The organism is Microvirga lupini, assembly GCF_014191055.1.
Lineage (GTDB): Bacteria > Pseudomonadota > Alphaproteobacteria > Rhizobiales > Beijerinckiaceae > Microvirga > Microvirga lupini_A.
The window spans coordinates 787,532-845,202 of record NZ_JACHWB010000002.1 but is presented as its reverse complement, the minus strand read 5'-3'; the positions used below and the strand labels follow the sequence as shown (position 1 = coordinate 845,202).

Annotated in this window: 48 protein-coding genes, 2 pseudogenes and 1 riboswitch (2 of these 51 running past the window's edge); of the genes and pseudogenes, 36 read left to right on the top strand and 14 right to left on the bottom strand. The window is 61.8% G+C overall.

What is annotated here, in order from left to right; genetic code table 11:
- Positions 1-2,574, bottom strand: partial view of an aconitate hydratase AcnA gene (acnA, locus tag FHR70_RS11090; RefSeq protein ID WP_183449989.1) — the 5' portion only. The gene continues 111 nt to the left of window position 1, outside the view; only the first 2,574 of its 2,685 coding nucleotides appear in the window; the start codon lies at positions 2,572-2,574; the stop codon falls past the left edge of the window.
- A 625-nt stretch (positions 2,575-3,199) separates the two neighbouring features.
- Between acnA and FHR70_RS11085 the strand changes: the two genes are divergently transcribed.
- The 3 genes from FHR70_RS11085 to FHR70_RS11075 all read left to right on the top strand — a co-directional run bounded on the left by FHR70_RS11085 (position 3,200) and on the right by FHR70_RS11075 (position 7,813).
- Positions 3,200-4,024, top strand: a complete 825-nt coding sequence (locus tag FHR70_RS11085; protein ID WP_183449987.1) for an alpha/beta fold hydrolase — start codon at positions 3,200-3,202, stop codon at positions 4,022-4,024.
- A 443-nt stretch (positions 4,025-4,467) separates the two neighbouring features.
- The gene (locus FHR70_RS11080) at positions 4,468-5,739 is read left to right on the top strand and encodes an adenylate/guanylate cyclase domain-containing protein (RefSeq protein WP_183449985.1); all 1,272 of its coding nucleotides are present in this window, start codon (positions 4,468-4,470) and stop codon (positions 5,737-5,739) included.
- 970 nt (positions 5,740-6,709) lie between these two features.
- A complete protein-coding gene (locus tag FHR70_RS11075; protein ID WP_246408014.1) occupies positions 6,710-7,813 on the top strand; it encodes an alpha/beta fold hydrolase in 1,104 nt (367 codons plus the stop codon).
- Positions 7,814-7,889: 76 nt separating this feature from the next.
- Here the strand turns inward: FHR70_RS11075 and FHR70_RS11070 are convergent, their stop codons facing one another.
- A complete protein-coding gene (locus tag FHR70_RS11070; RefSeq protein ID WP_183449983.1) occupies positions 7,890-8,840 on the bottom strand; it encodes a zinc-dependent alcohol dehydrogenase family protein in 951 nt (316 codons plus the stop codon).
- A gap of 311 nt (positions 8,841-9,151) precedes the next feature.
- On the opposite strand from FHR70_RS11070, the gene FHR70_RS11065 reads away from it, so the two are divergent.
- The 18 genes and pseudogenes from FHR70_RS11065 to FHR70_RS23980 all read left to right on the top strand — a co-directional run.
- Positions 9,152-10,126 (top strand): ABC transporter substrate-binding protein, encoded by a 975-nt coding sequence (locus FHR70_RS11065; RefSeq protein WP_183449981.1) that lies wholly within the window; start codon positions 9,152-9,154, stop codon positions 10,124-10,126.
- Positions 10,127-10,134: 8 nt separating this feature from the next.
- Positions 10,135-10,896, top strand: coding sequence for an ABC transporter permease (locus FHR70_RS11060; protein WP_183449979.1), 762 nt, complete (start codon positions 10,135-10,137; stop codon positions 10,894-10,896).
- On the top strand, positions 10,893-11,540 hold the full coding sequence (locus FHR70_RS11055) for an ABC transporter ATP-binding protein (protein WP_183449977.1): 648 nt from the start codon (positions 10,893-10,895) through the stop codon (positions 11,538-11,540). Before FHR70_RS11060 ends, FHR70_RS11055 begins: the two co-directional genes overlap by 4 nt.
- Positions 11,537-12,709: an ABC transporter substrate-binding protein gene (locus tag FHR70_RS11050; protein WP_183449975.1), complete on the top strand. Its 1,173-nt coding sequence runs from the start codon at positions 11,537-11,539 to the stop codon at positions 12,707-12,709. Before FHR70_RS11055 ends, FHR70_RS11050 begins: the two co-directional genes overlap by 4 nt.
- Complete coding sequence (locus FHR70_RS11045) at positions 12,697-13,656, top strand: PQQ-dependent catabolism-associated beta-propeller protein (protein ID WP_183449973.1); 960 nt, start codon at positions 12,697-12,699, stop codon at positions 13,654-13,656. Before FHR70_RS11050 ends, FHR70_RS11045 begins: the two co-directional genes overlap by 13 nt.
- The gene (locus FHR70_RS11040; RefSeq protein ID WP_183449971.1) at positions 13,653-14,369 is read left to right on the top strand and encodes an ABC transporter ATP-binding protein; all 717 of its coding nucleotides are present in this window, start codon (positions 13,653-13,655) and stop codon (positions 14,367-14,369) included. Before FHR70_RS11045 ends, FHR70_RS11040 begins: the two co-directional genes overlap by 4 nt.
- Positions 14,366-15,178, top strand: a complete 813-nt coding sequence (locus FHR70_RS11035) for an ABC transporter permease (RefSeq protein ID WP_183449969.1) — start codon at positions 14,366-14,368, stop codon at positions 15,176-15,178. Before FHR70_RS11040 ends, FHR70_RS11035 begins: the two co-directional genes overlap by 4 nt.
- Positions 15,179-15,243: 65 nt before the next feature.
- A complete protein-coding gene (locus FHR70_RS11030; protein WP_183449967.1) occupies positions 15,244-15,411 on the top strand; it encodes a hypothetical protein in 168 nt (55 codons plus the stop codon).
- A 108-nt stretch (positions 15,412-15,519) separates the two neighbouring features.
- Positions 15,520-17,328 carry a methanol/ethanol family PQQ-dependent dehydrogenase gene (locus tag FHR70_RS11025; RefSeq protein ID WP_183449965.1) on the top strand — a complete coding sequence of 603 codons (1,809 nt, stop codon included), beginning with the start codon at positions 15,520-15,522 and terminating at the stop codon, positions 17,326-17,328.
- Positions 17,309-18,133, top strand: coding sequence for a substrate-binding domain-containing protein (locus FHR70_RS11020; RefSeq protein WP_183449963.1), 825 nt, complete (start codon positions 17,309-17,311; stop codon positions 18,131-18,133). The genes FHR70_RS11025 and FHR70_RS11020 overlap by 20 nt, the downstream gene beginning before the upstream one ends.
- Positions 18,130-18,690, top strand: a complete 561-nt coding sequence (locus FHR70_RS11015) for a c-type cytochrome (protein ID WP_183449961.1) — start codon at positions 18,130-18,132, stop codon at positions 18,688-18,690. The genes FHR70_RS11020 and FHR70_RS11015 overlap by 4 nt, the downstream gene beginning before the upstream one ends.
- Before the next feature lie 7 nt (positions 18,691-18,697).
- On the top strand, positions 18,698-19,702 hold the full coding sequence (coxB, locus tag FHR70_RS11010; RefSeq protein WP_183449959.1) for a cytochrome c oxidase subunit II: 1,005 nt from the start codon (positions 18,698-18,700) through the stop codon (positions 19,700-19,702).
- 83 nt (positions 19,703-19,785) lie between these two features.
- Positions 19,786-21,711, top strand: a complete 1,926-nt coding sequence (gene ctaD / locus FHR70_RS11005; protein ID WP_425487862.1) for a cytochrome c oxidase subunit I — start codon at positions 19,786-19,788, stop codon at positions 21,709-21,711.
- A complete protein-coding gene (locus FHR70_RS11000; protein ID WP_425487856.1) occupies positions 21,708-22,352 on the top strand; it encodes a cytochrome c oxidase subunit 3 in 645 nt (214 codons plus the stop codon). The genes ctaD and FHR70_RS11000 overlap by 4 nt, the downstream gene beginning before the upstream one ends.
- A 4-nt stretch (positions 22,353-22,356) precedes the next feature.
- Positions 22,357-22,707 carry a hypothetical protein gene (locus FHR70_RS10995; RefSeq protein WP_183449957.1) on the top strand — a complete coding sequence of 117 codons (351 nt, stop codon included), beginning with the start codon at positions 22,357-22,359 and terminating at the stop codon, positions 22,705-22,707.
- Positions 22,704-23,615: a cytochrome c oxidase assembly protein gene (locus FHR70_RS10990; RefSeq protein WP_183449956.1), complete on the top strand. Its 912-nt coding sequence runs from the start codon at positions 22,704-22,706 to the stop codon at positions 23,613-23,615. Before FHR70_RS10995 ends, FHR70_RS10990 begins: the two co-directional genes overlap by 4 nt.
- A 139-nt stretch (positions 23,616-23,754) precedes the next feature.
- Positions 23,755-24,174, top strand: coding sequence for a c-type cytochrome (locus FHR70_RS10985; RefSeq protein WP_246408012.1), 420 nt, complete (start codon positions 23,755-23,757; stop codon positions 24,172-24,174).
- Between the two features lie 966 nt (positions 24,175-25,140).
- A pseudogene (locus FHR70_RS23980) lies at positions 25,141-25,275 on the top strand (metallophosphoesterase); the annotation flags it as partial.
- Positions 25,276-25,737: 462 nt separating this feature from the next.
- On the opposite strand, the gene FHR70_RS10980 reads toward FHR70_RS23980, so the two are convergent.
- Positions 25,738-26,460 (bottom strand): L,D-transpeptidase, encoded by a 723-nt coding sequence (locus FHR70_RS10980; protein ID WP_183449952.1) that lies wholly within the window; start codon positions 26,458-26,460, stop codon positions 25,738-25,740.
- A 389-nt stretch (positions 26,461-26,849) separates the two neighbouring features.
- Positions 26,850-26,938, bottom strand: a riboswitch (glycine riboswitch).
- Positions 26,939-27,648: 710 nt separating this feature from the next.
- Here FHR70_RS10980 and rnk (FHR70_RS10975) point away from each other — a divergent pair.
- Positions 27,649-28,021: pseudogene (gene rnk, locus FHR70_RS10975) on the top strand (nucleoside diphosphate kinase regulator).
- 283 nt (positions 28,022-28,304) lie between these two features.
- Here rnk (FHR70_RS10975) and rnk (FHR70_RS10970) read toward each other — a convergent pair.
- Positions 28,305-28,754, bottom strand: a complete 450-nt coding sequence (rnk, locus tag FHR70_RS10970) for a nucleoside diphosphate kinase regulator (protein WP_246408010.1) — start codon at positions 28,752-28,754, stop codon at positions 28,305-28,307.
- Between the two features lie 4 nt (positions 28,755-28,758).
- Positions 28,759-29,208, bottom strand: a complete 450-nt coding sequence (locus tag FHR70_RS10965; RefSeq protein WP_183449950.1) for a GreA/GreB family elongation factor — start codon at positions 29,206-29,208, stop codon at positions 28,759-28,761.
- A gap of 434 nt (positions 29,209-29,642) precedes the next feature.
- Here FHR70_RS10965 and FHR70_RS10960 point away from each other — a divergent pair, with 434 nt between their 5' ends.
- The 6 genes from FHR70_RS10960 (at position 29,643) to FHR70_RS10935 (ending at position 34,555) form a co-directional block, all read left to right on the top strand.
- Positions 29,643-30,890 (top strand): Glu/Leu/Phe/Val family dehydrogenase, encoded by a 1,248-nt coding sequence (locus FHR70_RS10960; protein WP_183450250.1) that lies wholly within the window; start codon positions 29,643-29,645, stop codon positions 30,888-30,890.
- Between the two features lie 19 nt (positions 30,891-30,909).
- On the top strand, positions 30,910-31,722 hold the full coding sequence (locus FHR70_RS10955; protein WP_183449948.1) for a pseudouridine synthase: 813 nt from the start codon (positions 30,910-30,912) through the stop codon (positions 31,720-31,722).
- Between the two features lie 244 nt (positions 31,723-31,966).
- On the top strand, positions 31,967-32,524 hold the full coding sequence (locus FHR70_RS10950) for a GreA/GreB family elongation factor (RefSeq protein ID WP_183449946.1): 558 nt from the start codon (positions 31,967-31,969) through the stop codon (positions 32,522-32,524).
- Positions 32,525-32,589: 65 nt separating this feature from the next.
- Positions 32,590-33,012 carry a nucleoside diphosphate kinase regulator gene (rnk, locus tag FHR70_RS10945; protein WP_183449944.1) on the top strand — a complete coding sequence of 141 codons (423 nt, stop codon included), beginning with the start codon at positions 32,590-32,592 and terminating at the stop codon, positions 33,010-33,012.
- Positions 33,013-33,291: 279 nt separating this feature from the next.
- Positions 33,292-34,149, top strand: coding sequence for a universal stress protein (locus FHR70_RS10940; protein WP_183449942.1), 858 nt, complete (start codon positions 33,292-33,294; stop codon positions 34,147-34,149).
- A 163-nt stretch (positions 34,150-34,312) separates the two neighbouring features.
- Entirely contained in the window at positions 34,313-34,555 is a 243-nt protein-coding gene (locus FHR70_RS10935) for a helix-turn-helix transcriptional regulator (RefSeq protein ID WP_183449940.1), read from the top strand.
- 25 nt (positions 34,556-34,580) lie between these two features.
- Here FHR70_RS10935 and mnhG read toward each other — a convergent pair whose 3' ends face one another.
- From mnhG to FHR70_RS10895, 8 genes are all read right to left on the bottom strand, one after another.
- Entirely contained in the window at positions 34,581-34,952 is a 372-nt protein-coding gene (mnhG, locus tag FHR70_RS10930) for a monovalent cation/H(+) antiporter subunit G (protein ID WP_183449939.1), read from the bottom strand.
- A complete protein-coding gene (locus FHR70_RS10925; protein ID WP_246408089.1) occupies positions 34,949-35,185 on the bottom strand; it encodes a K+/H+ antiporter subunit F in 237 nt (78 codons plus the stop codon). The genes mnhG and FHR70_RS10925 overlap by 4 nt, the downstream gene beginning before the upstream one ends.
- A 44-nt stretch (positions 35,186-35,229) precedes the next feature.
- Positions 35,230-35,718: a Na+/H+ antiporter subunit E gene (locus FHR70_RS10920; RefSeq protein WP_183449937.1), complete on the bottom strand. Its 489-nt coding sequence runs from the start codon at positions 35,716-35,718 to the stop codon at positions 35,230-35,232.
- On the bottom strand, positions 35,715-37,337 hold the full coding sequence (locus FHR70_RS10915; protein WP_183449936.1) for a monovalent cation/H+ antiporter subunit D: 1,623 nt from the start codon (positions 37,335-37,337) through the stop codon (positions 35,715-35,717). The genes FHR70_RS10920 and FHR70_RS10915 overlap by 4 nt, the downstream gene beginning before the upstream one ends.
- Entirely contained in the window at positions 37,334-37,681 is a 348-nt protein-coding gene (locus FHR70_RS10910) for a Na+/H+ antiporter subunit C (RefSeq protein ID WP_183449935.1), read from the bottom strand. Before FHR70_RS10910 ends, FHR70_RS10915 begins: the two co-directional genes overlap by 4 nt.
- Entirely contained in the window at positions 37,678-40,614 is a 2,937-nt protein-coding gene (locus FHR70_RS10905; protein ID WP_183449934.1) for a monovalent cation/H+ antiporter subunit A, read from the bottom strand. The genes FHR70_RS10910 and FHR70_RS10905 overlap by 4 nt, the downstream gene beginning before the upstream one ends.
- Positions 40,615-41,874: 1,260 nt before the next feature.
- On the bottom strand, positions 41,875-44,406 hold the full coding sequence (locus FHR70_RS10900; RefSeq protein ID WP_183449931.1) for an ATP-binding protein: 2,532 nt from the start codon (positions 44,404-44,406) through the stop codon (positions 41,875-41,877).
- Positions 44,403-46,574, bottom strand: coding sequence for a GGDEF/EAL domain-containing response regulator (locus FHR70_RS10895; protein WP_183449929.1), 2,172 nt, complete (start codon positions 46,572-46,574; stop codon positions 44,403-44,405). The genes FHR70_RS10900 and FHR70_RS10895 overlap by 4 nt, the downstream gene beginning before the upstream one ends.
- A 510-nt stretch (positions 46,575-47,084) precedes the next feature.
- On the opposite strand from FHR70_RS10895, the gene FHR70_RS10890 reads away from it, so the two are divergent.
- Positions 47,085-48,056: a crotonase/enoyl-CoA hydratase family protein gene (locus FHR70_RS10890; RefSeq protein WP_183449927.1), complete on the top strand. Its 972-nt coding sequence runs from the start codon at positions 47,085-47,087 to the stop codon at positions 48,054-48,056.
- 111 nt (positions 48,057-48,167) lie between these two features.
- Here the strand turns inward: FHR70_RS10890 and FHR70_RS10885 are convergent, their stop codons facing one another.
- Complete coding sequence (locus FHR70_RS10885; protein WP_343058784.1) at positions 48,168-48,503, bottom strand: ATP-binding cassette domain-containing protein; 336 nt, start codon at positions 48,501-48,503, stop codon at positions 48,168-48,170.
- A gap of 556 nt (positions 48,504-49,059) precedes the next feature.
- Here FHR70_RS10885 and FHR70_RS10880 point away from each other — a divergent pair.
- The 7 genes from FHR70_RS10880 to FHR70_RS10850 form a co-directional block, all read left to right on the top strand.
- Positions 49,060-50,190, top strand: coding sequence for a sugar ABC transporter substrate-binding protein (locus FHR70_RS10880; RefSeq protein ID WP_183449925.1), 1,131 nt, complete (start codon positions 49,060-49,062; stop codon positions 50,188-50,190).
- A gap of 81 nt (positions 50,191-50,271) precedes the next feature.
- Complete coding sequence (locus tag FHR70_RS10875; protein WP_183449923.1) at positions 50,272-51,801, top strand: sugar ABC transporter ATP-binding protein; 1,530 nt, start codon at positions 50,272-50,274, stop codon at positions 51,799-51,801.
- Positions 51,794-52,894 (top strand): ABC transporter permease, encoded by a 1,101-nt coding sequence (locus FHR70_RS10870; RefSeq protein WP_183449921.1) that lies wholly within the window; start codon positions 51,794-51,796, stop codon positions 52,892-52,894. Before FHR70_RS10875 ends, FHR70_RS10870 begins: the two co-directional genes overlap by 8 nt.
- Positions 52,895-52,908: 14 nt before the next feature.
- On the top strand, positions 52,909-53,877 hold the full coding sequence (locus FHR70_RS10865) for an ABC transporter permease (protein WP_183450248.1): 969 nt from the start codon (positions 52,909-52,911) through the stop codon (positions 53,875-53,877).
- Between the two features lie 431 nt (positions 53,878-54,308).
- The gene (locus FHR70_RS10860; RefSeq protein WP_183449919.1) at positions 54,309-55,643 is read left to right on the top strand and encodes an ABC transporter substrate-binding protein; all 1,335 of its coding nucleotides are present in this window, start codon (positions 54,309-54,311) and stop codon (positions 55,641-55,643) included.
- 210 nt (positions 55,644-55,853) lie between these two features.
- Entirely contained in the window at positions 55,854-57,080 is a 1,227-nt protein-coding gene (locus FHR70_RS10855) for a mandelate racemase/muconate lactonizing enzyme family protein (RefSeq protein WP_183449917.1), read from the top strand.
- 29 nt (positions 57,081-57,109) lie between these two features.
- Positions 57,110-57,671, top strand: the beginning of a protein-coding gene (locus FHR70_RS10850; RefSeq protein WP_183449914.1) for a GMC family oxidoreductase. It continues 1,052 nt past the right edge of the window; only the first 562 of its 1,614 coding nucleotides appear in the window; its start codon is at positions 57,110-57,112; the stop codon falls past the right edge of the window.

The window sequence follows — 57,671 nt, the reverse complement described above, 5'->3', positions numbered from 1 at the left end:
GATGAGGGGAATGATGCCGCCGGCGCGCAGGATCTGGACCTCAAGGCCGGTCTCGATGGCAGCACTGGCTGTGAAGGTTTCGCTCTCGCCCGATGCGCGGCGGATCGTGACGGGCACGGCGCAGCGCGGGCTGATCTTTGCCGGATCGGCATCGATCAGGATCTGGTCTCCGGAGCGCAGTTGGAGGCTGTGCGGATGCCGCTCTGCCGGGAGGCGCAGGGGCAGAATGCCCATACCGATCAGGTTCGAGCGATGGATGCGCTCGAAGCTCGAGGCCAGCACGGCGCGTGCACCCAGCAGGGCCACACCTTTCGCGGCCCAATCCCGGGAAGATCCCATGCCATAGCGCTCGCCTGCTACCACGACCACGGATGCACCGTCGCGTGCGTAGCGGTCTGCGGCCTGGAACAGGGGCAGGTGCTCGCCGGAGCCGACATGGATCGTGAAGCCCGGCGCGATCTGCGGATCGAGCAGGTTGCGTACGGACTTGTTGGTGAACAGGCCGCGAGCCATCGCCTCCCAGTTGCCGCGCCGGGACGCGAAGACGTTCAGGTCGCGGCGATTCTCGCCGCGCTCAACCAGGTACTCCGCAGCCTCGCCCTTCTGCGGGATCTGCCCGGCTGGCGAAATATGGTCGGTGGTGATGTCGTCGCCGAGCACGAGCAGGGGATGGGCTGCATAGGAGCCCAGCAGCGTGCCCTCTCCGAAGCCTGCGAAGGGCGGACGACGGATGTAGGTCGAGCTCTCGTTCCACGGGAAGAGGGGCGTGGCCGGAGCAGCGAGCACCCGCCAGGTCTCGCTGGCCTCGGCCTCACCGTACGAGGTGTCGTAGTCAGCCGCATTGATGGCCATGGCAAGGGCAGCATCAATCTCGTCCCCCGTGGGCCAGAGATCGGTAAGCCGAATGTCTTCGCCTGACGGGGAGCGGCCAATCGGATCGGTGAGGATGTCGCGGTTGACATCGCCTGCCAATGCGAAAGCGACAACGAGCGGCGGTGAAGCCAGGAAGCCCGCCTCGAGCTGCGGATGGACGCGGCCCGGGAAGTTGCGGTTGCCGGACAGAACCGCCACGGGGAGAATGCCGCGATCGGTCATGGCCTGTTCGATGATGGCGGGGAGGGGACCCGAGTTGCCGATGCAGGTCGTGCAGCCATAGCCGACGATTCCGAAGCCGACGGCTTCCAGATCCTCGAGCAGTCCGGCACGACGGAGATAGCGCTCGGCTGTTGGCGATCCGGGGGCGAGTGAAGTCTTTACCCATGCAGGCGGCGTGAGGCCGAAGTGGCGCGCTCTGCGGGCCACAAGGCCCGCGGCGACCAGCAGTCTCGGATCGGAGGTGTTGGTGCAGCTCGTGATTGCCGCGATGGCAACGGAGCCGTGGCCAGGTTGTTCGTCCGAGACTGGGCGATCGACGAGCAAGGGCGCGAGGGCTTCGACCGTGGCCCCGGCTGCGATGCGATCCTGCGGCCGGCGCGGACCAGCAAGACTGACCTCGACCTCGTCGAGATTGATCTCAACAATGTCCGTGAAGCGCGGAGCGGCCTTCGGATCGAACCAGAGCCCCTGCCGCTTGGCATATTCCTCCACGAGACGAACCTGATCAGCGCTGCGGCCGGTTTCGCGCAAGTAGCGCAGGGTCTGGCCGTCGATGGGGAAGAAGCCGGAATTGGCACCGAATTCCGGGGTCATGTTGGCGATAACAGAGCGGTCGCCTGCGGAGAGCGTCGGGACACCCGGCCCAAAAAACTCGACGAAGCGATCCGCAAGATCGATCCGCCGAAGCCGTTCGGTGACCGTGAGCGCAAGGTCGGTGGCGAGCACGCCCTGCCGCAATCGTCCGATCAGCCGCACCCCGACAATGTCCGGCACGCGGATCATCACGGGCATGCCGAAGAAGACACTCTCTGCTTCGAGCCCGCCTACGCCCCAGCCGAGCACTCCGACGCCGTTGATCATGGGCGTATGGCTGTCGGTGCCGATCAGCGTATCGGGCATGGCCCAAGACACGCTGTCCCGCTCAGCCGTGGTGACGACGGTTGCCAGGCGCTCAAGGTTGAGCGTATGCATGATGCCGGTGCCGGGCGGATGGACGCGAAATCCTGTGAGGGCACGCGTGGCCCATTTCATGAAGCGGTAGCGCTCGGCGTTGCGCCCATACTCCCGCTCCATATTCCGCCGCAGGGCATCGGGTACACCGAACACGTCAACGCCGAGGGAATGGTCGGTGGAGACATCGACGGGCAGGACGGGATTGAGCAGCCTCGGATCGTAGCCGGCCTCTGCCAAGGAGGCGCGCATGCCGGCGATGTCCACGAGGGCAGGACCGCAGGTGGTGTCGTGCATCAGCACCCGACCCGGCAGAAACGGGATCTCCTCCTCGCTCTGCCCCTTATCAAGCCAGCCAATGATTGCGGCCTTCGCCTGCGGGGCACCATCCCCTGCCGTGCGCAGGACGTTCTCCAACATGATCCGCAGGATGTACGGCAGGCGTTCGAGGTCGCCGCCGACAGCCGCAGGAAGATCGATCATGCGGTAGAGCCGTCCGTTGATCGTGATGTCGGCGGTTGTCGGCATCTGACTTCCTACGTTCCCTCGGGAAATGGCGGTACGGCAGGCGTTCCTAGCGCGGACCCTCGCATGAGCTGCTACCAATTAATTGCATAACGAGCTATATAAATGCAACTAAAATTGCATTTATAATTACTGATATGATATTTATTGGCATCGGAGGCTGCTGCTGACGTAGGATGGTGCTACACCCGCGGGCCTCTGGTGATGACGCTTGTCAGTGTCCGGGTTCGATTTGGGCAACACGGTCGCGATCTCCACGCTTTCCGACGTCAGATGCTGGATCGCCCTCGGAGGCTCGCGCTACGCTCCAGCCGCACCTGTCGCTTCAGCACGCAGCAGAGCACTGAAGGATGCGGGAGCTCCTCCTCGATGAGGCCTCGGAGGCGACACTTCCCATGGGCTAAGTCGCTCTTTTGTCATCTTCTCCTGAGACATCTTGTCAGGCATAGTTTCCCGCCTGCCCACGAGGCCTGAGCCAGATGAAGAATGCTGATGTCAGATTCGGCCTGTTCACGCTCACTCTCTTTGAGCGCCTCCTCTGTCTCCACCCGTCTCACCAGGAGACTCTGCTCTAGGGGACACAATCCCTCCCAACCCGCCGATGCAACTCACCGAAGGAGCGAGAACAATGGCGACGATCACGACGACCGACGGTACGGAGATTTTTTATAAGGACTGGGGCAGCGGACAGCCTATCGTCTTCCATCACGGCTGGCCCCTCAGCGCAGACGACTGGGACAGTCAGATGATGTTCTTCCTTCATCAGGGCTATCGCGTCATCGCCCATGATCGCCGGGGCCACGGTCGCTCGACCCAGACCGCGCATGGCAACGAGATGGACACTTATGCCGACGACCTTGTTCAACTCGCGAGGGCACTTGATCTCAAGGACGCGATCCATATCGGCCACTCCACCGGCGGTGGCGAAGTGGCTCGTTATGTTGCCCGCGCCGAGCCGGAACGTGTGGCCAAAGCGGTCCTGATCGGCGCGGTGCCGCCTATCATGGTCAGGTCGGACAAGAACCCTGGCGGGTTGCCGCTCGAAGTGTTCGACAGCTTCCGTGCCGCCGTCGCAGCAAACCGGGCGCAGTTCTACGTGGATGTGCCGACAGGTCCCTTCTACGGCTTCAACCGTCCCGGTGCGAAGATCTCACAGGGTGTGATCGACAACTGGTGGCGACAAGGCATGATGGGGGGCATCAAGCCGCAATACGACTGCATCAAGGCCTTCTCGGAAACCGACTTCACGGAGGATCTCAAGAGGATCGAGGTTCCCACGCTGGTAATGCATGGCGACGACGATCAGATCGTGCCCTTCGCGGACTCAGCGCCGCTATCCGTCAAACTCCTGAAGCATGGGACTCTCAAGGTCTACGAGGGGCTGCCGCACGGGCTCTGCACGACTCATCCTGACGTCGTGAACGCCGACCTCCTGGCCTTCATCAAAGGCTGATCGACACGACCGGGCGGGTGCAATAACCATGCAAGCGAGCGAGGAATTCCTGGACCGGAAAACGGGGCTCGGATCTTCGTATGGGTTCGGCATCCCCCGGTCCACCAACGGTGGTGGTGGCGATCTCTGCCACATCGGAAGGCTCTCCTGACATGTGGTTATCCTTCCGTGAGATCGTGTTGGCGGATCCCAACAAAGCACCTGTGCGTGTCTACGACATTTCGGGATGCTACGCTCATGCGAGATTAAGCCCTGTCCCGAGCCTGCATTGACTTCCGCCCGGAGGATCGGTTCACCTCTCGCTCGATCCGAATACCGCCCGCGCCTGCCATACCGAGACCTTGCCGAAGGACGTACACAAAGTAGCTCACTTTTGCTCAATGATGATGAGTACTTTATCGGCAGCGGGTCTGCTGGCAGATTTGTCATCGTGAGGAGGCGTCATGGATACCAGCCAAGCAGCAGGCATCGCTAAATGGGTCACGGAGGCCGGTTTGGCAGGCATGACGGAACTGGAACTCCTTCATGGCTTTTGCGATCGACTGACGGCCGCGGGCATGCCCCTTGCCCGCGTGAACATCGTGATCGACACGCTGCATCCGATTCATGAGGGGCGCGTCTTCCGCTGGCGCCGTGATGACCAGGGCAATGTTGATCATGTCGTCGAGTACGGACGCACCAATGTCGGTGGGGAGGCTACCGCCAATTGGCTCAGAAGCACTTACTATCACCTTCTGACAAGCGGAGAGGATTTCCTGCGGCGGCGGATCGGCCCGGGTCATGTGGAAGATTTCGCTGTTCTTGAGGAATTGCGCGCAGAAGGTCAGACAGATTATCTCGTCCTGATCCACCGTTTCGAAGCTGAGGGTGTCATCGGGGAGATGGATTCCTTCTATTCATCCTGGACGACGGATGTGGAACGCGGCTTCACGGACGAACAGCTATTGCTTGTCCGGGAGCTGGCATCGCCCCTGATGCTCGCCCTGAAATGCGCTTCACTCGCGCGCATCGCCAAGACACTCGTCGAGACCTATCTTGGTCGCGATGCCGGCAGCCTCGTCCTGAAAGGGCGGATCGCTCGTGGCGTCACCGACCGGATTCAAGCCGTTCTCTGGTTCAGTGACCTGCGCGGCTTCACCCATATCACCGAGGCGGCCGCCCCAGAGCAGATCATCCCTTTCCTGAACGATTACTCGGAAGCCATCATCTCGTCGATCTGTGAGGCCGGCGGCGATGTTCTGAAGCTGATCGGGGACGGCACCCTCGCGATTTTCAAGGAAGAGGATCCGAGCCAAGCCTGCCGATGCGCTCTCAGGGCAGAACAATTGATGCGATCCCGGATTGGCGTGCTCAATCGGGATCGCATGGCCGCGAACCTGCCGGTCGCCGATGCTTATCTGGGCCTTCATATCGGCGAGGTCTTTTACGGCAACATCGGCAGCCGGGATCGCCTCGACTTCACGGTGGTCGGACCGGCCGTGAACGAGGTGAGTCGGATCGCAGCCCTCTGTCGCTCAGTTGAGAGGGATGTTCTGGTCTCCTCAGCGTTCTTCTCAGCCGCCTCAGCAGGCGAGCAGGACTGCCTCGTCTCCGTTGGCCGCTATGCTCTAAGGGGAGTCAGCCGTCCGCAGGAGTTGTTCACGCTCGATCCAACCTGGACGGAAAACGGGGAGGCGGAACAGGGACTGCTCAACCAGGTCAATCCTCATGGATGAGGCATCAGAGGCTTGTCGTCCCGCCCGCACTTCGTCCGGTCTTGCCGATGATGGGCTTTCGGGAGTGATCGGTGAACTCTGACATGGTGGTCGCGCGAGGGATCAAGGCACGAGGTTGTGCTCCATTCCATCTCTGGGGGCGGAGGACAAAGGCATCGCAAGACAAGCTCGGCAATTGCTGCTACTAGGTCACAAACCACTCTCAATCTGAGGATCTGATGCTCGTTCGGTATACGCCCTTGGTTCTCGCTGCGGCCTTGGCTGCTTTCGTCTCAGGTTGTGCACGAGGTACGGAGCCTGGATCGATCTCGTATTACGTAGCGGCACCTGCGGCTCAGGTGGAAACAACCTGTGGTGGTGGATACCAAGTTTTTCAAAGGCCGGGTGAACCAACGGTATTGGTGGTCGCCTACGCAATTTCCGAGGCCGTCCAGACCATGTGCGAGCAACGCCGCGGAATACAGCCTACCCGGATTACCGGGGTCAGACATGAGGAGGCCGTCGTGGAGTATATCGCCGCGAGGCCGGCCTTAAAGGGCTGCACCGTGATCAGCGGAGTCGAGCATACTGGCTTGCATTCGGAGTTCACCCTTGCTTGTCCGGGTACGGGAGTGAACGCGATCAGTGCGAAAGGGTGAGCCTGAAAGCACGCCGAATTGGATCGAGGGAAGGCCGTAGCTTCTCCTCAGGCGTCTGACGCACTCCCGGACAAGGGTTTTGTGCACGATCGATGCACCCGTTGCGTAGGGCTTAGCTACATCTCGGCCAGTGATCTTCAGCGACGTCGCATCTCGGCAACCGTGATAGCTCGATAAGCTCAGAGGGTCTCATTGAGGCACTCCTGAAACTTTGTCTTAAGCGCAGTTGCTCAAGAGCGGCAAACTGTCTTTGTGCAATGCAGCAACCCGCCGGGATCCCAGTCGTTGTTCGTCCTGGAACACGAGTCTTGGACCCCGAACGGAGATGAAGCATGCGCAACATGGCAACAGAGCTTGGTTCGAGACTGTCCCAGGCTGCTGCGGCGGGAGCCGGGAGCGTCACGCGAAATCATGCGGCCGGCGAGGAGCGTGATTGGAGCCCCGCAAACCTCCAGAGCTGTGGAGGCGATAGCGCTTCTGGTGCGCGCCGATGGCTGGCGCCCGTTCTGGCGGGCACTGTCGCTGCCTTGGGTGCGGCAGCCCTGTACAACCGCAAGCAGGTCCAAGATGCCGAGCGCAGGTATCCGCCCATCGGCCGGTTCCTGAGCGTGGATGGGGTGCGCCTGCACTATATCGAGCGCGGCCGGGGTGACGCTTTGGTGCTGATCCACGGCAACGGCACCATGATCCAGGACTTCACCGTCAGCGATCTCGTGAATAAATTGGCGGAACGCTACCGGGTGATCGTGATCGACCGCCCTGGCTATGGCTACAGCTCGCGGCCGCGCCAAATCTGGACGCCGCGGGCTCATGCCCGGCTGTTCCGGAAGGTGCTGACGCAGCTTGGGGTCGAACAGGCTACGGTCTACGGCCACTCCTGGGGCACCTTGGTGGCGGTGGCCCTCGCACTCGAGGCGCCAAGGCTCGTGCGCGGCCTCGTCCTGGGCTCAGGCTACTACTACCCGACTCTGCGGGCCGACACGTTTCTGCTCTCGCCGCCGGCCGTTCCCGTGATTGGCGATGTCATGCGCTACACAGTGTCGCCGTTTGTGGCCCGTGCGATCCTGCCCGGCATGATCAAGCGGATGTTCCAGCCGGCTGCGGTGCCGGAACGCTTCGAGCGAGAGTTCCCGAAGGCGCTGATGCTGCGGCCGTTGCAGCTTCGCGCGGCGGCGGAAGATGCGGCACTGATGACGCCGTCAGCGATGGAACTGGAAGGACATTACCGTGAGTTGACGATGCCGGTGACCATCATCACCGGTGCTGACGATCAGATCGCGGATGTGGACCGCCAGTCTGCACGGCTGCACGACGAGCTACCAGGAAGTGAGTTCATCGCCCTTCCAGGTCTCGGCCATATGATCCATCACCTGGCTCCGGACGCTGTCGCGGACGCGATTGAGCGCACCGCGCAGCAATCCAGTGGTGTGTCGTAAGCTCTGATACGGACTTTCTCACCACCCAGTCATCCATGACTTGTCGTCCGAGCACGAACAGCTGAACCCACCTCGACTATTGCCCCACCTGAAGGATGACCTTGCCCCGGCCATGGCCTGAATCGAGCCGCTCGTGAGCCTTGCTGACCTCCTCAAGGGGGAGTACGGCATCGATCACGACCTTGGCTTGGCCACGCTCGAATAATGGGGCCATTTCGCGCAGCCGTGCGCCTTCTCGGGTCAGGAAGGTCCCGAACAGAGTCTGGTTCTTGGTGTAGAGGGCACTCAGGTCGCCATCAGGTGGAAGAATGGTGGCGATCCGGCCAAAGGGCCGCGTCACCAGCGTGCTGAGAGAGACATTTCCGCCCGCTGTATCGAACGATGCATCGACGCCGTGTCCGTTTGTGGCTCCCAGAATCCGCTCGGCCACGTCGACATCACGGTAGTCCACCGCCACGTCCGCTCCCAGCTCCTGCACAGATGAGTGGTTGGCCTTGCTGGCCGTTGCGATGATCCGCGCACCGGCTGCCTTGGCAAATTGGATGGCGAAGGAGCCGACACCGCCGGCACCGCCGTGGATCAGCACCGTCTCGCCTGGACGGACATTCAGGCGACGGACGATCGCCTCCCAAGCCGTGCCCCCCGCGAGGGGAATACCCGCTGCATCGACATGGCTGAGATTGGCCGGTTTGGGCGCCACGATGCTCGCCGAGGCGATTGTGTACTCCGCATAGCTTCCGTGCGGATTGCCGAAGATCTCGGGCGTGTAGAACACCTCGTCGCCCGATTTGAACTCGGACACACCCGGTCCGAGCGCCTCAATGACACCGGACACGTCATAACCGAGCACAGCCGGAAACGGGATCTGCGCCCAGGATCCGGCTTGGCGGATCTTGGCGTCGACGGGGTTGGTGCCGGAGGCGATCACCCGTACGAGAACTTCGCCCGGACCAGGCGCGGGCCGTTCGATCTCCCGATGCTCGAACACGTCGGGACCGCCGAACCGTGTGATCACCATCGCACGCATGGTCTCGCCTCCACTCGATGGGAGCCATGTGGATCAGGGTAAGGCCACTTCAAGCGTGCGCAGCTCCTGTTCCTCTTGCGTGCCGACCTGCGAGTGCTTCGTTTTGGTACGAGGCGGACGGAGATCCGGTTTCCGCATCCGTGGCGTGAGATAACCTTTACTTCGTGCGTTCTACTTCCTCGGTTGGCTTAAATGAGACACAAGGATTTCTCCTGGTTCGGACGACAGTGGTGCCTGCCAGCCAAGTCCGGTTTCGGAACAAAATCTAAGCTTGGCCGTTTTCTCGAGCTATTGGTTGCCAGGGTTTGCCCATGCTTCTCAGGATCACCTGGTTTATCCTTGCTTTGATCGTTTTTGTTCCTGCAAGAGCTCAGGAAGCTCAGTCTATCAGGGTTGGCCTCCTCAGGTTTGGAACTGTCGCTTGGGAGATCGAAACCATCCGGTACCATGGTCTCGACCGCTCGCATGGCATTGCAGTTGTTCCAGTCGAGTTTGCCTCCAACGAGGCGGCCAAGGTGGCAGTACAGGCCGGGGCAGTGGATATGATTGTCACCGATTGGCCGTGGGTTGCACGTCAGCGGAGCGAGGGAGAAGCGTTCAGTTTCGTGCCCTACTCAAAGGCCGTGGGTACGCTCATGATCCCTGCCGATTCGAGCCTCAGAAGTCTCGGAGACCTTCTCGGCAAACGGATCGGTGTTGCCGGTGGCCCCCTCGACAAAAGCTGGCTCCTCCTCCGGGCCCATGCCCAGAAGGAGCTCGGCATCGACTTGGCAAAGGAGGCTGAGCCTGTTTTTGGGGCTCCGCCGCTCTTGAACGAGGAACTGGCGCGCGGGCGGATCGATGCCGTGCTCACCTACTGGCACTATGCTGCGCGCCTGGAAGCCGGCGGAGCCAAGCCGCTCCTGACGGTGGCCGATATGATCCGCCGCCTCGGCATCGACCATGATGTGCCCATGCTCGGCTATGCATTTCGCGAGCAATGGGCTCGGAATGAGAGCGTAGCCCTACAAGGCTTCGTCGCAGCCTCTCGAGAGGCCAAAGCTCTGCTGGCCACCTCACAGGAGGAGTGGGCCCGTTTGGCTCCGCAGATCGGCACCGATGAGCCGGCAGTCCTGGCCACGCTCCAAGCTGGATTCCGCGCTGGCACCCCGGAGCACTGGACTCCGGCCGAGCGGCAGGCGGCTGCTGATCTTTATGCTATTCTGGTCAGGGTCGGAGGGGACAAGCTCGTCGGCCGAGCCAAGGTTTTCGATGCAAAAACCTTCTGGCCCTCCGTTGCCTATTGAGGCTGCCGATGCGTGCTGCTGATGGGGAGGACAGGGGGACGTGGCAGGGGATTGCCTCCATCCTGCTGTTCCTGAGCCTGTGGCAGATTGCGGCCGGCCTCGTCGAGAGCCGGTTATTCCCTGGTCCTGCAATGGTGCTCAAAAGCCTGATCCATGAGGCCGTCGACGGGCCGTTGCTTCATGACCTCGGGATCACGGTGACGCGGGTCGCCATCAGCTTCATCATCGCGATGGTGATCGGCACGGCTCTGGGCATCGCGCTCGGTCGTCTGGCGTGGCTCGACCGCTGGCTTAACCCCTGGCTCGTGATCCTCCTCAACGTGCCGGCGCTCGTGATCATCATCCTGACCTATGTCTGGCTCGGCTTGGTGGAAACGGCGCTCCTCGTGGCCGTCGCCCTCAACAAGATCCCGAACGTGGCCGTCACGTTGCGGGAGGGCGCGCGGGCGCTCGACCGGGATTATGCTGAGGTCGCCGAGATCTATCGGTTTGGTCCCTGGAAGACCCTTCGGGAGGTGATCGTCCCGCAGATCGCGCCCTATCTTCTGGCTGCCGCCCGCAACGGCCTTGCGCTGATCTGGAAGATTGTCCTCGTGGTCGAACTGCTTGGACGATCCAATGGGGTCGGGTTTCAATTGCAGAGTTATTTCCAGCTCTTCGACGTATCTCGCGTGATAGCCTATGCGGCGGCTTTCGTCCTCTGCGTCCTGCTGATTGAGCTCGTGGTTTTTTCCCCCCTTGAACGCCGGGTGGGGCAGTGGCGGCGATGACGATGCGCGTTGTGATCGAGCGGAAGATCTACCCGGCTCAAGAAGGTGCGCCGGAACGGGCTCTGTTCGAGAACCTGTCCTTCGAGCTCGCCGACGGGGAAGTTTGTGCCATCGTCGGCCCATCGGGAATCGGCAAGTCCAGCCTGCTGCAGATCGTGGCCGGACTGGATCGGGATTTCGAGGGCTCGATCACCGGCCTGCCGCAGCCTGTCGGCTATCTCTTCCAGTCGCCCCGCCTGCTGCCGTGGCGGACGGCGCGGCAGAACCTGGAACTCGTGATCCCAGAGCAGCCGGGAAGGGCAGGGGAGTGGTTGGCTCAGGTGGGGTTGAGCGGATCGGAAGACGTCTATCCTCAGCGGCTTTCACTCGGGATGGCGCGCCGGGTGGCGCTCGCCCGTGCGCTGGCGATCACGCCGAAACTCCTCCTGCTCGACGAACCGTTTTCATCCCTGGATGAGGAAACCTCACGGGGCATGCAGCGCCTAGTGGCCGAGCACATGCAGACGCTGCGACCCACGACGCTGCTCGTTACCCATCACTGGCACGAGGCTGCAGCGCTCGCCCAGCGCGTGATCACGTTCGACGGCTCTCCCGCCCGTATCATGGATGACCAGCCCATCCGGCAGGTGAGGGCGGCGGAATGAGGTTTTCACTGGTCTTGCTCGCGATGCTCATGCCCGCTCCCGTCTCCGCCGAGGAGCGCGCGATCACGATTGCAGTCGTCACGCAGGAGCGTGATCCGGTTCAGCCGGTCTCTCCGCTCGATCGTGAAGTCAAGGACCAGGGGCTCGCCGGGGCACGCCTGGGCACAGCCGACAACGCAACCACCGGCCGTTTCATCCGGCAGCGCTTCACGCTTGTCGATCGCGTGATCCCTAAGGATGGAAATCCCGCAGAAACGATCCGCGTGCTTGCAGCGGAGGGCATCCGCTTCGTCGTGGCCGATCTCGATGCTCCGGCTTTGCGTGCCGCCGCATCGAGCGAGCAGGCGCGCGGGATGCTCTTCATCAACGTGCAAACTCCCGATGACGCGCTTCGCAATGAGGCCTGCCGCGCGAACGTGCTGCACACGATCCCGAGCCGAACCATGCTGGCCGACGCTTTGGCGCAATACCTGATGGCCAAGCGCTGGCGGCGCTGGTTTCTCGTGACCGGAAGCCAGCCCGGAGATAAGCTGCTTGCCGATGCATATCGGCGCGCCGCCAAGCGCTTCGGCGCCGAGATCGTGGCGGAGAAGGAATGGACTTTCAAGCCGGGCCATGCGCGCACAGATACCGGACATGTGACCTTACAGAGCGAGATCCCGGCCCTGACTCAAGTGGTCGATCACGACGTGCTCGTTGTCGCCGACGAGGCGAACGAGTTCGGCGATTTTCTGCCCGGCCGCACGGCCCGCCCGCGCCCCGTGGCAGGAACGCAGGGGCTTGTGACGACCGCATGGAGTCCTGTGTCGGAGCAGTGGGGTGCCACGCAACTGCAGGCCCGGTTCGAGAAGCTTGCCGGCCGCAGGATGGGAGTGGTGGATTATGCCGCCTGGGCGGCGGTGCGGTCCATCGGGGAGGCTGCGATTCGCTCCCGCAGCGACGACCCTTTCGCGATCATGTCATATCTGCGCAGTCCCGATTTTGTGCTCGCAGGCTTCAAGGGGCAGGGGCAGAGCTTCCGGCCTTGGGACGGGCAGATGCGCCAGCCGATCCTGATCGCCGGTCCGCGGCTCCTCGTCTCGGTCTCGCCACAAGCTGGATACCTGCACCGCGGCTCCGAGCTCGATACCCTGGGAATCGATCGGGAGGAAAGCCGATGCAAGTTCTGATCCTTGCTGCCGTCTTCATTGTCACGGCCCATGTGGCGTGGGCTGAGACCGTCTATGTCTCGAACGAGCAGGACAACACCGTGTCGGTGATCGATGGCGCGGCGTTGAAGCTCGTGGATACGATCCCGGTCGGGCGGCGGCCGCGAGGCATCAGGCTGAGCGCCGACAGGCAGAAACTCTATGTCGCCGTCGGAGACGACAATCGCATTGATGTGGTCGACTTGAAGGCCGGAAAACTCGAGGGCTCGCTTCCCTCTGGTGAGGATCCGGAGCTCTTCGTGCTGCATCCGGACGGACGCCGCCTGTTCGTGGCGAATGAGAACGACAACCTCGTATCTGTTCTCGACATCCCGGAGCGGCGCATCGTGACCGAGGTCGAGGTCGGTGTCGAACCGGAAGGCATGGGCGTAAGCCCCGACGGGCGTTTCGTGGTCAACACCTCCGAGACCACGAGCATGCTCCATGTGATCGATGCCGGCACGCTCGAACTCGTCGACAATGTGCTCGTGGGCACACGGCCGCGGGTGGCGCAGGTCTCTGCAGACAGCAGACAGATCTGGGTTTCGTCCGAGCTGCGGGGCACGGTCGAGGTCTTCGATGTCGAAACGCGCGAGCCCCTGGCGACGATCGGATTCGAAGTGCCGGGTGTTCCGCACGAACTTATTCAGGCCGTCGGCATCCAACTGACGCAGGATGGATCGCGGGCCTATGTGGCGCTGGGACCCGCCAATCGCGTGGCCGAGATCGACGCCAAGACCTTCAAGGTGCTGCGCACCTATCTCGTCGGCCAGCGGGTCTGGCACATCGCGCTCTCGCCGGACGGCAAGCGCCTGTACACGGCGAACGGCAATTCGAGCGATGTCTCGGTCATCGATCTCGAAAGCCAGGCGGTTGTGAAGACCATCGGCGTTGGCCGTTCTCCCTGGGGGCTCGTCGTCGCGCCATGAGTGCTCTCGCCGTCGACAACGTGAGCCACGGATTCGGTGCGCAGCAGGTTTTATCCCGTGTGAACCTGTCAGTGGAGCCCGGCTCCTTCACGGTGCTGCTCGGACCTAACGGGGCCGGCAAGACGACGCTCATCTCCCTCGTGACCGGGCTTTACAATGCTAGGCACGGCGACATTCGCATCTTCGGACACTCGATCCGCCGCGATCCCTTGCCGGCCTTGGCCAGCCTCGGCGTCGTGTTCCAGATGCCGACCCTCGACCTCGACATGAGCGTCGAGCAGAACATGACCTATCACGGGTCCCTGCACGGCCTTTCGCCGCGGGAGACCAGAGAGCGGGCAGGCGTGGAGTTGGGGCGGCTCGGTGTCGGCGACCGGCGGTCCGACAAGGTGCGGGCACTCTCTGGAGGGCTACGCCGACGTGTGGAGATTGCCCGGGCCTTGTTGCACCAGCCAAAATTCCTGATCGTCGACGAGGCGACCGCAGGGCTCGATGTAGCAGGGCGCCAGTTGCTGCTCGACCACGTCCGCTCCCTCTGCCGTGCGGGTTTAAGCGTGCTGTGGGCCACCCACATGCTCGATGAGATCGATGCGTCCGACCAACTCGTCGTGCTGCATCAGGGAAAGGTGCGCTGGACAGGGCAGGCCAGGGCGATTGCCTCCGACCGAACGCTCGAGGCGGCATTTCTGGACCTGACGGGCGGCGCATCATGAAGACGCGCTATGCCCTGCGGGCGCTCATGGGCATCATGCGTCGGGAGATGCTGCGGTTCGTGGGGCAGCAGGGACGCTTTGCGGCGGCCATCGTGCGACCGCTCGTGTGGCTCGGCATCTTCGCAGTGGGCTTCCGCTCGGTGCTGGGTCTGTCGATCATCCCGCCCTACGAGAGCTACATCCTCTACGAGGTCTATATCGTTCCGGGCCTCGTCGGGATGATGCTTCTGTTCCACGGCATGCAGAACTCCCTTTCCATGGTTTATGACCGGGAGATGGGATCGATGCGGGTGCTGCTGACCGCGCCGCTGCCGCGATGGTGGCTGCTGGGAGCCCGGCTCCTTGCCAGCACCGCCACGGTGCTGCCTATCGTGTATCTGTTCCTACTGCTCGCCCGCTTCTGGGAAGTCCGGCCGCCTGCTCTCGGCTACGGAGCGGTTTTGCCGGCGCTGATCCTGGCAGGGCTGATGCTCGGTGCTTTCGGGCTGGCCCTCTCGACCCTCATCCGTCAGCTCGAAAATTTCGCCGGCGTGATGAATTTCGTGATCTTTCCCATGTTCTTCGCCTCGGCGGCACTTTATCCGCTCTGGCGCCTCGACGAGGTCAGCCCGACGCTGGCAATGATTGCTTGGATCAACCCGTTCTCCCATGCGGTCGAGTTGATCCGGTTCGCGCTATACCTTCAGTTCGAGCCAGTGGCTTTCGGGGTCTGTGTTCTGGCTCTGGCTGTGTTTTTCAGCCTTGCAGTCTGGGGCTACGATCCCGGTCGTGGTTTTTGGGCACGCCGGGGGGCGAATAACAGTGCATAGGTCCCAGGGAACACGGCTCCCGCTTGGCTGTTGGCTCAGAGACATCAACTGCATCGGGAACGCCCATGAATGAGCCACAAACCAGTTCCCTGAGGAAGGATTTTCGCATTTTCCGCGATCCAGGATTTCTGGTCACGCTGCTCCTGATCGGCCTGCTTGCGGCCATCGGGGCCTATATCCTTGTTCATGCCTCCAATCGGTACGGCATCCCCATCCGGGATTACTGGCGCTGACAGGGTTCCCTCACGCTTGAATCACATTTTCGGGAACATCTTTGAAGCTGGACGGTTGGAGTCGAGCCGCTGACAGCGCGGTGCGTCTTCGCGTTCCGGAGATTGATCTTGGGTGGAGCTCGTCTTGCCCTTAGCGTAGCATTGTCGCTGATCCTTCAGCCTGCGTTACCGCTTCTGGCCCAATCGACCCTGCCTCAACCATCAGCGCCGCCCTTTGCGGTCACGCCGGAGGACGGCCAGTGGTCGATCCCCCAGAAGAATTTCGCTTCCACCCGCTACAGCGACCTCTCCGAGATCAACACTGATAACGTGAAGAGCCTTCAGGTCGCCTTCACCTTCTCGACCGGAGTGAACAAAGGTCAGGAATCTGCCCCGCTTGTCGTCGGCGGCACGATGTATGTGCTCTCGCCCTATCCCAACATCCTCTACGCCCTGGATCTGACCCGGCCCGGCGCGCCGATGAAGTGGCAGTACAACCCGAAGCCAGCGGCGGCCGCGCAGGGCGTGGCCTGCTGCGATGTGGTGAATCGTGGTCCCACCTTCGCCAACGGGCGGATCTTCTTCACGACGCTGGATGCCCATGTGGTCGCGGTGAATGCGGAGACGGGTGAGGAGGTGTGGAAGACCAAGCTCGGTGACATCAACCGAGGCGAGACCATGACCATGGCCCCCTTGGTGGCCAAGGACAAGGTGTTCGTCGGCATCTCCGGCGGTGAATACGGCGTCAGAGGCTGGATCCAGGCGCTCGATGCCAATACGGGACAAAGCGTCTGGAAGGCCTACAACACCGGGCCCGATCAGGACGTGAAGATCGGGCCGAACTTCAAGCCTTTCTACGACAGCGACAAGGGCAAGGATCTCGGCGTCACCACATGGCCGGCCGATGCTTGGCAGCAGGGCGGCGGCACGGTCTGGGGCTGGCTGTCCTATGATCCCGACCTGAACCTGCTCTACCACGGCACCGGCAATCCGGGTCCCTGGAATCCCAACCAGCGCCCCGGCGACAACAAATGGACCGCCGGCATCTTTGCGCGCGATCCGGACACCGGCGAGGCACGCTGGTTCTACCAGACCGCTCCTCACGATCTGCATGACTGGGACAACATCAACGAGTTGATCCTGCTCGACATGGAATGGGAGGGAAAGCCGCGCAAGGTGCTCGTGCACCCGGGGCGAACTGGCTTCCTGTATGTCATCGACAGGACAACAGGAGAGGTGCTCTCCGCCAAGCCGTTCCACGCGCTCACGGCAGTCACGGGTGTCGATCTCCAGACGGGGCGGATCCAGTACAATTCCGAAAAGGAACCCGTGAACAACCGCGTGATTCGCGACATCTGCCCGACCGCACCCGGCGCGAAGGATTGGAACCCGAGCGCCTTCTCCCACAAGACCGGTCTTCTCTACATCCCGCATATGAACATGTGCATGGATTGGGAGAGCGTCGAGCCGAACTACATTGCCGGCACGCCCTATGTCGGCGCGGAGGTTCGCATGTATCCCGGACCGGGCGGCCATATGGGCGAGTTCACCGCCTGGGACATCCGGGAAGGCAAGGAGCTTTGGACGATCAATGAGCGCTTCCCGCTCTGGAGCGGCGCGCTTGCGACGGCGGGCGATGTCGTCTTTTACGGCACCATGGACGGCTGGTTCAAGGCCGTGCATGCCCGCTCGGGCGAGGTGCTGTGGCAGTTCAAGGTCGATTCCGGCATCATCGGACAGCCGACCACCTATCGCGGCCCTGACGGCAAGCAGTACGTTGCCATCCTCTCCGGTGTGGGAGGCTGGGCCGGGGCCATCGTGTCCGGCGATCTCGATCCCCGCGACGGCACCGCCGCCAAGGGCTTCGCCAATGCCATGCGCGAGCTCAAGAACGTCACCACCAAGGGAGGAACGCTTTATGTGTTCAAGCTTCCTTAAGTGGGTTGTTCTTGCCAGTTCCATACTGTTGGTTGGTGGCGTTCAGGCCCGTGAGCTTCGCGTCTGCGCCGATCCCAACAACCTGCCGTTTTCCAATGAAGCCGGGGAGGGCTTCGAGAACAAGCTCGTCTCCCTGATCGCCGAGGAACTCGGCGCAGAGGTTCGCTACACCTGGTGGGCGCAGCGCCGCGGCTTCCTGCGTAACACCCTCAAGGCTGAGGTCTGCGATCTGGTGCCGGGCCTGCCCGCCAACCTCGAAGGTGTGCGCACGACGGCGCCCTATTACCGCTCATCCTATGTCTTCGTGACCCGAGCCGATGGTCCTGGCGTTCAGTCCTTCAACGATCCGGTTCTTCGTCAGGCGAAGATCGGCGTGCATCTCATCGGCGATGATGGTTCGAACACGCCGCCTGCCCATGCCCTCGGGCGGCGTGGCATTGTCGAGAACGTGCGCGGCTTCATGATCTACGGAGACTACAGCGATCCTAATCCGCCGGCACGCATTCTCGACGCCTTGGCGAAACGCGAGATTGACGTGGCCATCGTCTGGGGACCCCTCGGAGGCTACTTTGCCCAGCATGAGAGCGAGCCGCTGAAGGTAACGCCAGTGCGGCCGATCTTCGACGGACCGCAACTGCCAATGGTCTTCGACATCTCCATGGCGGTGCGCAAGGAGGACGAGGCTCTGCGGCAAGAAATCGATGCGGCGCTGATCCGGCGCCGTGCCGACGTGGATGCGATCCTGACGGCGTATCATGTCCCCCGCCTCGACGGTGGCCTCAAACAGGCAGGGCGTGTGCCATGAGACGGCTCCTGGTCATGTCCCTCACCGCCCTTGCTCTCGCCGCCTGCGAGCGGGAGGACCGTGAGTACCGCGCCAACCCGGTAACATCTGAGACGAACGAGAAGATTGCCCTGTCGCCTTTGTCCGCAGGACCCAGCGGGCCGACCGAGCAACGATCGGGATTGGGCAAGGAATACGAGGAGAACGCCTATCACATCTCTCAGGGCCAGCGCCTTTATGTCTGGTTCAACTGCAACGGCTGCCACGCCAATGGCGGCGGCGATTCTGGGCCGGCGCTGATGGACGATCGCTGGATCTACGGCGGGCAGATCGGGAACATCGTGCAGACGATCCGCGAAGGCAGGCCCAACGGCATGCCGTCGTTCCGCGGTAAGATCCCGGACGACCAGATCTGGCAGATTGCCGCCTATATCCGCTCCATGGGCCGCAACGTGCCGAAAGCCGCCGCACCCGGCCGCAAGGACGACCTGAGTCCCGGGCCGGCTGAGCAGCGGCGACCGCCGGGTGAGGTGATCGATGGCGGGCAGACTCCGCCCTCCGCCCAGATGCCGCAGTGAGGCGGAGATGAGACGGCTCTCACCCGCTCTCCTGCTCCTGTGCCTGCCCTTGGGAGGATGTCAGGACTGGCAATCGGTGCTCAACGCTCAGGGGCCTGCCGCCAGCAGCCTGGCCCGCATGTTCTGGATCTTCGTCGCGGTGCTCGCCACCGTTTGGGCTCTCACGATGATCGCCCTTCTCCTGTCGCTGCGCAGGAGGCGTCCCTTCGATGCGGATCCGCTCGCGACGAATCCTGCAACCGAACGGCGCATGACCATCACCATCTCGGTTGCGGTCGGGCTGACGCTTCTGACCGTCATTTCCCTAACCGGGTTGAGCTACGCGGCTCAGAAGGCGCTGTTCGCCCACAAGGATGGATCCCTGACGCTGCTGGTCACGGGGCAGCAATGGTGGTGGAAAATTACCTATGAGGACTCTCAGCCGAACCGGGTCTTCACCACCGCCAACGAGATCCACATCCCGGTGGGCGAGCCAGTACTAGTCAAGCTCGAATCCTCCGACGTGATCCACTCCTTCTGGATCCCGAGCCTCACCGGCAAGATGGATGCCATCACGGGCCGCCAAAATCAGCTTCAGATTCAGGCAGATCGGCCAGGCATCTATCGCGGGCAATGCGCCGAGTACTGCGGCCTCCAGCATGCCCATATGGCTCTGCTCGTCGTTGCCGAAAACAAGGAGGATTTCGAGCGCTGGCGCGAGCAGCAGATCTCCTCCGCCATCTCGCCGGGCGACGAGGAGCGCCAGCGCGGCATGGAGATCTTTCTCTCGAAGCCATGCATCATGTGCCACCAGATCCGCGGCACCGATGCAGGCGGCAAGATCGCGCCAGACCTCACCCATGTGGGAAGCCGCCGCACTATCGGGGCTGGGACCCTGGAGACGACGCGGGGTAACATCGCCGCGTGGATCGTCGACCCGCATGGCGTCAAGCCGGGCGTGAACATGCCGACGATTCAGCTCGAACCCAGTGAGGTTCAACCTCTCGCAAGCTACCTGGAGGGGTTGAAGTGACCCGGGCCATCACATCCGATGATTTCGATGCTGTCCCCGAGGTGACGCGCCTTGCCACCGGCGAGCGCGGTGGACTTCCAGGTGTGCAGAGCGAGGCGGATGCACCGCCGAACCCTGACGAGCTACGTGACGATCAGGTGGATGGACCGGAGCTCTCCGCGCGGCTCGCCAAGACTTGGGGAACCGACCAGGGGCTCATCGGCGCTCTCTCCACAGTCGATCACAAGATCATCGGCCGCCGCTACATCGTCACTGCCATCATCTTCCTCTTCCTCGGCGGGCTATCGGCGGTGGCTATGCGCCTACAACTGGCCCAGCCCGAGAGCACGCTGATCGGGCCCGATCTCTACAACCAGCTCTTCACCATGCACGGCACGACGATGATGTTCCTCTTCGGGGTTCCCATCGGCGAGGCCTTCGCGGTTTATCTCGTGCCGCTCATGGTCGGCACCCGCAACATCGCGTTCCCGCGCCTGAACGCCTATTCCTACTATGTCTATCTGTTCGGCGGCCTGATGATCTGGGTCGCCTTCATGCTCAACATCGGACCGGATGTCGGATGGTTCGCTTACGTGCCCCTGTCCGGCCCGGAATTCTCCCCCGGCAAGCGGGCGGATTTCTGGGCGCAGATGATCACTTTCACGGAGGTCGCCGGTATCGCGGTCGCGATCTCGGTCATCACCACTGTGTTCAAGCTGCGGGCTCCCGGGATGACGCTCGACCGGATACCGCTCTTCGTCTGGGCGGAGCTGGTCAATTCCTTCGTGATCGTCTTCGCCCTTCCGGCCGTGGTCACCGCCTCCGCCATGCTGATCCTGGACAGGCTCGTGGGCACGCATTTCTTCAACCCGGCCGAGGGTGGGGACGCGCTTCTGTATCAGCACCTGTTCTGGTTCTTCGGACACCCGGAGGTCTACATCATCTTCCTGCCCGCAACAGGATGGGTGTCCGCCATTGTGGTCACCTTCGCGCGCCGTCAGGCCTTCGGCTACATCCCCCTCGTGCTTTCCCTGATTGCGACAGGCTTCCTCTCGTTCGGGCTTTGGGTGCACCACATGTTCACCACCGGCCTGCCGCAGCTCGGCGCCAGCTTCTTCACTGCCTCGAGCATGCTCATCGCCATCCCGAACGGCATTCAGATCTTCTGCTGGATTGCGACGCTCTGGGACGGGCGGCCGGTGTTCCGCGCTCCGCTTCTGTTCGTCATCGGCTTCTTCTTCATCTTCGTGGCGGGTGGCCTGTCGGGGATCATGCTCGCCTCCGTGCCTCTCGATAGCCAGGTGCACGATACATTCTTCGTCGTAGCGCATTTCCACTACGTGCTCATCGGCGGCAATGTGTTCCCGCTGATCGCCGCCGTCTATTACTGGTTCCCGAAATTCACCGGCCGCATGATGAGCGAGCGGATCGGCAGGTGGCATTTCGGGCTTGCCTTCATCGGGTTCAACGTGGCGTTCTTCCCTATGCACATCACGGGTCTGATGGGCATGCCGCGGCGGGTCTACACCTATCTGCCGGAGATGGGCTGGGGCAATCTCAACATGCTCTCGACCATTGGCGCCGCCATCTTTTTCGCGAGCTTCGTGCTTTTCCTCTACAACATCGTCTCGAGCGCCCGCCGCGGGCCCCTGGCGGGGCCCAATCCTTGGGATGCTGGCACCCTCGAATGGGCGGCCGCATCCCCGCCGCTGCCGCAGAACTTCGACCGCATTCCCGTCGTGACGAACCGCGAGCCGCTCTGGGCCCACCGCGATGCTCTGCCCGTTGTGGCGGGGCTGAGCGTCGACAATCGCGAGCAGATCGTCTCCACCATCACCCATGGACGGGCGGATTTGAAGGAATCCACCCCTGAGCCCTCGATCTGGCCGTTCATCGCTGCGGTGGCGACGGCCATTCTCTTCATCGGCTCCATGTTCACCCCATGGGCGATCGTGTGGGGCAGCATCCCACTCATCGTCGCGCTGATGGGCTGGTTCTGGCCAAAGCCGAGCATGGAGGATGAGCGATGACCGCGGGTCCATCGAAACCTCCTGCCGGTGGAGCGATGCTGCCTCACAGCATCGTGCTCAATGCCCGGCAGATGCCGAGTTACGCCTATGGCCATCGCAGCCCGATCTGGTGGGGCACGCTGGGCTTTGCGGCCGCCGAGGGGATGGGATTTGCGCTGGCCATCGGGGCCTATTTCTATCTCGTCTTCATCAACGGCAACTGGCCTCTCAGCGCTCCGGCCCCTGACCTATTCTGGTCGAGCCTGTTCACCCTTGTCATGCTCGCCAGTCTCTGGCCCAACCACATGGCCAAGCGGAACGGCGGGCGCGAGGATCTCGCGAAATCCCGCCGTGATCTCGTGATCATGAGCGTGATCGGGCTCGTGCTCCTCGGACTGCGCATCATGGAGCTCGGCTCCCTGCATGTGCGCTGGGATCAGAACGCCTATGGGTCGATCCTCTGGTTCCTGCTCGGACTGCACACGCTGCACCTTGTGACCGATATCGGCGACACCATCGTCCTGACGGCGCTCATGTTCACCCGGCACGGTCATGGCAAGCGCTTCTCGGATATCGGCGACAATGCCTTCTACTGGTATTTCGTCGTCGCCTCCTGGGCGCCGATCTATCTGCTCGTCTACTGGTTCCCAAGGTGGTGGTGAGATCATGGCGGCGTGGCTCGCACGGGGTATCCCATCGGCCGGCATTTATGCCGGGCCTATGGCTTGGCTCATCGACACGCAATTCAACTATGCCGCCGTGCCGTGGGTCTGCGCCCATCAGGTGCCGCTCATTCCCATCTTCGCCCTCGCTATGGCAGGGTTGAGCCTCTTCGGCTGCTTTCTCTCCTGGCGCGGCTTTGCCACCGCGGCACCGACGCCTCAGCCTGACTCGACCGGCGCAGGCCGGCCGCACCGCTTCCTGGCGCTGATGGGCATCGCAATCGCGGCCCTGTTCACAGTCGTCATCCTCCTGCATGGCACGGCAGGCCTCGTTTTTCACGGGTGCGAGCGATGAGAACGATCCTGGTCCTCCTTGGTCTGATACTTGCCGGTGAGGCGCAGGCCCATGCAGGTCATGTGCATTGGCTTGAGATGGAGAAGACATGGACCTGGGATCCCTGGGTCACGCTTCCTCTCGCGCTTTCAGGCGGGCTCTATCTCGCGGGTCTCGTCCGCCTCTGGCAGCGGGCTGGGATAGGACGTGGCGTGAAGCTCTGGCAGGCGGCCTGCTTTGTTGCCGGGTGGGGGCTTCTCGTCTTCGCCCTGGTGGCGCCCCTGCACTGGCTCGGCGAGCGCCTGTTCGTGGCTCACATGATCGAACATGAGATCCTCATGGCCCTGGCCGCACCGCTTCTCGTGGTGGGCGGCCCCGTGGCCATGCTCTGGGCCTTTCCCGCCCCCATGAGGCACAGGCTCGGCGGCATCGGCCAGAGACCTCTCGTGGCACGCTCATGGCGATGGCTGACCAATCCTCTTGTTGCCACCTTGCTCCACGGTGCTGCCCTCTGGATCTGGCACGCACCGCCGCTCTATGAGGCTGCCCTGGCGGATCCGTGGATCCACTGGCTTCAACATCTCAGCTTCTTCTTCACGGCACTCCTATTCTGGCGTGCGCTGCTGCAAGCGCGCGAGGGCGAGCGGGCCTATGGACCGGCGGTCTTCTACCTGTTCATCACCTCGCTTCATACGGGCTTTCTCGGAATCCTGCTCGCCTTCTTCCGTCAGCCCATCTATCCGACCCAGACCTCGGCCGCTCCGGAATGGGGACTGACGCCGCTGGAAGACCAGCAGCTTGCCGGATTGTTCATGTGGATCCCGGCAGGGCTCGTCTATGCCGGGATGGCGCTAGTTCTGGCAGGGCTCTGGATCGCCCGCTCGGGATCCGTGCGCTCGCGGGGAGGGCATGTCTATGAGACGCGCTAGAGGCCCTGCTACCGTGGCCGCGGTGATGCTCCTCCGATTGACGGGCATCGTTCTGGGCATGCGGAGCAAATTTTCTCCGGAACGTGGAAAAGCTTCCCGGGAGCCCTTCGATCCGCAGAGTCACCTCGCGGGAATGCGTTTGCCAAAGCCCATTCGCATCAGGCGCAGGTCCGTTTTTCTGAGCCTTGCTTTCATTGTTTTGATCGGTGCAGGCATCTATGCCGGATACGAGATCAAGTTCACCCGGGAGGCAAAAGCTCGCGCCGTCGCCCTCACGATGGGCGATCCGGACCGGGGGCGGGACCTGACCTTGCGCTACGGCTGCGCCGGCTGCCACACCATCCCGGGCGTTCCCGGAGCACAGGGCAATGTCGGCCCCACGCTCCAGGGCATCGCGGCGCGAGTCTATATCGGGGGTGTGGCGACCAATTCACCCGATACTCTCATCCAATGGATCGAGAACCCACGTTCTATCGATCCCAAGACGGCGATGCCGATGACAGGCATATCCCGCGCCGAAGCCCGGGATGTGGCGGCCTATCTCTACACATTGCGCTGACAGAAAAGCATGCTGCCGGGGCCTCCCGGCCGAAAGCGACCAGATCGCGACAACGCGAAGGGCATCATCCGATAACCTCATCACGCTGAAGCCCGCCAGCCTTCGATAGTACGGCGCCGCGATCCTGCAGAGACTGCGTGATCTTCGGAACACGGATCAGATCTTGCAAGAGCAAGTCGAGACATTCAAGGCGCGGTTGCGCCCTAGCAACAGATCTGAGGAGACAGCCATTGGCTCGCAAAGGAAACCTCAGCGAACTTCAGCAAGGCAGGCACGCTGGTTATCAGAGAGTAGGTTGTCATGCCTCGTAGCTGCCCCTTTTTATGGAAGGAACGGATGAAGCTCGAGCGGCCGCTGGGATCATGCAACACGGATGCCATTTCGGCCTTAGGCTTAGTGAATGGCCAGACGCTAGGACCGTTGGCGGTGTGCTACAGTGTCGGAGTGCCAAATTCTCGAAGGAAAGAGGTCGGGCACTGGCCGCCGCACGGGAGGTGCCGTTGGACGATTGCAATGAGGAGGATATCCAACATTTAGCTGATCATCTTGCGAACGTGCAGTACCTTGCGGATCGGTTGAAATCATCAGAACGCGCCTTGCGTCGAATGAAAGCTGTGCTCCGCAAAGTCCGTGGCCGGACATGTCGAGTCTGCCTCTACACAAGTCAGCACCAGTACCAGGCGAATTTCGCAGCCGCCGGCATGAGCCGTGAGGAGATTTACGTGCGCATGGAGCATGCAAATGGGGATACGAACGGGACGCACTACGCGTCAGGACGTCGCGGCTAGTGCTCAGCCCAGGTGCGCAAATTCACCCCTGTTGCGGCAGACGTCTGCGCTCTCGTACGGCCCGGAGTACGCACGAACGCGAAGATTGCGCGAGAACAGCCCCGCACACGTATGGAAGCCCGGCAGATCATTGCTCCTTCCATGATCCGAGATCTGTAGCAGCTGAAGTCAACCAGGCCATCTCTGGAGCCGCCTTTCGTCCGGCTCGGTCTTCTCGCCCGAGTTCCCGCTTGCCTCGGTTCTCCTGTTCAACTGGGCGTTCGGCGCGATCGCTCTCCTGGCCGTGATGCAGATCGTACTCGATGTGATCGCGTCGATCGCGCCGGATGCTCCCTAGCCCACTGACTGGGACGCATCTTTTCTGTTTCCGCTGTGAAGGGAAAGGGTGACCGTGTCGCAGAACATGCCATGAACTCTCAAAGGTTCGGATCTGGCACTTAGCCGAACTTCCGCATCCGTGGCGTGAGCCGACCCTAACTTCATTTGCCGTTCGTTACTCATTGACCCTGAGCGGACATGGGCTCCGATAACTTTGAAATTCGCAACTTCAGCATCAACTACGGGCTTAACGCCATGATCTACGACGCGTGGCTCGTGCAGAAGATGGAAGCGGCCTTCGAATGAGACCTCGCGGATTGCTATCCGCTTGATCAACCGAGTACCGGAAGAGCCCAGCCCTCAAAAGGCTGCGCGACTCTGCGGCGCGGCTGCTCTCGTCCCTGCTGTGGGATCGAGGGCAGCGCCACGGCCATCAGCCGCCCTCGATCCTGGATCGTTATGTGGATGGCTTCGTGCCGGCATGGTGTGTACGGGTGTCCGAGAGAACGACCACCGGAGTTCCAACGGGTATGCGGCTGTACAGGTCGAGGATGTCCTGGTTGAGCATGCGGATGCAGCCGCTCGACACCGCCTCGCCGATGGTGTCGGGTTCGGTGGTGCCGTGGATCCGGTACAGGGTGTCCCGGCCATCCTGGAAGAGATAGAGCGCCCGCGGCCCGAGCGGATTGTTCGGTCCCGGAGGCATGCCGTTCGCCCAGGGGCGGTTGCGTTCGGGATCCCGCTTGATCATCGCGGCAGTAGGAGTCCAGCGCGGCCACTCCGCCTTGCGGCCCACTTGCGCCCGTCCGGCCCACTTCATGCCGTCGGCGCCCACGCCGATCCCATAGCGGAGCGCGCGTCCATTCTCGCGCACCAGGTAGAGGTGGCGGTTAGCGGTGTCGACCACGATGGTGCCGGGCCGCTCCGGGGTGTCGTAGGCCACCTCCTGCCTGAGAAACTGGGGGGCGACGGTCGAGATATCGGTGGCCGGCAGGGGGAATTTTTCGTTCGGCTGCGGCCCGTACATGGCGACGTAGATCGGGTTGGGCGCTTTGAGAGCGACGTTCTCAGCCGGTTGCGTCGAGACGCAGCCGGCCAGTGCCAGAGCGAGCATCGTGATGCCGATCACCGCGAGGTGCGTGGACGGCGAACGACGGGAGATGAGGCGGAAAGGAGACATGGGAGGAGTGTGCTTTCTGACGGAAGATTGTTTAGTGGCGCGCGTGTTCGCATGCGCGGGTTCCGCACGCGGGATCGTGACGGCTAAGGAGCACGAAGGCGCGCAGCCTGAGCAAGCGCAGGCTGGGTGACGGCTCTATCAGCCGATCAGTGGGTGCGTCGGCCTACAGGGTTTGATAACGGTCGAGCCGCGGGCGTGAGCGGGCCAGGGCGGCCTGTCGGAAGTGAGGATGATGCTCAAATGGGAAATTCATGATCAGGCTCCGAAAAGGCTCCGCGCGGATTGCGCGAGCCCCCTCTGTCATTGGCCTGAGAGCTTCATCGCAGCAGGCGATCCGCCGCGACTTACACCTTGGGCGGGAGCAGGATGCTCCGCTTTTCAGAGTGTTTCACCAGCAAGCGGTCCTCGGTGCCTGAGAGTTTCCGGGGCGGTTGCTCCTTCGGCGGCCAGCATCCTGGCTCTCTCCCGCTTACTGTTAGGGTTCATCTACAGGGTTTACGGCAGAATTGTGTTCACAATAACGTCAGCCTTCGAAAGCAGGTCTCCTTGATAAAGTTGGGTCTCCAGAATTTGCCCTTGTTAGCATCACATTTCCGTGCTGATCGCGAGCCTTGGGTCCTATGCTGACTCTGCGGTTTGACAAATGAACCATTGTGAACCAGCTTAAGGACATCATGTTGAACGTCGCACAATTCCGTCGCGGCCTGCACCGTGCAGGCAACCTCATCGCGGGCAAGTAGCCCCGAACTCGACGTGCATCTGCACCCCGGATTTGGGGAGCGCAAGATCCTTCAATCTTCGGACATCTTGTGAGGCCGGGTGCTTGCGTATCCGGTGACGCGGTATGCTTTAGCACTTCCTCAAACGCATGCTTCGCATGACGGAGCCCAGGGCTATTCATTCCCCAGGGCAACAGCACAGCCTTCAGGCGGACGGCGTAATACCTGGATCCGAACGTCCCACAGGCGAATTCCTGGCGCTCACTCTCAAGTCCGCGCTTGCTCAAGGCCATGCTGAACGCACAGGAGGCGGCGCCATGCAGCAGTCCCCGAAAGAACCTTTGCCGAAACTCGCACTGCAGGACGGGAAACCATCGGACGGAAAGATCGTCCGACTGACGCCGCGGCACCGCCCGGCAACGGAGCAGATGCCAAACCCGCCGATACACGACGATAATGATCCTGGCCCATCGGCAGCCTGAGCTCCGCCGCCGACCACGAAAAGCTCTCGCTGCTCGCCAATGCGGCTGCAAACACCATGCCCGAGGTCGCAGCCGAACTCACGGAGGAACTCGACCGCGCTAAGGTTCTTGCAACGGGCCGCCAACCTGTTGATACGGTCTGCATGAGCTGTGAGGTCGATTTCCGCGATGACACTCGTTTATCCGCAGGAAGCCGATATCTCGAAAAGCAGGATTTCGGTGCTCACGCCTATCGGAATCGCCCTGATCGGCCTTCCCGTCGATAAGTCGATCAATTGGACCACACGCACCGGGGACACGAAGCGCTTGACGGTGCTGAAGGTAAGCGCGCGAGCCCTGACCCGATCAGCCGGAAGGTAGAAGCACTTCAGCTGGAGGGTTTCGGCCGGGCGGTCGAGGCGAGCACACCCGGCGTCGACAGTGTAGTCGATGCCGCTCTCGCGCGGCCGTGGACGCGCTCATTGCAGAAGTGTTGACGCTGGCTTCACACGAACCTTCGAAGGCTCAATCCCGAATGCTGCGATTGTCAGGGTACCCTGAGGGCCCGGAGAGAATGGCTGCATGATAGTCAAGTAAGCAGGCCAGGATGAGCACGATGGAGGAAAGCACTTGGTTCGTCATGTTCGATGCTCCAAAAGCAAGGTCATGACAGTTCCCTCCATGGTTCGACAAAGCGTCCATGCGGCTGATAGAGGACACGAAGCAGCGTCAGGCTGTGCCACTCTTCCGGCGCACGCCACGTGATCGATTGTCCCTCGCTGAGGCCAATCAGCGCAGCGCCTTCCGGCGACAGCACGGAAACTTTGTCCACCTGATTGTCGGCCTCATCCGGATAGACCAGCGTGGCGCTCCGGACCTCCCACGTGATGTTATTCCGGAATTCGATTCGCGAATGCATCATAACCACGGAAGGTGGAATGGCACGTGGTGTCACAACCGTCGCCCGGAGCAATTCATTGGCGAGCATCGCTGCTGTCGGACGATCCTGCCGAAAGTTCAGGCCGAACGATGCGATGAATGTGAGGCGGTCGTAATCACCCGTCGAGATGGTTACGGGTGGAAAATGTTCTTGTTCGATCATCGGGACACCCATCGCTTCAAATCCTCACGACGCTGCCAGGTGCGCGCGTGACCGTCGAGCCGTCATCCAGGAAACGCAGACCGATCCCTTCGACGAGAACGACATGCCTCGTGCCGTCAGCTTCGATGAAAGGCATGCTGTCGCCGACGCGCAGGCCCAATAGTGCTGTCCCCAGGGGGGTGGTTACCGATATTTCCGCGCCGGACCAGATGAGATCCTCCGGATGAACGAGCAGGTGCGTACGCGATTTCGGTTCGTCGTTGAGCCGGTAGATCACGCGGCAGTTGGTGGAGACGACATCCTCCGGGAGGCTTCCGGGATGGCAGACCTTAGCGCGTCGCAGTTCCATGAGCAGGAATTCGGCCGCCGGGCGATTGTGCTTCTCCTGGATCATCGCGGTGAACAGAAGACGGTTGTAATCGTTCGTGGCCAGAGTGATCGCGGGGAGCTCGTGCTGCATGTTCATGGGATCCTCCTCACAACAGTCGGCTGCCCGGCGCGCAGGTGCACGTCCGCGCAGAGCGGTCCGGCATGCGTCTCAGAGGAGCCTGCGGCGGTAACTGGTTTATATGAGAGATCTGACGCCCCAAAGCGCCGGCGACCGAACGGGTCAAGCCGGCTCCCGGGGCCTACATGCCTGCTTTAAGGCAGCCCGCGTGCGCCAGAAGGCGAAGATGTTTCACGAACGACATCATGACGCCGACAGGATAGCCATATTGCCAACGAATGCAAGGTTGCAGGGCATTTCTAGAAAGGGTAGGGGGCGAGTATGACAGCAAATGACGCAGCCCTACCACGGGACGTTGCGCTGCGAAGCGGAAGCCGTCATTAACATTTGTCAACGGCCCCAAGCCGATCTGTCACAATACACAGGAGTGAGATCAATTGCATGCAGCCTCCATGCTGGACCAGGCCCTGACACGCCTCGATGAAGCAGCCCGGCACCTCGACCTCGACGCGGACGTTCTCGAAAAGTTGAAGTATCCGCGTGAGACCACGAAGGTCCGCCTGATGATCCGCATGGACGACGGCTCGCGCAAATCCTTCATGGCCTGGCGCTGCCGCTATGACGACACCCGTGGGCCCACCAAAGGCGGCATCCGCTTCCATCCGGACTCGACCATGGAGGAGGTGGAAACGCTCGCCTTCTGGATGACGTTCAAATGCGCGGTGATGAACTTGCCCTATGGCGGCGGCAAGGGCGCCGTGCAGGTCGATCCTCATACCCTGTCGAAGGCCGAACTGGAGCGCCTCTCGCGTGCCTATGTGCAGGCCTTCTCCAAGATCATCGGACCCGACCGCGACATCCCGGCGCCCGATGTCTACACCAATTCCATGATCATGGGCTGGATGGCCGACGAGTACGCCTCCATTGTGGGTGAAGCGACGCCGGCAGTGATCACCGGCAAGCCGATCGCGCTCGGCGGCTCGCTTGGGCGTGACGACGCGACGGCCCGCGGCGGCTATTATCTCGTTCTGCGTCTTGCCGAGAAGCTCGGGCTAAAGCCGGGATCGAGGGTTGCGATTCAGGGCTTCGGCAATGCGGGCCAGCACATCGCACGGCTGCTGACCGCCGAGGGCTACAGGATTGTGTCGGTCTCCGACTCGAAGGGAGCGATCCATGATCCTTCAGGCCTTGATGTCACCAGGCTGCTGAAGGCCAAGGGGCAGGGAAGCGTCACGAGCCTCGCCGGTACGGACGGCATCTCGGCTCTCTCTGCCAACGACCTCATATCGGTCGATTGCGATCTCTTCGTGCCAGCAGCCCTGGAGGACATGATCCATGAAGGAAATGCCGCCGGCGTGAAAGCCAAAGTCGTACTCGAACTCGCCAATGGTCCGATTACGCCCGAGGCTGACGAGATCCTCGCCAATAAAGGCGTCGTCGTTCTGCCAGACATCCTGGCGAACGCAGGAGGCGTCACGGTCTCATATTTCGAGTGGGTGCAGAACCGGCAGGGCTACTATTGGCCCGTCGAGGATGTGCATGCGCGGCTGAAGACGATAATGGAGCGGGAAGGGGACGCGATTTGGGTGCTCGCTAAGGACAAGGGCATCGCCCTGCGCAGCGCCGCCTATGTGCATGCGCTCTCGCGCCTCGCAGGCGCCATTGAGGCGCATGGCACGCAGCAGTTCTTCACCAGCTGACGTCCGGAACAAGATCATCATGAAACCACCGTCCCGATCACGGGGCGCGGGTGGGCTGCGGCGTGAGAACAGCGCCGTGGTCAGCCTGCCGCGCGCTCTGTCGAAACTCGGATTCTGCTCCCGCACGCAAGCCGAAGTCTTGATCACGGGAGGGCGCGTGCGCGTCGACGGACGGGTAATCCGCAGCGTTGCGACCCGTGTCGATCCCGCACGCGCGCGTATCGCCGTCGATGGCAAGCCGGTCGCGGCGGAGCGCAAGGTCTACCTAATGCTCAATAAGCCGCGTGGCTTGGTCACGACCCGCGACGACCCGCAGGAGCGGGCGACCGTGTACGACTGCCTGGAAGTCCTCGATCTTCCGTTCGTCGCACCTGTGGGGCGCCTCGACAAGGCAAGCGAGGGCCTCTTGCTTCTGACCAACGACACGCGCTGGGCGCAACGCGTGCTCGATCCGGCATCGAATGTCGAAAAGACCTACCATGTGCAGATCGACTGTCTGCCTGAGGAGGGCATGCTGGAGCGGCTTCAAGCCGGCATGGTGCTTGACGGCGAGCACCTCATCGCAAGATCGGCGAAGGTGCTTCGTGCCGGTAGGCGCAACGCTTGGCTCGAGATCGTTCTCAACGAGGGCCGGAATCGGCAAATCAGACGCTTGCTCGGTGCCGTCGGGGCTGAGGTGCTCCGCCTTGTGCGCATCGATGTCGGCGGGGTGCGGTTGGACGATCTGCCGCAAGGCGCGGTCCGGCACCTCACGCCAGCCGAGAAAGCGATGCTCGACGTTCCTGCTCGAGTCGGTTCGGGTCTTCTTCGCGTCAGCAGTCGCAGTGCTTGAACATCGGCTTTTGATGCTTACGTTAGTATTGTCATGATTACTTCGCACCATATCCTCATCCTCCGCGGAGGCCGCCTCCTCGCAGGCCGCTGAACCCCGAAGCGGGGCAGGCGCCTGCTGCGCCGCCGTTCGGGGCATGACACATCTTGCAGAACCTGAATTCAGCAAGCCCGATCTTCGAGGATTACGGCCGTTCGCCTTGGCAATCGCCGGCACCTGGGTCGGCAACGCATAGGAAGATGCTATGAACGCAACCATCGACCTGCCCCAGGTCACCGTCGCCACGCACGATTACAACCGCCTCATGTCCGTCGCGGCCATGGATCCCCACCGGCGCAGGCCGGATCGCGAGTTCCTGATGTCGGAGCTCCGACGGGCCTCGCTCTGTCATCCTGACGCGTTGCCGGAGGATGTGGTCTCGACCAACGCGAAGGTCACGTACCGCATCGAAGGTGATGGGAAGCCGCGGGCGCACATCCTGGTGTATCCAGAAGACCTGCGTTGGCCAGGTGCGGAACTGTCCGTGCTGACACCCTTGGGAATTGCTCTGCTCGGCCTGCGCGTGGGCGACCGCATGCCGTTCCAGACGAGCCGTGACGGGCCCGTGCACGAGGTCGTGGTGGAGAACGTCCAGTTCAGACTCCTGTCGGATGAAGTCCAATTGGCCCGTGTCACAACCGACCATCCGGATAATGCGGACGGCAACTCGTGGAACGATCTCGACCGGCGGCTCGACGAGGCCTTGATCGAGACCTTTCCCGCCAGCGATCCGGTTTCGGTCATCATCTGCGGACGGTCCTGATCCTAGCAACCGAAATGCCTGCTGCTGTCCTTCCGTGATAGCGCAGCGACGTGTTGGAGAAGATAATGAAACAGGTGAATTTCCCTCCCATCACCATTTCCACGGTCGATTACGACCGGCTGGCCTGGATTGCGACCGCGGGCGTCAACAGTCAGCGCTGTACCGTCGCCGAGATGCTGGCGGACGAACTCGACCGGGCGATGATCGCCGCGCCCGGTTCCATCCGACCGGACATCGTGACGATGCATTCGGAGGTCGAGTACCGGGACGAGGTCACGGGCGATGTGCGGCGTACCACCCTGGTATATCCGGGTGAGGAGGATTCTGATGCCAAGCGGATTTCGGTCGTGACGCCGATCGGTGCAGCCCTGATCGGCATGTCCGAGGGACAATCGATCGAATGGCAGGGCCCAACGGGCGGACGGCGCAAGATGACAGTGCAGCGGGTGTGTTTCCAGCCCGAGCGCATGGCCGGTCTCAGCGCCTGAACCTGGAAACGCAACATGTCGCGGGGACACGCTCCGAAGCGGCCAAGGAGTACAAGCATGAAAGCCGAAAACAAAATCCCGGACACCGGAAAGTCAAGCGATCGCCGACCAAGCGAGCCGAGGAATGCCACAGTGCGGGCCTGGACACCGCAACCCATCCCGTTGACCCGCGAGGAGATCCGGAAACTCGTGATCGAGCAGATCGGGTAGCGGTTCCGCTGCCGTTACCCTGCGACAGACGTGCCCGAACCTCTGCCTCGAAACGAAGGAGATGAACTCATGCGCATACTGGCAGCGACGGACTTCTCGACCCGCTCGCAGCGTGCCGTGCGGCGGGCCGGCATGCTGGCGCGGGAGAGGGGCGCCGAGCTCACCCTCGCGCACGTGGTTGATGATGACCAGCACCCGTATATGGTCGCGCTTGAAATGCGAGAGGCTGAACGGATCCTCGGCGAGCAGATCGGTGCTATGGCCGAATTGCAAGGACTCCATGTGCGGCCTCTCACCGTTGCGGGCGATCCTTTCGATGGCATCCTGCGCGCTGGGGCGTCAGCAAGTGCAGACCTCGTGGTCATGGGAGCCCACCGCAAGCAGCTCCTGCGCGACATCCTGGTTGGAACGACCATTGAACGCGTGATCCGCACAGGTCCGTTTCCGGTTCTGATGGTGAACGGCGAAGTGGAGCAGCCCTACCGGACGGCCCTGGCCCCGGTCGACCTGTCCGAGCTGTCCGTGAACGCCGTCAGGAGCGGGCTGGCCCTTGGGTTGCCCGGCGGCGATCGGCTGGCGATCGTTCATGCCTTCACGGCCCTTGGCAAGGGCCAGATGTTCCACGCCGGACTCAGCGCGCGTGTCATCGACGGGTATGTGGCCGAAGAGCGCATGCGGGCCACCAACGAGTTGGCTGCGTTCCTAAAGGCGAATGGGCTTGACGACCATGGGCAACCAGTGCGCGTGGTGGAGGAGGGCGCCCCGTTCGAGGTGATCGCCACGGCGGTGAAGCAAGTAAAGCCCGATGTGCTGATCATCGGGACGCGCGGCCGCTCAGGCATCACCAAGGCGCTTCTGGGAAGCGTGACCGAAGAGGTTCTGCAGTCCCTCGACGTCGATATCCTCGCCGTTCCGCCTATCCGGTAAACTCGAAGGCCTGCCGCTCTTCCATTGACGATGGCCACGAGAGGAGGACTGAATCAGCTCTCGGATGATGCCCCTGGCCGTCAACCCATCCCTTGTGCCCGGCGTGGAACGGCCTAGAATCAACCAGAATGGGCAACTTCATGTCCGAGTCAGAACATCCCGAATGCTACCACTCACCCCCGAGCAGTGCCGTGCCGCCCGCGGTCTCCTAGATTGGACCCAGGAGGAGCTCGCTGAACGGGCGGACGTTTCGCGCAGCACCATCCGCGATTTTGAGAATGGGCGGCACAGTCTGCACATGGGCACGGCGTCTCAGGTCGTGACGGCCTTGGAGCGAGGTGGGGTGCTGTTGATCCCGTCTGACGAGGCCGGCCCCGGTGTGCGGCTCCGGAAGCCTGTAGACTAGGATACGCGTGCCGTCCTGCGGGCTCCTAGCCTGGAGGGATGAGATCTTCCGCCATCTCGGCTGCCGGAACGTCCGTGCTGCCTTCCGTGCGGTCTCGATAGAGCGCCGCCCTGGCGAGTAGCATCAGAGTTACTGGCGTTGTCAGCGTGACGAACGCAGCAATCAGGATTTCATGAACGACAGGTCGCGTCTCAAGCACGCTGAAATAGAATGCGGATCCGAGCAGGATGCTGCCCATGCCGAGAGTTGCACCCAGCGTTGGCGCATGGACGCGGGCGTAGAAGTTGCCGAGCCGAAGCAGCCCGAGCGATCCAATCAGGGTGACGGCTGCCCCAAGCAGCACGCAGAGGCTAACGAAAAATGCCGTCCAGGCGGGCAAGTCTTCCAGGGCCGTCATTCGATCACCTCCCCACGCATGAGGAACTTGGCGAGCGCTACGGTGGAGACGAATCCAAGCAGACCGATGACCAGCGCTGCCTCGAAATACAGCGTAATGCCGGTGCGAATCCCGAATGTGACCAGCATCAGCATCGCGGTCACGTAGAGGGTATCCAGCCCGAGAATCCGATCCTGAGCCCTCGGGCCCATTACGAGGCGGAAGGTGGCACAGCACATCGCCAGGCCGAACATGACCTGCGCGGCGATAATGGCCCATCCAAGGAAGGCAAGTGCGCTCAATCGAAGATCTCCATCAGCAGGCGCTCATAACGGCCCTTGATCGTCCGGATCCACACCGTCTCGTCGATCAGGTCGAGCACGTGTAGCAGGAGGGTGCCTTTGGCGGCGTCGTAGCTCACCCAGATCGTGCCGGGTGTCGACGTGATGATGATGGACAGCACCGCGAGCCCCTGGCGGCTGCGAATGTCGAGCGGGATGGTCATGAAGCCGGCATTCACTCCCGGCTCCCTGGAGCGCACGATGATCCGCCCGACGGCGAGATTCGAGCGCAGAATGTCGACCAGCACCATGCCGGTAAGCCGCAGTGCTGCCCCCGGTCGGCGGATGCGGGGCTTTTCGGGCCGCAGGGCCGCCATCACCCATGAGGCGAGGACGGCGATCACGCTTCCCAGGATCACGTGACCGGCTGAGACGGACTGGTTGAGCAGCAGCCACAGTACGAGCAGGGCAAGTGAGAGCAGCGGGTAAGGGAGGATGCCATTCATGGGCGTGTCTCTCCATTGGCAGCCCCTATCTTTGGCACACCCAACACGCCTGTGATGTAGCCCTGCGGGGTCTGAAGATCCTTCGTCGTCGCCTCCATGTAGCGCATCGCAGGACCGCCGCCGACAGTAAGGCTGAGGCAGAGCAGCAAAAGGCCGAGCACCGGGGCGATCTCGATGACTCGCACCCGCGGAACGCTGTCGTCCAAGCGGGCCCAGAATGAGCTGATGCCTGTTCTGGTCATGGCGATCAGGGTTGCCAGGCCCGATACCGTCAGGAGGCCGATCAGAATCCAGGCCGAAGCCTGGACCGACGCACCATCGGTCTTCAGCATCGCTGCCATCATGCCGAACTTGCCAATAAAGCCGGCAAGCGGTGGCAGGCCTGCCAGGAGCAGGGCGCAGGCGATGAAGCTGCCGCCGAGGATCGCGATCGTGGCTGGAATGGCAACGCCGATTTCCTCGCCAGGATCATCGTCATTGCTCTCGCTATAGGCCTCCATAGTGACCGCGAGCACGTCTGCGCCTGGATCGCGCATGCGTTCGAGCAATTCGACGAGCAGGAAGAGGGCAGCGATGCCCAAGGTGGAGCTGACCAGATAGAGCAAGGCCGAGCCGACCACCGCGCTGTCTCCGGTGCCGACGGCTGCGATCAGCGTTCCAGACGAGATGAGCACGCTGCATCCGACCAGCCGCGGCAGGGATTGCGAGGCCAGCACACCGACCGTGCCGAACGCGATGGTCAGCAGGCCTGTAAACAGCAGCCACTCGCCGCCGAACCCAGCAAGCAAACCTGCTCCGGGACCAAACACCAGCGTCCACAGGCGGAGGATGACGTACACGCCGAGCTTGCTCATGATGGCGAACAGTGCGGCGGCGGGTGCGGAGGCAGCCGCATAGGTGGTCGGAAGCCAGAAATTGAGCGGCCACGCGCCTGCCTTCATCAGGAAGGCCGTACCGAGGATCGCCGCCGCAGCCGCAACGAGGGCCGCATCCTCCGACGCAAGGGTCGGGATGCGTTGAGCGAGATCGGCCATGTTGAGCGTGCCGGTGATGCCATAGGCCAGGCTGACGCCGATCAGGAAGAGAAAGGAGCCCGTCAGGTTGATTGCGATATAGGTAAGCCCCGCTCTGACCCGCGCGGTTCCATCCCCGTGCAGGACAAGGCCGTAGGAGGCGGCCAGCAGCACCTCGAAGAACACGAAGAGGTTGAACAGATCCCCGGTCAGAAAAGCGCCGTTCAGGCCCATGAGCTGAAGCTGGAAGATCGTGTGGAAACGCGGCCCGGCGCGGTGCCAGCGCGCAAGTGAATAGAGCAGCGCCGCGATGCCGAGCACGCTCGTCAGCGCCAGCATCAGGGCTGAAAGCCGGTCCAGCACCAGCACGATACCGAAGGGCGCAGGCCAATTGCCGAGCTGATATGTCGTGACGCTGGATCCAGTACTCATCAGATCGGCCTGACGCAGCAGGACGATGGAAACGATGAGCAAGGCAGCCGTCGTTCCGATCCCGATTACGCTCTTGAGACCGCGGCGGCGTTCGTCGAGGAGGAGCATCACGGCCGCGGAGAGGAGCGGCAGCAGGATCGGGACGATGATCAGGTGTCCGGCCAAACCCATCATTGCGGATTCTCCCGGCCATCTACGTGGTCGGTGCCCGTGAGGCCGCGCGAGGCCAAAAGGACTACGAGGAAAAGCGCCGTCATGGCGAAGCTGATGACAATGGCGGTGAGCACCAGCGCCTGCGGCAGCGGATCAGCGTAGAGGGACGGATCGACAGCCTCTGCGTTTTCTAGGACGGGCGGCGCGCCAACCCGCAGTCGGCCCATGCCGAAGATGAACAGATTCACGGCATAGGAAAGCAGGGATAGGCCGATAATGACTTGGAAGGTGCGCGGGCGCAGCAGCAGCCATACCCCTGACCCGGTCAGGATTCCGACGGCCAGCGCGAAGACAAGCTCGGTCATACATGCTCCTTCGTGAGGGCGGGGGCCGCTGTGGAAAGTGGAGGACGGCCTGTCCGCGAGCTTCGCACCGACTGGTGCGCCAGGGCGATCAGAATGAGCACCGTTGCGCCGACGACGACCGCAAAGACGCCCAGGTCGAACAGCAGTGCGGTGGCGGCGGGCACCTTGCCGATCCCGGGCAGATCCAGGTACTGGAAATATGAGGTCAGGAATGGGTGACTGAAGAGCCAAGCGGCCATGCCCGTGAAGGCTGCACAAAGCAGGCCTAGGCCGATCCAGCTGATCGGACGGACGCGCAGGCGCGCTTCAATCCAGCGCGTTCCACCCGCCATGTATTGCAGGATGAGGGCAATCGACATCGTGACGCCGGCCGCAAAGCCTCCGCCCGGCAGGTCGTGGCCGCGCAGGAAGAGGTAGATCGCAACCATGATGATCACGGGGAAGAGCCACTGCATGATCGTCGCCGGGATCGTCAGATAATCCGCGAGCGTATCGCCCACGGCCCGGTCCGGGCGGGCTTGGTCATAGGCGTCCTGCACCTGCTGCTGCTCCGGAGCGTCCACACTCTCCGGCGCCGGACGGAAGCGGCGCAGCAGCGAAAAGACCGTGATCGCCACCACGGCGAGCACCACGATCTCGCCGAAGGTGTCGAAGCCGCGGAAGTCGACCAGGAGGACGTTGACGACGTTACGGCCGCCACCCTCCGCGTAGGCGTTCTCGACGAAGTAGCGCGAGATGGTGTCGGGAAGCGGTCGCGTGAGCATGGCATAGATAATCAGCGTCATGCCCGTGCCGGCCGCGAGAGCAAGCATCAGGTCTCTCGCCCGCCGCCCCCTTGCGTGAAGGCCTAACGAGAGACCTTCACCCGCGATCTCGATCCGCTTCGGCAGCCAGCGCAGGCCGAGCAGGATCAGCACCGTCGTGACGATCTCGACGAGAAGCTGGGTGATGGCAAGGTCGGGCGCCGAGAACCAGACGAAGGTAATGCAGGTGACCAGCCCCGCCCCGCCCAGCAGCACCATGGCCGCGAGGCGGTGGTACTTAGCCTGGTAGGCTGCCCCGATGGCGCACAGGCCTCCGACGATCCAAAGCAGGAGGAAGGCGGGGTCGAAGGCCGTACTGGAGCGGGAGCCCGCCTCAAGCCCTTGCCGGTAAAGCGGCCATAGGGCCGCGAGCACCGCGAAACTCACCAAGAGCCGCAGCTGTGGCTGAAGCCGCTGGGTGCCGAACAAGCGCTCAAGGGAGCGTGCCCATTTCCAAGACAGGGTGACGAGCACCCGCTCGAAGATGCGCTGGCCCTTAAGGCGACGCACTAGGGGAGGGCCTTCGATGCCTTTCGCGAGATAACGCTGCAACAGCCAGTACAGGAGGATGCCGCCTGCGAGCGCTATGACGCTCATGAGCAGGGGCTCGTTGAAGCCGTGCCACACGGCGAGGCTGTAGGGCGGGGTATCGGGGCCCAGGACGGCCCATACCGCACTAGCGAGGAAAGGCTTGATGGTCATCGCCGGGAGAATGCCGACGAGCAGGCACGCCAGGACGAGGAACTCGACCGGAAACCGCATCCAGTGCGGCGGCTCGTGCGGCGTGCGCGGCAGGTCGACCGGCGGTGGGCCGAAGAACACGCCGTGGATGAAGCGCAGGGAATAGGCAACGCTGAAGGCGCTCGCCAGCATGGCGAAGTAGGGCAGCGAGTGATCAAGCAGGGAGTCGATATGGAAGGCTGCCGCTTCTGCGAAGAACATCTCCTTGGACAGAAAGCCGTTGAGCAGGGGCACGCCTGCCATGGCGGCGGCTGCGACCATCGCCAGGGTGGCGGTAATAGGCATGAAGCGGAACAGTCCGCTCAGTCGCCGGATGTCGCGGGTGCCGGATTCATGGTCGATGATGCCGGCTGCCATGAACAGCGATGCCTTGAAGGTCGCGTGATTGATCGTGTGGAAGATGGCCGCGACCGCCGCGAGCGGGCTGCTGAGCCCGAGCAGCAGCGTGATGAGCCCGAGATGGCTGATGGTGGAATAAGCCAGCAGACCCTTCAGATCCTGCTGAAAGATCGCGGCATAGGCGCCCAGGACTAGGGTGCAGAGGCCAGCTGTCACCACGATGTAGAACCACGCTTCCGTTCCGGATAGCACGGGCCAGAGCAGGGTGAGAAGGAACACACCTGCCTTCACCATGGTGGCTGAGTGGAGATAGGCCGAGACTGGCGTCGGCGCGGCCATGGCGTGCGGCAGCCAGAAGTGGAAAGGGAACTGGGCGCTCTTGGTAAGGGCACCGAGCAGGACCAGGATCAGGGCCGGCAGGTAGAGGCTGCTGGAGCGAACCTTGCCACCCGATGACAGCACCTGATCCAGATCGTAGCTGCCGACGATATGGCCGATCAGCAGGACGCCGACGAGCAGGCACAGCCCGCCGGTGGCTGTGACCGTCAGTGCCATGCGCGCGCCGTCACGGGCGCTGGCATTGTGATGCCAGTAGCCGATGAGCAGGAACGAGAAGAGGCTGGTCAGCTCCCAGAAGAAGACGAGCTGGATCAGGTTGCCAGAGAGCACGATGCCCAGCATGGCGCCCATGAAGGCAAGCAAGAATGCGAAGAAGCGCGGTACCGGATCGGAGGGCGACATGTAGTAGCGCGCGTAGAGCGCCACCAGGAAGCCGATGCCGGTGACCAGCATGGTGAACAGCCAAGTGAAGCCGTCCATGCGCAAGGTGAAGTCGAGGCCAAGCGTCGGGATCCATTCGACACCCGCGCGCAGAACGGCGCCGCGATGAACGGCAGGGTACTGGATCGCCGTCAGGACCGTGCAACACAGGGCCACGGTGCCGGCCAGGAAGGCGGCTCCATTCCTGGCATCCTGGCGCAGAAAGACGGCAATGAGGCTCCCGATGAAAGGAAGGGTGACGATGGCCAGGAGGGGCATGCCACTGGACATGGTTTGGGTGGTCTCCTTCCGGGTGGGGAGCGCGCGTAAAACTCCGAAACTGGGGCAATATCGCCCAATATGGTTGACATATGAGCCGGACGCAAGGGTTTGGCCCAGTAGAATCCGCCCAGGATGAGACTCGATGGGGGCTGCAGTGCGGCCATCGGTCTCCGCCTGAGACAGCCGTGGGAGAGGGACCTTTCCGCCGGAGTTCAGTTGAACCCGAGGTGGTCATCAATGGAGCACGGGATGCGTGAGCCTCACTTACTCCCTCGCATGCTGGGAATCTTCAGGCAGAGCTGGATCTACTTTCTTGGCGCATCCACTCTGGGCGTCGTGCTCTTGATCTGGTACCATCTCGATCCCACGACCGCTCCCATCGTCCTCTGGTAGGTCCGTGCGGCTGGCCTAGGCGCATGTTACCTTCCGCAGGCTGCACGTCCGGATCGCTACTGATTGGAGCTGGCGAAGCGGTTGGGGCAAGAGGCCGGCACCCATCAGTGTGCTCCTGCGGAGCTTCGTTTCCGTAGTGAGGTCGCATCATTCTGAAACGGGAGCTCTCTGCGGCAGGCTATACATTCAACACTGCTCTTCTAATGACAGGAACTCCAGCGGTCGAGACGTCCATCCAGCCGCGCCAAGACGCCATAATCACATCCTCGCGGATGTGAAGAAAATTCCACGGAAGACGGTCCGCCGCAAGCTCGTAGGCCGAACGCCGCGGCTGGATTGAAAAGGCCGGGACCGTAGGACTCGGCTGCAACGTTACCGTGCCGATCTGAAGGCGGCGCAGACCGCTTAGGGGTGCCCAAATCCTGTCAACAATCATGACGCGGGCGGCTGGAGCGACCTGGAACCTCTTGTCCAAAACGGCGGTGAGCCGCCTGGCCATCGAACATGGTCCTCCACCTCGGCCCGCATGGCATCGGGGTCAACGTTATCGCGCCAGGCGCGATCCGCACAGAAGCGTTGGCGAGCCTGCTGACGCCGGAGGTCGAGAAGGCAATGCTTTTAGAACACAGTTCTTGGGTCGCCTGGAGCAGCCCGAGGAAATTCTCGACGCCACCCTTTTTTGTTCACTGGATTTAGCTCCACATCGTCGACCTGCAGTGCGAAGGTCATAAGCCCGCAGCTTACTGTCGAGCCCATAGCGCGAGCGCATTGCGCAGCACCATCTATGTTGTTGATATGGAAAGAGAGATCTTCTCAAGGGAGATGGTCCTCGGCGGAAATCCTGTGTGCGTCACCTTCGAGCTGATGATCTGTCTGCTAGAGCGATGAAGACGCTCCTTGGGCGATCTGTAGATCCTGTGAGACCTGTGGCGCTGTTGCAGAACCCGCAGAGTCCGTCGTTTCTTTCGCGGAAGAAAGTCGCTTCTCCAGCAGGTCATGTGTAAGTTCAAGAGCACGTGCCAATCTCTCAATCTGACCGGCTCCACTCGTGGCGAGATCCGCGCTGGTGATCTTTCTCCAGCTGACGCAGATCTCGTGCACGGTTCTTGCTCCTATATTCGCGGAGGCGCTCTGCAGGCCATGAGCCTCAAGGCGGAATCTATGCGAGTCACCCGCGGCTGCGGCGCTCCGCAACTCGGCGATAAGACGCTCCGCGTCTGAGAAGAATTCCTCCACGAGGTTGAGAACGAATTCTCTCCCTCCTAGTTGTTCCAGTTCCGCGAGCAGGGACTCGTCAATCACGGAAGCAAGGGCATTCGGCGGACCGTCGACAGTAGGGGCAGTCTCGGCCGACGCTGGGATGGGGGAGGGGGCGGCATGATCGTCGATCGCCTTGAGCAGCACTGCGGGCTGAACGGGCTTCGTCAGGCAGGCATCCATCCCCGCGGCACGGGTCTCGGCAACGATCTCCGGCGTCGCGTCGGCCGTGAGGGCGATGATCGGGATGCGGGTGCCCGGGGGCTCCGTGAACCGGAACAGGTTGGCAGCTTCGATGCCCGTCATCACGGGCATGTTGATGTCCATGATAACGAGATCGAACTTCTCCACCTCCAGGAGGTTGAGGGCTTCCTCCCCGTTTTCGACACAGCGGGCGGCATGTCCGCCCCGCTCCAGGATCTTCGATATCACGAGACGGTTCGTGGCGTTGTCGTCCGCCACCAGGATTGAAAGGGACCGGGAGCCGACCGGAAGCTCCATCCTGTCCGGCTCGCTCCGCATCGTTTGAGCCCAGGAGGTCTGAGCGGCCGCCGCGGACACGGCGGTCCTCGCCTCACCCGTCGTGAAATCGAGCGGCAGTACGCTGCTCGACACATGGATCAGATCCGGTTCCACAAAGCTCCGGGAAGCGTTCGGGCGGATCAGAACCGGAGGGACGGGAAGTGAGGCCTTCTCGATCTCTGCAGCCAGGGCCTTGGCGGGCAGGTCGCTGCAGCAGAACAGGGCGACAGGCTCGCTCTGGGCCTGCAGGATCCATTCCTTTGCTTCAGACAGGTTCCGAAGGATGGGGCAGTTGCCTCCGTCGCCAAGCCGGAGCGCGAGAGGCTGTGCAAGGCCCGGATCAGCGCAAGCCAGGAGGGGGTTAAGCGGAAGAGGCTGCTGCTCGCCAAGGGCGTTGCGGTCCAATGCTTCCATCGGAAGGATGAACCAGAAGGAACTGCCGTGACCCTCCTGACTCTCCACGCCGATCTGGCCGCCCATGGCCTCGATCAGCTGCCGACAGATGGAGAGGCCGAGGCCAGTTCCGCCGAAGCGGTTGATGATGGTCTCGTCGGCCTGGGTGAAGCTGTCGAAGATCCGGCCCATAGCCTGCGGGGCGATGCCGATGCCCGTATCGGAGACGATGAAGCGGACGAAGCTCCTGCCGTTCTCAGTCATCGGATGGGCTGCGAGGGTGACATAGCCTCGTTCCGTGAATTTGACGGCGTTGCCGAGCAGGTTGAGCAGGATCTCCTCAAGTTGATGCTTCGGTCCGTGGAGCTGAAGGGGCGTCTGCGGGGCGATATGGATCGTCGCTTGGAGACCCTTCAGCTGAGCCTGCGTGAGAACCATAGCGCGGGCGGTGGACAGCACCTCCAACAGATCGAAGTCAATCCGTTCGATGGGCATCTTTCCCGCTTCGATGCGCGACAGGCTCAGGATGCTGTTGATCTGCCGCAGCAGGGACTCGCCGGCAGAGCCAATCGTGCGGATGATACCGCGCTGCTCCGCGTCGAGATCCGTCCCGGCCATGAGGCCCGACAGACCGATGATTGCATTCAGCGGTGTTCTCAGTTCATGGCTGACGCTGGCGAGAAACAGGGTCTTCGCCCTATTGGCCGCTTCCGCCTGAGACTTGGCGTTGGAAAGTTTCCGAATGAGCGTGCTGGCATAGAGCGGAAGCACGACAAGGCTCAGCAGCAGAGTCGCCGAGAGATAAATATCGTCACGCCATCTCGGTGTCGTGTAAATGACTATGGCGAAACAGACCACCGAGACGGCCACCGCAATATACAGAAAGCGGATGCCGAAGCGAAATCCGTTGCCGAATGTGATCCAGAGATAGAGCAGGAAAAGAACGGACGACGTCTCCCCGACGTAGTGGAGCTGCACGGAGGCCGTCGCGAGGTCGCTGACGATGGCTATGATCCGCCGGATCGTCGATTGGTGCGGCCTGAGGACAATGTGAACAGCGATGCCCACTGAGACGAGGGCAAAGACAGTTGCGGCAATCAGCGCCTCGTGCGGGACGGACGGGTTGATCCAGAACGTGTAGGCCGCGATCAGGCTCAGGAAGATGAGCCTGTTGAAGCTCATCTCGTGCTCGCGATCGGGGCTGTTCTTCAGCCGCGACAGGAAGTCTGCGATCACGAAAGCTGAACCTTCTTGGCTGGCACGCTTTGGTTCCGCAGCAAGTAGCGAGGATAGTCCCTAAGCAGGGACTCGAAAATGCCGGATGGCACGGGACGGCTGAATAGATAGCCCTGGGCCTCATCGCAGGAAAGACTGAGCAGACACGCGAGCTGTTGGTTGGTCTCGACGCCCTCGGCGACCACCTTCAGCTCAAGGCTCTGGGCCAGGGAGATGATCGCCCTGACGATGGCCTCGTCGCGGCTTCCGGCCAGAAGGCTCGAGATGAACGAGCGGTCGATCTTCAAGGTGTCGACGGGAAAGTTCTTGAGGTAACTGAGGGAGGAGAAGCCCACGCCAAAATCGTCTATCGCAACCCTCACCCCGAGCTCTTTTAGGCTGCGGAGAACCTGCTTGGTGCGCTCGACATCCTTGAGAAGGCTACCCTCGGTGAGCTCAAGCTCAAGGGAGCCGGGATTCAGGCCAGTTTGCTCAAGGGTGTTCTCGACAACCTGGACGATGTCCTGTCGAAGAAACTGCAGGGGGGACAGGTTGACCGAGATTCTGAACGGAGCATGCCCGAGGCTCTGCCATGTGGCGGCCTGTGTACAGGCCTTTGTGAGAACCCAGGTGCCGATCTCGTTGATCAGTCCTGTTTCTTCCGCAATGTCGATGAACACGTTGGGCGACGTGAGGCCAAATTCTGGCCTGCTCCAGCGTAGGAGCGCCTCTGCTCCCGCGATGGCTCCCGTCGCGAGATCGATCTGGGGCTGGTAGTAGAGCTCGAATTGCTCCTGAGCGATCGCCTTGCGGAGATCGGCCTCCAGGCTGATGTTGTTCCACGAAATGCTGTCCATCTCGGGCGAATAAAAGCGCAGCGTGTTCCTTCCCTCGGCCTTTGCCCGGTACATGGCGAGGTCCGCATATCGGAGCAGCCTGTCGGCACTTCCGCTGTCCTGCGGCGCCAGGGTGATGCCGATCGTGCAGCCTATCCTGAGCTCGGTGTCCTCAAGAAGGAACGGCGCGGAAAGGGAATCGATGATTCTGCGCGCCAGGTTCTTCGCATCGTCCGGCGCTGCGATATTCGCCTGCACGACGACGAACTCGTCTCCCGACATTCGTGCGACGAGATCAGTGCTCGAAACCACGCCGAGGAGGCGACCTGACACCAACTGGAGCATGCGGTCGCCTCCGGCATGGCCGAGCGCGTCGTTGACCGCCTTGAAACGGTCGAGATCGATCAGGAGTATAGCAAAGCACGCGCCTTCGCTGGACAGTTCCTGCTGGATCCAGTCGTTGAGCATTCTCCGATTGGGAAGGTCGGTCAGCGTGTCGTGCAGCGCGATGTGCCGCAATGTGCTTTCCGCCTGCTTGCGTTCCGTGATGTCGATCGACGTGGTCAGGACGCTCGTCTCCCCACCTGTAAGGGCGGGCATCGAGGACTTGGTGGTCAGGAAGGCCCGTTCGGTGCCAGAGATGTCAACAATGCTCTCCTCAAAGCTCACAGCGCTCCGCTGGTTCTTCAGAATGGATCTATGAACCTGATGATTGAAGTCCGGCTTGTTGCTGCGCAAAACCTCACTGAGCAGCTTTCCCGTCAGGGCTTCCGGCGTGGAGCTGACGAAATCGGCGAAGTGGGCATTCACGAAGACGATGTGGCTGTTCTTGTCGGTGGCACTGATCAGGGCCGGCACTGTGTCGATCACCTGGGCTAGGGCTTCCCGGCTGCTGCGGACGAGCTCCTCCTGCGAGCGCTCGCTGATGCGCAACTGCTGCTCGAGGGCCTGGGCACGGCCTTTGATCTGCTGCTGCTGGCGCTGCAGCTTGAGGAGATTGCGTGCGCGGGTCACGAACTCATAATGATCTACGGGCGACCGGAGGAAGTCGGTTGCGCCCGCCTCTAGGGCGCGAAGCCGGAAAGCCCTGTCGTCGTAGGCAGTGATGACGATGATCGGAACATCAACTCCGGTTGCGCTGCCTCTTGCATGCTTGGTGAATTCCGCTCCGTCCATGCCGGGCATCCGAAAGTCGGTCACGATCAGGTCGGGGGCGTTGCCCTGGAGCCATTCGAGGGCCTCGACCGGCGAGGCGAAGGCATGCACCACAGCACCATCCTCGATCGTCTGAGCGAGCCGGGAATAGATGTTGCGGTTCGTGCTTTTGTCGTCGAGGATCAGAATGACTGCCATGTGTTGCCCCCGGCATCTCTCGGATTGCTCGTGCGGTCGCTCCTCGGAACCTGCTCAGTTACCCGGGCTGTCGACCTTTTCTTTCGATGCCATTCCGCGGATCGCGCGGTATGTCCGAGCACGTGCCGTTTATCTTTCTTTATTTTCCATCCGTACCTGCTGCCTCATCACAGTCCTGAATTCCAGAATACCTGGGATGCGCCTATGATCAGGATACTATTCATACCGCGATAACGTAGAGAATATATGCTGCTTTGGTTGGATTTTATGTGTGAGTGGTTAATATCTCTTCTTTGGTTTTAATCTGATGACTTGAACTATGCAATAAAGGATCATTATCTTATGGGTGCGGCATGATGATATTAACCACGCCTGAATACAAATCTTCCTAGGGACTACCAACAACGCTGTTAGCGGATCATTATCCTTAAGGAAAGCTGCCCCTCAAAGGGCGCCGCTCGGCAGCGAGATGAAGCTCGCTGCTTTGAACTCTCTATGACGGAGAACAGGATGTTATCCCCGCTGGCCAAAGCCGATGGCCGCTCCTATTCCGACGAACAACCTATTGTAGATCGGGACATCCCGACGCCTGCCGGTCCCGCACCGAAGCCCGTGACCGAGCCGGCCCGGCCCAGCCCGACCAGCCTCCTGCTGCCACATATCGACGTAAAGCTCGACTTCGATCAGAAGATCTACTGGGCCGCCATGCGCCCAAGCCGGCACCCGATGATCACGATGGAGCTTCTTCAGGACATGATGTGCGTGCAGGAATCCGTGCGGGCGATCATGGAGGAGGGAAACCGCGAACAGCGTCAGCACCTCGAATACTTTGTTGCCGGATCCCAGACGCCGGGCGTGTACAATTTCGGCGGCAACCTGGCGTATTTCGCGGATTGCATCCAGCACAAGGACACCAAAGGTCTGCGGGAATACGCCTATGCCTGCATCGACGTAGTGTATGGAAATTCAGTGGCGTTCCATACCCCCCTGATCACAATCGCCTTGGTACAGGGCGATGCGTTGGGCGGCGGGTTCGAATGCGCCCTATCTTTCGACGTGCTCGTCGCCGAGAGAAGCGCGAAGATGGGTCTGCCCGAGGTGCTGTTCAACCTGTTCCCGGGCATGGGAGCCTACAGCTTCCTGTCTCGGAAGATCGGAACGGCCGCAGCCGAGAAGATGATCATGAGCGGAAAGGTCTACACCGCCGAGGAGTTGAATCAGCTCGGGGTCGTCGATGTGCTTGCCGACGATGGTCAGGGAGAGAATGCAGTTAGAGACTACATCGCCCGCAACCGGCGCAAGCACAATGCTCACAGCGCGATCTACCGCTCGAGGAGGCGCATCGACCCGGTCACTTATGACGAACTGCGGGACATTGTTGATATCTGGATCGAGGCCGCCATGAACCTCGACGAGCAGGACCTGCGCAAGATGATACGGCTCGCTACTGCGCAAGAGCGACGTTTGGACAAACATGCGTAGCAAACGGCCCGAAGGGCCCGTCCATCAGAAGGATCTCGGGATCGTGGCTCAACATCTACGCCAAAGTAACCCGCTTCCGCTGACCACCCGAGAGCGTATGCCGGGTAGCGGTCAACAAAGGCGGCGAGCCTTCCCCTCGGCCTCCTCGCGGAAGGCGCCCTTGGGCTTTAGGGCGACGGCCACGTTCTGAAGGGCTGTCTTCCAAGGCATTGGGGCATCCTGCTGAAAGAGATATCCCGCCCGGCTTTTGAGGCCATGCAGAGGCGCACCGAAGAGTTCGACTTTAACGTCGGATGGCTTCAGCAGCCATCCAAATGCATTGAGCAGGGTAGATTTACCGCAACCAATCTGTTTGGCGATAGCGATGAAATCCCCCGGGCGTGCTGTGAGGTGAATGTTCTGGACGGCCGTGCAGCCACCCAGCTTCAGGCCGAAGATGATAGCCACGTTGTCGAGCGAAACGGCTACGGCTGAGGCACTCGGTAGGGCAGGCATGAGAGTTGAGCGTTTCCTCCGCCTGTAATCGGCGCTTGAACCAACCCTATAGACTCGCCCTCTATAGCAAGGGCGGGCCACCCCGTCGGTTGTTGCCCCCTTAGCTTTGTTCCAAACGCGCATGGGCGCTCTAGCGCCTCTTAATGAGGAACTTCCCATTTCACGTAGATCGCACTAGGAGCCGATGACTGCTTGTGACGATTCCGAGGCGTTAGCCGCAGGGGAGCAATCCTGATTTGACGAAACCTTTTCAGATTCGGCGAATTTCACTGCCTAGCCCTAATCGGACGTTCTTCTTGAGTAGTCGTAGACCTCTGCTTCGGGAGCCGCCCATGAGACAGATCCACGACTACCCCGTCGAGCCCGACACCTGGAAGGCTCTACTTCTTATCCATCCGAGTTCGGCAAGGTTTCTTGTTTTAACCTGCGACGGGAACTAACATGTTAACGGATCAAGGTTCGCGACAGATGAACCGATCTGGGAAGAACGTTTTCCTAGGAGGATCGTATGACATGCGCTGCTCGCCTGTCCGCACTTGCTTTCACCGGTTTTCTGCTCACATCGGTTGCGTCCCTTGCCGCGCCTAAGACCGTATCGGGTCCGGGGCCGGATCCGGGCTGCTTTAAGCCCTGGAATGCCCAGACCAAGTACATGCAATGGGAGAAGAAGCCCGGCCCCTATCGCATCGCCGTGGTGAACGGCTTCGTCGGCAATACCTGGCGCATCCAGATGATCCAGACAGCCAAGGCCTATGCCGAGCAGGCCGGCATGAAGGACAAGATCAAGGAGCTGAAGGTCGTCTCGACCGGAACTGACGTCGCCGCTCAGCTCGGCGCCATCGAGGACTTCATTAACCAGGGTTACGACGCCATCATCACCATCGCGGTGGCGCCCGAAGGCTTCGACCGGGTAATCCGCCTGGCCGATCGCAACAACGTGGTGATCGTGCCCTTCGACAACGTGCTCGACACCGACAAGGTTATGCAGGTGAACGAGGACCAGCTCGAAATCGGCCGGCTCTCGGCGCGGCATCTCCTGAAGGAGCTGGGGCAGAAACGCGACGGCAAGATTCTCGAGGTGCGCGGTCTGCCGGGCAACTCCGTGGACCGCGATCGCCATCTCGGATTCCGCGAGGTGATGGAGAAGGAGGGGAAGTTCCAGATCGTCGAGGTGGTGGGTAACTGGGACGACGGCACGGCCCAGAAGGCCACGGCTGACGCGCTCGCTGTGCACGGCAAGTTCGAGGCCGTGTTCACGCAGGGCGGCTCGACGGGGTCCGTGCGCGCGATGATGGACGGGAAGCATCCCTTCGTGCCGATAGCGGGGGAGGGCGAGAACGGCTATCGCAAGCTCATCGCGCAGCATGCGGGTGAGGGGCTCAAGGGGTTGTCCTACAGTCAGTCGCCGGGACTCGTCGCTATTTCCATCAAGGCCGCGATCTCGGCGCTCGAAGGCAACCCGATGCCGCAGCTCATCTCGGTGCCGATCCCGGTCGTCGACTACACGACCCTCAAGGACAACGTGAACTACTGGTCGAACCTTTCCGACAACTTCTTCGCAGCCAACGAATTCCCGGCCTGCGGCGTGAACGTGACGGCGCCTGAGATCATGGCAAAGGACGCCAAGAACACGCAGTAAGAAGCACGCGGTCACAGCACCTCGGCTCCTGTCCGGATATTCGTCCGGGCAGGAGCCTCTTACGAATATCGAAGAGGTTCCATGCTCGAACCTGCGCCCTTCTTCGCCCTCGAGAACATCTCCAAGCACTATGGCGGCGTCCATGCCTTGCGGGACGTGGATTTCGAGTGCAGCCGCGGGTCGATCCATGCAGTCCTGGGGGAGAACGGCGCCGGGAAATCGACCCTGATGAAGATCATGGCGGGCGTCGTGCAGCCGGACGAGGGCCGTATGGTCCTCGAAGGCGCGCCCGTCACCTTCCCGAACCCATCCGCGGCCAACCGGGCTGGAATCGTGTGCATCTTCCAGGAGCTCTCGCTCATGCCGGAGCTCACGGTGGCCGACAACATCACCCTGTCGAGCCCGCCGCGCCGCTTCGGCTTCATCGACAGCCGCGCGCAGCGGCGCTGTTCGGAGGAACTGCTCGCCCGCATCGGGTGCGAGGACATCAACCCCTTGAGCCGCGTGTCAGACCTGCCGCTCTCCCGGCGACAGATGGTCGAGATCGCGAAGGCGCTGGGACGCGATCCGAAGCTCCTCATTCTCGACGAGGCGACCTCCGCTTTGACCTCTGCCGACGTGGACCGCGTCTATCGCATGCTGTTCGAGCTGAAGGCACGCGACCTGAGCATCCTCTACATCTCCCATCGCATGCATGAGATCGAGGCGCTGGCGGACCGCTGCTCGGTGTTCCGCAACGGGCGGCACATCGAAACCTTCGCCAAAGGCGCGCGAAGCCGCGACGAGATCATCGGCCTCATGATCGGGCGCGAGATCGAAGGGCAGTTTCCGGCAAAGCCCAGGCGGCCACGCCCTGCATCCCTCATCACTATCCGCGACCTTTCCTGGGAGAGTCGGCTCAACGGCATCGGGCTCGAGGCGGGACGCGGGGAGATTGTGGGGCTGGGCGGTCTCGACGGGCAAGGGCAGAAGGAATTGCTGCTCGCGCTCTTCGGCGTGCTGCGTGGCGTTCGCGGTACGGTGACCCTCGAGGGCGAGCCCACGGCCGCGAGTTCGCCAAAGGCCGCCAAGAGCGGACGGGCCCGGATGGCCCTCGTGCCGGAGGACCGCAAGAGTGAGGGGCTCATCCTCTCCATGTCGATCGCCGACAACATCGCCATGGCGTCGCTCGACCGGCTCTCTCACGGAATGTTCATGGATCCAGGCCGCACCCGTCTAGCCGTTGAGCGTGCCATCGAGCAGCTGCGGATCAAGATTGGCGATGCGGCCGATCCGGTCTCGACCCTGTCCGGCGGCAACCAGCAGAAGGTGGTGCTCGCCAAATGGCTCGCGACGAATCCCGACGTGATCCTGCTCAACGATCCGACCCGTGGCATCGACGTGGGAACGAAGCAGGAGATCTACCGGCTCATGCGCGCGCTCACGGAGGAGGGCGCCTGCATCCTGTTCTACTCGACTGATTACGAGGAGCTAATCGGCTGCTGCGACCGCGTCGCCGTCATGTATGACGGCCGCATCGTCCGCGAACTGGAAGGCGACGCCATCACGGAGCGCAACATCATTGCCAGCGCGCTTAACATCGCCGAGCAGCCGGAGACGGCTCATGTCTGACACGGTGCTCCCCCCCGCCGCCGTAGAGTCGCGGGAGAGGCCCCGCCGCTGGGGCGAAGGCTTGAGCCTGCGCTGGCGCCAGCACGCCGGCATCCTAGGCGCGCTTGCGCTCTTCTTCGTCCTCTACCTGTTCTACCAAGTGAGCCATCCCCGAGGACTCACCGGGCAGATCCTGATCCAGAACGCCAACGAGGTCTTCGCCCTGGCGCTCGTGTCAATGGCGCAGACGGTGCCTGTGCTCATGGCAGGCCTCGATCTCTCGGTCGGTGCCGTGATGACCCTCGTGGGCTGCATCGCGAGCCACCTCATTGACGGGAGCCCGGGCGAGATCGCACTCGGCATCGCAGCCTGCATCACTGCCGGCGCGGCGTGCGGCTTCGCCAACGGCTGCGTGGTCGTCTACGGACGCATTCAGCCGATCATCGCGACGCTTGCCACGAGCGCGATCTATATGGGGATCGCTCTAATCCTGCGGCCGACGCCTGGCGGCAGGGTACACGAGGATTTGTCCTGGGCCGTCACGAGCGACCTCCGCGAGTTCGCGGCCACCTTCGACCTCTTCGACGATGGCGAGGCGTCCTGGCTGCAGCCCTTCGCGTGGATCCCGGTTCCGCTCATCCTGCTGGCGCTGATCATCCTTCTGATCTGGGTGCCGTTCATCCGTTCCGTTACGGGCCGCACGGTCTATGCGATTGGGTCATCCGAGAGCGCGGCCTACATGTCGGGGCTGCCGATCAATCGGGCGAAGCTCGCGGCCTTCACATTGGCTGGGCTCTTCGCTGGCCTCGGCGGACTGTTCCTGGCGCTTCAGACCTCGTCCGGCAATGCTGACATTCCCCAGGCCGGCGCCTATACCCTAAATTCCATCGCGGCCGTGGTCATCGGCGGCACCTCGCTTCTCGGCGGCACCGGCAGCGCCGTCGGGTCCATGATCGGCGCGATGGTGCTGCGCACGATCTCCTTCAATTTCCGCATCTTCGACGTGGCGCCCTTGCTGCAACCTCTCTTCGAGGGGCTCGTGCTTCTCGCCGCTGTGAGCCTCGGCGGACTGAAGCTGCTGCGTCTCAAGAACAAGCTCGAGGTGTTCCGGTGAGCAGAACGGCCGACATGACCATCACGCCACGAGGCCTGCGCCTCCGGCCTGACGATAAGCCCGTGGTCTTCGCGGCTGGGTTCGTCCTGCTGATCTTGCTCGTCGGAACGGGCTACACGCTCTACACGCAAGGGAGCGCGCCTCTCCTGCAACCGCAATACCTCGTGCAGCAGCTTCAGGTAGGCTCCTTCCTGGGAATCGTGGCGGCCGGGCTCATGGTCGTCATCCTGCTCGGCCACATCGACCTTTCGGTGCCTTGGACCCTGACGGCCGCGGCCATGATGGCAACCGCCGTCGGCGGCCCCTGGGCGATCCCCGCAGGCATTGCCATCGGTCTCCTCGTCGGCATCGTCAACGGGCTTGGCGTCGCATATCTGCGCGTGCCGTCTATGATCTTCACTCTCGGCATGAACGCCGTGATGCGCGGCCTCATGGTGGCTCATACGGGCGGCTTCGCCCCTCAGACGGCAGCCACGGATCTAATGCAGTACCTTGCGGTCTCCCGCATCGGTGGTGTGATCCCGGTGGCACTTCTCGTCTGGCTCATGGTTTCCGTGGCCGTCGTGATGATCCTCACGTGCACGACCCTCGGCCGTTCCATCTACGCCATCGGCAATCGTGAGCGGGCTGCCTATCTCTCGGGCATAGACACGAACCGCGTGATCCTCATTGCCTTCGCGCTCTCAGGCGCGGCGGCGGGCCTCGCCGGCGTGCTTCTCGCCGGATATTCGACCAAGGCCTACCAGGGCATGGGTGATGCCTATCTGCTCCCGGCCATCGCCGCGGTAGTGATCGGCGGCACCAACATCCTCGGCGGGCGGGGGCGCTATCTCGGGACACTCGTGGGCGTCATCCTGATCGTGCTGCTGAACTCGGTCCTCTCCATCATGCAGATTCCCGAGGCCGGACGGCAGATCATCTACGGCTGCGTCATCATCTCCATGCTCCTCGTCTACGGGCGCGGGGCCCGTGTAAATGGATGATGGTTGGTCATTTGACTCTCTTGAAGGTCGAGAGATTGCCGGACGCCGGTTTGCATCAGCCACAATCATCACCGCTCGGTTGAATGCTCCTCGCTAACCTCGAAAATTCTGGTATCACGCTGAAGGTCCGTAACTGGCACGAGGCGGACGATAGCCGAATTTCCGTATTCATAGGGCAAGCGGAACTTCTGAAGGTCATGTCCAACGGCTCAGTCAGGCGCTGAGCGGGCGTTTGTCGCCGACCGATGGTCTGGGCTCATATCAATTATTCGATCGTGGCTGTACCTCAAGCCGTTCCGAGAACAATCCGAAGGAAGATGACAAGACCTAAGCTTTAGCGCTTGACAGATTTCTGATTGACTGGATTCTATAGAATATATTCGATAGAGAATGGCTGTCCAGAACCAGCCAGCATATGGGAGGAGACTAAAATGAATGCAGTCAGCAGGAGAGCCGTGCTTGCCCGGACGGCGGGTTCCATCATCCTGTCAGCCCTGCCATTTGCCGCTGGAGCGGCGGAGGGGCTCGGCAAGCCGGGCGCGCCCGTCGAAATCAGGATCATGGCGAACGAGGCATTCGCCAATTCTTGGCAGAACCAACTTGTGCCGGAGTTCAACAAGCAGTTTCCTCATGTGAAGGTCACCATCGACGGCGTTCCCTATGCCGAGTTGCTGCCAAAGATGATGCTGGACGCCATCAATGCGGCTCCGGAATACGATGTTCTTCTGATTGACGATCCATGGGTTCCGCAGCTTGCAAGTGTCGGCGGGTTGATGGACCTGAAGGGCAAAGCCGTCGCCGCGTTCACTAAGCCAGACTACGATTGGGCCGATTTCAATGCAGCGCCGCTTGCGGCAGGTGAGTGGAAGGGCATGCAATACGCAGTGCCTGTGCGCTCGAACATGCTGCTCATGTTCTATAACCGTACGCTCTATAAGAAAGCCGGGCTCCCGGAGCCGACTCCTGAGCTTACGTGGGACCAGTTCTTTGATCAGGCCAAGTCGCTGATTCAGGACACGAATGGGGATGGAAAGGTCGATGCCTGGGCGGTGGACACCTACTTCGTCCGTGACTCGCTCACACCGACGATCTGGCAGGCGATCCTGGAATCGAATGGAGGCAAGCTGCTCGATGCGAACGGGAAGCCAGCATTCAACGACGAGATTGGCGCTCGTTCCCTGGAGATGCACAGAGACTTGGCAAAGTATGCACCTCCGGGTGCCCTCGGGCACGGGTTTTCCGAGTCGCTTCAAGCGTTCCGCCAAGGACAGGTGGCCACCATGTTCACCTGGGGCAGCGTGTACAAGGCGACCGCCGTGGACACCAAGACAACCACATTGAAGGAAGAAGAGGTCGGCATCCAGGTCATGCCAGTGGGCAAGGCCCGTGCCGGTACGCATCGTGGTATCTGGAATGCCGGCATCAGCAGCAAGACCGACAGCCTGGAGGCCGCATGGGCCTTCGTGCAGTGGTTATCGTCGAAGGAGGGAGAGCAGATCAACGCCGCCTTGGCCGGCTCCTTCCCGGCACGCAAATCGACGTTGGCGAGCAAGCCGAACGAAGCATGGCTCGAGCCCGTCTACAAGACCCTTCAGCACTCCTACCAGCTAGCGTCCGAAGGTGAAATGTGGCGCATCCGGAGCCCGAAATCGAATGCCGCTCAGCAAGTCCTGGCAGACGAGGTCGCGCGCGCGCTCGCCGGGCAAGCTAGTGCAAAGGACGCTCTTCAGACAGCTGCCGATAAGATCGCATCGACCTTGAAGTAACCAGACTATCCCGTGTGGGTGCTCCGTCGCCCACACGGACCTCCGCTGATCGAGCGAGCTCGCAACAGGCTGCCGTTTCAGGACAGGCTGAATCCATCAACTGCGACTTGGGAAACAAGGCGGGTTGGATCGATAGAGCATTAGCCGACTTCCCATCCAAACCTCACAATCGGGTCGAGACCTGATGTGTCCGAGACAATCGAGGAAAGAATGCCGAAGAATGCGATCGTGAGCGAGGTGAAAACGCTGTCCTGCAGCAACTCCTGGCGCAACTACCACTTCCTGAAGGTCACGACGGAGGATGGAATCGTCGGCTGGAGCGAGTTTGACGAGAACTTCGGCTCGCCGGGAGTTGCAAACGTCATTAACCAGATCGGTCACCGAATGATCGGTCAAAGTGCGATGCACCATGAGCATCTTCGTGAGGACCTGCGCAATGCTACCCGGCCTGGCTCGGGAGGCGTAGTCGGACAGGCTCTCGGCGCCATCGAAAACGCACTTCTCGACGTGAAAGCCAGAACACTGGATGTGCCATGCCACGTCCTGCTTGGTGGAAAGGTGCGGGATAAGATCAGGGTGTATTGGTCGCACTGCGTGTCCTACCGCGCACGCACGGAGCATTACACCCCGGGCATTGTGGATGTCGCAGGTGTGCAGCAGATTGCGCATGAAGTGGGTGAGAAGGGATTCACAGCCCTCAAGACCAACGTCTTTCACTACGATGAGGAGGACAGGATCAGCGGCTGGTCACCCGGTTTCGGACGGCCACACGATCCCGCTCGCAATGTGGAGCGCAAGACCCTGAAGGATCTTCGCCGGCATCTTGAGATTATGCGGGAGGCCGCGGGGCCCGACATCGACATTCTGCTCGATCTCAACTTCAATGGCCGAACCGAAGGTTACCTCAAGTTCCTGCGGGAGATCGAGGATCTGGACCTCTTCTGGGTCGAGATCGATACGCTTGATCCGAAGGCTCTGGCCTATATCCGCTCGCACAGCCGTCATCCGATCTCATCCTGTGAAACCCTGATCGGACTGCAGCAATTCCTGCCGTTCTTCCGTGAGCAGGCGGTCGATGTCGCCATCATCGACACACCTTGGAACGGGGTCTGGCAATCGCTGAAGATCGCAGCGGCGGCGGAAGCTTATGAGGTGAATGTCGCGTGCCATAACTTCTATGGGCATCTATGCACGATGATGAACGCGCATTTCAGTGCCGTCGTCCCGAACATGCGCATCATGGAAACCGATATCGATCGCATCGCATGGGATGCCGAACTCTTCACCCATCTTCCCGAGTACAAGGATGGCTATTTGATTCTGTCCGACCGCCCAGGCTGGGGAACCGAACCGAACGAGGTGGCTCTCCGGGCATATCCGCCTCTGGAGACGGTGGGACCTGCCAGGAAGACGCCTCTTCCTCGTCTCTCCATCTGAGCATTCAGGTTTCCGGAGCAAGCTGACGAATGAACAGCGTTTCTTCAAACGACCCCGTGGATGTGCTTATCGTGGGAGCGGGAGCTTCAGGCGCAGCCGTCGCGTGGAGCCTTGCCGATACCAGGATGAGGATCCTGTGCCTGGAGCAGGGGGAATGGCCTCAATCGTCGACCTTTCCCAGCACAGGGCGGGATTGGGAGGCCCGGCAATCCGAGGATTACTCCATTAATCCGAACCGCCGGGAACTCGATGTCGACTACCCGGTCAACGACGACGAGTCGCCGATCAAGGTCGCCAATTACAACGGGGTCGGCGGAGGCACCGTTCTGTATGCAGGACACTTCCCCCGCCTGCACCCTTCAGACTTCCGCGTCCGGTCGCTTGATGGTGTCGCAGACGATTGGCCGATCGACTACCGTACGCTCGAGCCGTTCTATACGTTGAATGACGAAATCATGGGGGTCTCCAGCCTTGCCGGCGACCCTGCCTATCCGCCGAAGCCAGCCGTGATGCCACCGATCCCCCTCGGCGAAACCGGCGAGATCTTCGGACGGGCTATGAACAAACTGGGATGGCATTGGTGGCCGTCCG

Coding starts and splice junctions, on each gene's coding strand:
- FHR70_RS11075 (WP_246408014.1), top strand. CDS start 6,710: ATGCGCAACATGGCAACAGAGCTTGGTTCGAGACTGTCCCAGGCTGCT.
- FHR70_RS11000 (WP_425487856.1), top strand. CDS start 21,708: ATGACCGCGGGTCCATCGAAACCTCCTGCCGGTGGAGCGATGCTGCCT.
- FHR70_RS10875 (WP_183449923.1), top strand. CDS start 50,272: ATGCTCGAACCTGCGCCCTTCTTCGCCCTCGAGAACATCTCCAAGCAC.
- FHR70_RS11035 (WP_183449969.1), top strand. CDS start 14,366: ATGAAGACGCGCTATGCCCTGCGGGCGCTCATGGGCATCATGCGTCGG.
- FHR70_RS11020 (WP_183449963.1), top strand. CDS start 17,309: ATGTGTTCAAGCTTCCTTAAGTGGGTTGTTCTTGCCAGTTCCATACTG.
- FHR70_RS10960 (WP_183450250.1), top strand. CDS start 29,643: ATGCTGGACCAGGCCCTGACACGCCTCGATGAAGCAGCCCGGCACCTC.
- FHR70_RS10990 (WP_183449956.1), top strand. CDS start 22,704: ATGAGAACGATCCTGGTCCTCCTTGGTCTGATACTTGCCGGTGAGGCG.
- FHR70_RS11080 (WP_183449985.1), top strand. CDS start 4,468: ATGGATACCAGCCAAGCAGCAGGCATCGCTAAATGGGTCACGGAGGCC.
- FHR70_RS10980 (WP_183449952.1), bottom strand. CDS start 26,460: ATGTCTCCTTTCCGCCTCATCTCCCGTCGTTCGCCGTCCACGCACCTC.
- mnhG (WP_183449939.1), bottom strand. CDS start 34,952: ATGACGGCCCTGGAAGACTTGCCCGCCTGGACGGCATTTTTCGTTAGC.
- FHR70_RS11030 (WP_183449967.1), top strand. CDS start 15,244: ATGAATGAGCCACAAACCAGTTCCCTGAGGAAGGATTTTCGCATTTTC.
- FHR70_RS11060 (WP_183449979.1), top strand. CDS start 10,135: ATGCGTGCTGCTGATGGGGAGGACAGGGGGACGTGGCAGGGGATTGCC.
- FHR70_RS11070 (WP_183449983.1), bottom strand. CDS start 8,840: ATGCGTGCGATGGTGATCACACGGTTCGGCGGTCCCGACGTGTTCGAG.
- FHR70_RS10965 (WP_183449950.1), bottom strand. CDS start 29,208: ATGAACATGCAGCACGAGCTCCCCGCGATCACTCTGGCCACGAACGAT.
- FHR70_RS10955 (WP_183449948.1), top strand. CDS start 30,910: ATGAAACCACCGTCCCGATCACGGGGCGCGGGTGGGCTGCGGCGTGAG.
- rnk (WP_183449944.1), top strand. CDS start 32,590: ATGAAACAGGTGAATTTCCCTCCCATCACCATTTCCACGGTCGATTAC.
- FHR70_RS10880 (WP_183449925.1), top strand. CDS start 49,060: ATGACATGCGCTGCTCGCCTGTCCGCACTTGCTTTCACCGGTTTTCTG.
- FHR70_RS10905 (WP_183449934.1), bottom strand. CDS start 40,614: ATGTCCAGTGGCATGCCCCTCCTGGCCATCGTCACCCTTCCTTTCATC.
- FHR70_RS10910 (WP_183449935.1), bottom strand. CDS start 37,681: ATGACCGAGCTTGTCTTCGCGCTGGCCGTCGGAATCCTGACCGGGTCA.
- FHR70_RS11085 (WP_183449987.1), top strand. CDS start 3,200: ATGGCGACGATCACGACGACCGACGGTACGGAGATTTTTTATAAGGAC.
- FHR70_RS11050 (WP_183449975.1), top strand. CDS start 11,537: ATGAGGTTTTCACTGGTCTTGCTCGCGATGCTCATGCCCGCTCCCGTC.
- FHR70_RS10950 (WP_183449946.1), top strand. CDS start 31,967: ATGAACGCAACCATCGACCTGCCCCAGGTCACCGTCGCCACGCACGAT.
- FHR70_RS10870 (WP_183449921.1), top strand. CDS start 51,794: ATGTCTGACACGGTGCTCCCCCCCGCCGCCGTAGAGTCGCGGGAGAGG.
- FHR70_RS10925 (WP_246408089.1), bottom strand. CDS start 35,185: ATGTTCGGCCTGGCGATGTGCTGTGCCACCTTCCGCCTCGTAATGGGC.
- FHR70_RS11040 (WP_183449971.1), top strand. CDS start 13,653: ATGAGTGCTCTCGCCGTCGACAACGTGAGCCACGGATTCGGTGCGCAG.
- FHR70_RS10915 (WP_183449936.1), bottom strand. CDS start 37,337: ATGATGGGTTTGGCCGGACACCTGATCATCGTCCCGATCCTGCTGCCG.
- FHR70_RS10920 (WP_183449937.1), bottom strand. CDS start 35,718: ATGAATGGCATCCTCCCTTACCCGCTGCTCTCACTTGCCCTGCTCGTA.
- FHR70_RS10995 (WP_183449957.1), top strand. CDS start 22,357: ATGGCGGCGTGGCTCGCACGGGGTATCCCATCGGCCGGCATTTATGCC.
- rnk (WP_246408010.1), bottom strand. CDS start 28,754: ATGGGTGTCCCGATGATCGAACAAGAACATTTTCCACCCGTAACCATC.
- FHR70_RS10890 (WP_183449927.1), top strand. CDS start 47,085: ATGTTATCCCCGCTGGCCAAAGCCGATGGCCGCTCCTATTCCGACGAA.
- FHR70_RS10940 (WP_183449942.1), top strand. CDS start 33,292: ATGCGCATACTGGCAGCGACGGACTTCTCGACCCGCTCGCAGCGTGCC.
- FHR70_RS10860 (WP_183449919.1), top strand. CDS start 54,309: ATGAATGCAGTCAGCAGGAGAGCCGTGCTTGCCCGGACGGCGGGTTCC.
- FHR70_RS10865 (WP_183450248.1), top strand. CDS start 52,909: ATGACCATCACGCCACGAGGCCTGCGCCTCCGGCCTGACGATAAGCCC.
- FHR70_RS11045 (WP_183449973.1), top strand. CDS start 12,697: ATGCAAGTTCTGATCCTTGCTGCCGTCTTCATTGTCACGGCCCATGTG.
- FHR70_RS10895 (WP_183449929.1), bottom strand. CDS start 46,574: ATGGCAGTCATTCTGATCCTCGACGACAAAAGCACGAACCGCAACATC.
- FHR70_RS11065 (WP_183449981.1), top strand. CDS start 9,152: ATGCTTCTCAGGATCACCTGGTTTATCCTTGCTTTGATCGTTTTTGTT.
- FHR70_RS11055 (WP_183449977.1), top strand. CDS start 10,893: ATGACGATGCGCGTTGTGATCGAGCGGAAGATCTACCCGGCTCAAGAA.
- FHR70_RS10855 (WP_183449917.1), top strand. CDS start 55,854: ATGCCGAAGAATGCGATCGTGAGCGAGGTGAAAACGCTGTCCTGCAGC.
- FHR70_RS10935 (WP_183449940.1), top strand. CDS start 34,313: ATGCTACCACTCACCCCCGAGCAGTGCCGTGCCGCCCGCGGTCTCCTA.
- coxB (WP_183449959.1), top strand. CDS start 18,698: ATGAGACGGCTCTCACCCGCTCTCCTGCTCCTGTGCCTGCCCTTGGGA.
- FHR70_RS11015 (WP_183449961.1), top strand. CDS start 18,130: ATGAGACGGCTCCTGGTCATGTCCCTCACCGCCCTTGCTCTCGCCGCC.